Genomic DNA, 56,390 nt, shown 5'->3' with positions numbered 1-56,390 from the left:
GCCAAGGCGCTTCAGGCGGTCGGGCGACAGTTGCTCGTCTATGCGATCCCGCCGCAGACGGACATGGATCAGTTGACGCCGCAGATCCTTGCGGCCCGCCCCAACGCGCTCGTGGTGACGTCGGCGAGGCTGACCTCCGGCATGGCCCAGGCCTGCCGGCAGCATGGCATCAAGGTGGTGCTCCTGAACCGGATCCAGCGCGATGTCCGTGTCAATGCGGTCGCCTGCGACAACCATGCGGGCGGGCGGGACGCCGCGACCTTTCTGATGGCGCGCGGGCGGCGTCGCATCGGGCTCATCGGCGGCATTGCGGATACCTCGACCCATCGGGAGCGGGTGCAGGGCTTCCGCGAAGTCCTGCAGGAGGGAGGACATTCCATCCTTGCGGAGGCGACAGGCGACTACACCTACCGCGGCAGCTACGTCGCGGTGCAGTCGATGCTGTCAAGGAAGGACCGTCCCGATGCGCTCTTCTGCTGCAACGACATCATGGCGCTGGCGGCGATCGATGCCGCGCGCGAACGCGGGCTTTCGGTCCCCGCCGATCTCTCCATCATCGGGTTCGACGACATTCCCATGGCCGGCTGGACGTCCTATCGCCTGACAACGATCCGCCAGCCGGTCACGCGCATGGTCAACGAGGTCGTGAGCCTGATTCACGATGGCGCGCACGTTCCGGTCGACGAGACGACCACAAGCATCCTGCCCGGAAAGCTGATGATAAGAGGCAGCGCCTAGGCGCCCGGCCATCTCATTCCCCCGTGTGAAAATTTGACGGAAGACAAATAGAACTTGACTGGCCGGGTAAATTCGCCATGGTTTGTGCACACGTTTGCGCATCATCGGCAGGCACGAAGGAGGTCGTGCCTGCAGCCAGGGATGCGAGAATTGGGACGGGAGGAATAGATGAGACTCAAAGTGTTTGCCGTGCTGCTGACGGCGGTTCTTTCCATTGCGGTCGCGCCGGGCAATGCCGCCGAGCGCACGCTGCGTGTGGCAACAAGCGTCCCGCACAATCACTATCTCACCAGGGTCATCAAGGAATTCGCAGCCAACGTGTCGAAGCGGACGAATGGCGGGCTTGCCTTCGAGTTCTACGATTCCGGCTCTCTCGTCAGCGACCAGCACATGGACGAGGCCGTGGCGAACGGCACGATCGACATCGGGATCGCCTCGGCCTCCATCCTCGCCGGTACGGTGCCGGCGCTCAACGTCTTTGCCGTCCCCTTCTACTTCGACAAGCGCGAAAAGCTCGACCGGTCCGTCCTGCCGGGAATGCCGATCCGGGCCATGCTCGACGAGCGGATCAACGAGACGGGATCGCGGGCGCTGTTCTGGATCCCCTATGGCTTCATCACGATGATCACGCGTGACAAGGAAGTGCATACGCCTGCCGACATGAGCGGGCTCAAGATCCGGACCTTCGGCTCGACGGTGAGCGAATTCGTCGAGGCTCTCGATGCGGCGCCCGTCGTCACCAGCGGCAGCGAGCAGTTCCTGGCGCTTCAGCGCGGCATCGTCGATGGGGGGCTGACCGGCTGGCCTTCGGTCGAGGAGCGCCGGCTTTTCGAGGTCTCCCGCTACGTGATCGCGACCGACCACATGTACGAGACGCATTTCGCGCTGATGAGCGAAAAGACCCTCGACGACATGCCGACCGAGCTCCGCGACATCTTCCGCGAGGAGGCGGCAAAGCTGGAGACCGTGCTGATGGATCGCATCTTCGATGCGACGAGACACACCCGGGACGTCCTTGCGACGAAGATGACGATCGTCGACCTCACCCCGGAGGAAGTGGCCGCCTGGAAGGAGAAGACCGCGCCGGTGGCAAAGACGTTCTACGAGAACGGCGACGAACTTGCCCGCGCGGTGTTCAGGGAAGCCAAGAAGATCCAGTAGGCGACGCCGCACTCCGGCCCATTTTCCCGCCGACGGGATCATGCAGTCAAATCAAAACGATAGGCGGTGGCCGCGGCCACCGCGAAGGTCAACTGCGCTCCGGCGCAAGCACCGGGATCAGGTGTGAATATTCGGGAGGACCGCTTCATGTCCACGGAAGAAAAGAAATGGGTCGCCGCGACCGAGGCGACCGTCATGAAGATCGGCGAGCTCAGTTCGTGGATCTACCTCTTCATCGGCATCATCGTCGCCTATGAGGTGGCGCTTCGTTACTTCTTCAACAGCCCGACCGACTGGGTCGAGGAGACCTCGCGGCTCGGCATGGTCTGGGCGACGTTCCTGATCTTTCCGGCCTGCATGAGCCGGCGCCAGCTGATCTCGATCACGCTCCTTTCCGATGCGCTCGGCGATCGCGGCAAGGCGGCGCTCGAGGCGATCAGCTTCGCCGTCATCTGCGTGGCCTGCGCGCTGGTGACCTGGCATGCGGCAGAGGCGGCGATCGACGCGGCGATGGTGGGCCGGGCCACGGCGAGCGTCCTGCGTATCCCCTACTGGCTCTTCTATCTTCCGGTCGCGCTCGGCTTCTTCCTGTTCTTTCTCCAGGCCGCACTCGAACTGGTCCTGCTTCTGGCCACCGGCCAGCGGCGCAAACTCGAACTGACGCACGAGGAAATCTGAGATGGAAAGCATGCTCGTTCTCATCGCGCTTTTCGTGTTTCTCTTCGCAGGGCTCCCGGTCGGGATCGCGCTGACAACAACGGGCATCGGCCTGTTGATGCTGAAGGGCGTACCGCTTGCCAGCGTGTCGATGGAGTTCCTCGGCTCGGTGAACAATTTCATCCTTCTCGCCGTACCGGTCTTCCTCCTGACCTCGAACATCCTCCTGAAGGCGGGCGTCGCAAAAGACCTCTTCGACGCCGTGCAGCGGTGGGTCGGCGGGATCCGGGGAGGGGTCGCGATCGCGACGATCATTTCTTGCGGAATTTTCGCAGCGATTTCAGGATCTTCTGTGGCCGTTGCGGCGATGATCGGAACCGTGGCCATCCCCGAGATGACCGGGCGCGGTTATGATCGCCGCTTCGTCATGGGCACGCTGGCGGCAGGCGCGACGCTTGGCATTCTCATTCCGCCGTCCATTCCGCTCATCATCTATTCGGCGGTCGCCGAGCAGTCCACGGCGTCGATGTTCCTGGCCGGCGTCGGGCCGGGTCTCTTCCTGATCGGGATCTTCCTTGTCTATTGCGTTGCCAAGTCGTTCATGGGAGCCGCTCCGGAAGTCGAAGCCGGCGCCTCGGAACCGGGTGGGCGCATGGCGGCAAGCATCCGTGCCCTGCCGACCATCGTCATCGCGCTGACGATGATCATCGGCATCTATGCGGGCGTCTTCACGCCGACGGAATCGGCTGCGGTCGGGCTGGTGATGACGCTCGTCTACGTGTTCGGGATCCGACGCGGATTGTCCTTCGCGGACTTCCGCGACGCCGTCTTCGGCGCCGGTCTCACCACCGCCAACCTGCTGCTGATCATCGCCGGGGCAAATGTCTTCGGCAAGGCGATCATGCTCTACCGCATTCCCTACGAGATCTCGGAGTGGATCGCCGCCAACATCGAATCGGCCGGTCTCTTCATGCTGACCGTGACGGCAGTGTTGCTGCTGTTGGGCCTGTTCCTCGAGGGAATCGCGATGATCCTGATCGTGCTGCCGGTGCTGCTGCCATCGCTCGGCGTCCACGGCATCGATCCGGTCTGGTTCGGCATCTACTTCGTTCTGATGATCGAGATCGCCCTGATCACGCCGCCGGTCGGGATGAACCTTTTCGTCATCCAGTCCGTGGCCAAATCGAGCCTGAAGGAGGTGATGTACGGGGCCTTGCCCTATGTCTTCATCATGCTGGGGACCGTGCTTGCGATCTACTTCTTCCCGGCGATCGTCACCTATATCCCCTTCGGTGGCGGATAGGTGGATCGCTTCGGCAGGGGGCGCGGCGGCGCCCTCTGCTACGCGCGGCCGGTGGAACCGCGGACGACCAGCTTTCCGCGCATGGCGATCAGTTCGTCGGGGAGGTTCGGGTCCAGCGTGCGTGCCTGCAGCAGTTCGAAAGCGCGCTGGATCATCAGGGGCAGAGGCTGCTGGATGGTCGTCAGGTCGTAGATCGGCCTGGCGGATGCCGCCACGCCGTCGAAGCCGGCCACCAGGATCTCGCCGGGCACGTCGACAGAGGCCAGCCGCAGGGCGTCGAGGACGCCCATGGCCATGATGTCGCTCAGTGCGAACACCGCATCCGGCCGCCGGCCGGCCGGCAATCCGGCTATTTCCCTGCCCGCTTCGAAGCCTCCGTCGTAGTTGGAGTGGCCGTCGAACCGATGCGAAAGCGTGAAGCCGGCCTGCTCCAGTTCGGCGACGAAGCCCTCTTCCCGTTCGCGGGACGTGGAACTGGTCGACGTCGTATAGACGAGGCCGAAGCGCCGGCGCCCGCGCGCGATCAGAAGACGCGCGATCTCGGCGCCGCCGGCCCTGTTGTCGCAGGTGACGAAGCAGCCATGCGAGAGCGCAACGCGGTTGACCATGACGAGCGGCACGTTGTTCTGGGCGCAGATGTCGGCCGCCTTCGATGACAGGATGGCCGAGGAGATGATGCAGCCGTCGACCTGATACTGGATCAGTGCCTGGGCGGTCGTATCCTCGATCGGGCCGGCACCCGCATGGATGATGAGCAGGCGGAAGCCGAGCTTCTCCGCCTGGCGCGTCGCCTCATGCAGAAGCTCCGTATAGAAGGGGTTCTCGGCGGGGCCCAGCACCAGGCCGTACAATCCGCTCTTGCCGGAGGAGAGCGTGCGCGCCAGCGCATTCGGCATGTAGCCGTGCTCTTTCGCCAGCCCCAGAATGAGATCGCGCGTCTTCTGCGAGATGCGGGTGTCGCCCTTCAGCGCGCGCGTCACCGTCGACGGTGCCACACCCGCCAGTTCCGACAGGGTGACGACCGTCGCCCTGCGCGGTGTCGATGGGGTCAGGATCGAGCTCATGTCGCTTCATAACAAAACGTTGGCGGCCTGTCGCGTCGGTCCGCATCTTTCCCGGGCAGGCGACGATACCCCGCGCGGGACAAAAATTTCCGTCCCAACTTGACATTCCGCACGCAAACCGATTGGATTGGATTGCGCAAACGTTTGCGCAGAAAATTGCATTTTATGAAGGTATGGGAGGAACGATGTCCGCTTCAAAACGCCAGATGAAAATGGTGGGCTTCCTGCAGGCGCAGAACTGCTCCATCGCGCCGGGCTCCTGGCGGCATCCGGCCGGTGCCACCGATTTTCTGTCCGCCGAGTACTTCCAGCGCATCGGTCGCATTCTCGAGGAAGGCAAATTCCATCTTGCCTTCTTCGACGATCGTCTGGCGATGCCGGACATCTACGGCGACGATCACAGGGAGGCGGTCGAAAACGGCGTGCGCGTCGTCAAGATGGACCCGGTCTCGATCATCACGGCGATCGGCATGGCCACGAGCCGCATCGGCCTCGGCATCACCTATTCCACGACCTATTACGAGCCCTTCCACGTCGCGCGCCTGTTCGGCACGCTCGATCTGATGACCAAGGGCCGCGCCGCCTGGAACGTGGTGACCTCGCTCAACAATTCGGAGGCCGCCAATTTCGGCCGCACCGAACACCTCGCTCACGACCTGCGCTATGAGCGGGCCGACGAATTCATGGAGGTCGTCACCGGGCTGTGGAACAGCTGGGAGCCCGACGCGCTGATCGTCGACAAGGAGACCGGCCAGTTCGCCGATCCGAAGAAGGTTCACCGGCTCGATCACAAGGGCAAGTATTTCAGCTCGCGCGGTCCACTGCCGGTGCCGCCGTCGGCGCAGGGGCGCCCTGTGCTCATCCAGGCCGGCCAGAGCGGCCGCGGCCGCCAGTTCGCCGGCAAGTGGGGCGATCTGATCTTTGTCGTCTATCCGACGATCGAGACTGGCCAGAAGCAGTATGCCGCCGTGAAGGAGGAGGTCGCCGCCGCCGGCCGCGATCCGGACGAGGTGGCAATCTGCCCGGCCTGCTATGTCTGCGTCGGCGAAAGCCTGGAGATCGCCGAGGAGAAGCGCGAATATATCCGCGCGCTCGCCAAGCCGATCGATGCCGTCGTGCTTCTTTCCGAAGCGCTGAACTTCGATTTCGCCAGCAAGCCGATGGACAGCGAGTTCACCGACGAGGAGCTGCAGAAGCTGTCCTGGTCCGGTTTCAAGGAGCGGGTGATCACGCTGAGCGGCAAGCCCAACCCGACCGTGCGTGATTTCGTGCACTATTCCGGGCGCGGCACGATCGGCGAATTCCCGATCTTCTGCGGCACGCCCACCATGGTCGCCGACCAGATGGAAGAGTGGTTCACGTCCGGGGCCTGCGACGGCTTCGTGCTGGCCGCCACCCATACGCCCGGCGCCTACGAGGACTTCGTCCGTTATGTCGTGCCGGAACTGCAGCGCCGCGGCGTCTACCAGAACGACTATGCAGGCACGACGCTTCGCGAAAACCTCGGCATTTCCATGCCCACCCATCCTGCCCGGCGCCAGGCGGCCGAATAAGCAGCAGTCGGAGAAGATTGATGAAAGAGTTCAGAATGCTCTCGACGAGCGGCATCCTCGGCTATGGCTATGCGGAGGAATCGCTCAAGATCGGAATGTCCTGGGAGCCGCATGTCATCGGTTGCGATGGCGGCAGCACCGATCCGGGTCCCTATTATCTCGGTGCCGGCAAATCCTTCTGCTCGCGCCTGTCAGTGAAGCGCGACCTGCGGCTGATGCTGCAGGCGAGCATCGCAGCAGGTATTCCCTGCATCATCGGCACGTCCGGCGGTGCCGGCGGCGAACCGCATCTGCAGGATACGGCGGCACTGGTGCGTGAGATCGCGCGGGAAGAAAAGCTGTCGTTCAAGATGGCGCTCATCCATTCGGAACAGAGCAAGAGCGATCTTGCGAAATGGGCCGAAAGCGGCATCACCAAGCCGCTTGCCAAGATGAAGCCGCTCGATCGTGGCATGATCGACAATGCGACCCGCGTCGTCGGCATGATGGGACCGGAGCCGTTTGCCAAGGCGCTCGACGAGGGCGCGCAGGTCATTCTCGCCGGCCGCAGCAGCGACCCGGCGCAATGGGCGGCCCCCGCCATCCGCGCCGGCATGGCGCCGGCACCCTCATGGTACGCGGGCAAGATGCTGGAATGCGGTGCCGAGCCCACCGTGCCGAAGGAGCCGGACTGCATCTTCCTGCGCGTCCGCGACGACCACGTCGTCTGCGAACCGCCGAACCCGATCCGCCGCTCGACGCCGCTTGCGGTCGCGAACTTTGCCCTGCACGAGAATTCGAGCCCGATCCACCATGTCGAGCCGGGCGGGTTGCTCGATACGGCCAATTGCCGCTTCGAAGAGATCAGCGATCGTGCAGTCAAGATCGACGGCATGACCTGGACGCCGGCGGAGCGCTACACGGTGAAGCTCGAGGGCGTCGAGATGGCCGGTTACCGTGCGATTGCCATCTGCGGCACGCGCGACCCGATCCTGATCTCGCAGATCGACGACTATCTCGCCACCCATCGCGAGAAGGTGGCGGTGAAGGCCGCCTCCTTCGGCGTGCCGCGGGATGACTACCAGATGATCGTCCATTGCTATGGCAAGGATGGCGTCATGGGTGGCTGGGAGCCGGTCAAGCAGATCACCAGCCACGAGCTCGGCTTCGTCATCGAAGTGGTCGGCAAGACGGCGGATGTCGCCAATGCCGTGATCGCCATGGCGCGCACCTCGATGCTGCATGCGGACTTCCCGGGACGGCTCTGCAAGGAAGGCAACATGGCCTTCCCGTTCAGCCCTTCCGATATCGACATGGGGCCGATGTACCGCTTCAGCATCTTCCATACGGTCGAGGTCAGCGATCCTTGCGCCCTCTTCCCCATCGAATACGAGAAGGTTTGACCATGGCCCTCATCAGAGACATTGCCCAGATCTGCAAGAGCAAGAACGCCGGTCCGTTCAACGTGACGATCGATGTTCTGTTCGAGGACCACGCGGTCTATCGCAAGGTGAAGGATACGGGGGTTTTGAACGCCGCGCTCTTTTCGAAGCTCTATGGCGTGAAGGAAGAGGACGTGCTGTTCACGCCCTATGACACGGCGGCTGCCTTCAAGGCGACGTTTCCCCGCGCCATTCCGGCCGGCGATATCGGCGATACCGACGTCTATGGGGCGCAACAGCATGCGCCGCTGCTGGACGTCGACATTCCGCTCGAAAAATAACGTTCACTATGCCTGGGTCCTCCTGCCGGGGAGGCGGGAAGATCCAGGCGGTCGCCAATTCAGCTCGGGGAGGAGCTTATGGCCACAGAAACATCCGACATCCGCAAGGTCGCATTGGCGAGCTTCATCGGATCTACCCTGGAATGGTACGATTTCTTCATCTTCGGTACCGCCACGGCACTCGTCTTCAACAAGCTGTTCTTTCCTGAGTTCAACCCGGTAACGGGCATGATCGCGGCATTTGCGACCTTCGCTGTCGGGTTCATCGCCCGGCCCCTGGGCGGCATCGTGTTCGGCCACTTCGGCGACCGGATCGGCCGCAAGGCGATGCTGGTGTTGAGCCTGACGATGATGGGCGGCATCACCTTCCTGATCGGTCTCATCCCGACCTATGCGGTGCTTGGCATCGGTGCGCCGATCCTTCTGACGGTGCTGCGTTTCCTGCAGGGCTTTGCCGTCGGTGGCGAATGGGGCGGGGCGACGCTGATGGTCGTCGAGCATGCGCCCGACAGGACGCGCGGCTTCTTCGGCAGCTGGCCGCAGATGGGCATTCCGGCGGCACTCCTGCTCTCGTCAGGCGTGATGGCGCTTGTCGGCGCGCTGACGACGCCCGAGCAGTTCATGGCCTGGGGATGGCGCTTGCCCTTCCTGTTCAGCGGCGTGCTGCTCGTCTTCGGCATCTTTCTGCGCCGCCGACTGGCTGAATCCCCGAGCTTCCAGAAGATGAAGTCCGAGGGGGAGCGCGAGCGCCTGCCCGTCGTCGAGGTGCTCGGCAAGCACGGCAGGAAGACCGCACTCCTCGTCGCCTGCCAGGCGGCGGAAAATACCAGCTTCTACGTCGTGGCCGTCTATTCTCTGGTCTATCTGACCACTGTGGTCGGCATCGATCGCGCCACCGCCTTGAACGCCCTGATGATCGCGGCTGTGTTCTGCTTCGTCGCCCAGCCGCTGTTTGCCGGGCTGTCCGACCGTATCGGCCGCAAGCGCGTCTTCATGGGCGGGATGATCTTTAACGGCCTCTTCATCGTGCCGTTCTTCCTGTTCCTCGATACGGCGAGCGTGTTCTGGATCACGGCGGCGATGACGCTCTCGATCGTGTTCGGGCAGGCGACGACGCAATCCACGCAACCCAGCCTCTTTGCCGAGCAATATGGTGCCTCGGTGCGCTACAGCGGCGTCTCCGTCGCCTACCAGTTCGCCACCGTGCTCTGGAGCGGCCCGACGCCGATGATCGCCGCATCGCTCTGGGCCTGGTCGGGAAGCTGGATACCGCTCGCCTGCTACATCGGCGCTGCGGCCTGCCTGTCGGTCCTGACGATCATTCCGCTCCGCGAGGCGGCCGGTGCCGATCTCGAAGGCGGTCGGAGCGAAGACCGGCGCGAACCGGTGTCTTCGACGCGCCCCGCCCACCAGTATCCGTGAAACAGGGAGCCTCTGGCCCAATCGCCATGTCCAATGACCAACGCATTCTCCGCAACGCCCTTGGATCCTTCGCAACAGGCGTCACCGTCGTCACCACCCGTGCGGCCGACGGCAAGGATATCGGCCGCACCGCCAACAGCTTCAGTTCGGTCTCTCTCGATCCGCCGATGATCCTATGGAGCCTGGCGAAGACCTCCTCCAGCTTCGAGGATTTCAGGCAGGCAGGACATTTCGCCGTCCATATCCTGTCTGCCGACCAGAGCGACATATCCGGCCTCTTCGCAAGCAAGAAGGAAGACAAGTTCGAAGGCCTGGCGGTGGAGAGGGGAGAGGACCGGATCCCTCTCCTGAAACACTGCGCCGCCCGCTTCGAATGCCGGACCGCCTATCAGTATGAAGGTGGCGACCACATCATCTTCGTCGGCGAGATCATCGGCTTCGAACATTCCAGTACGCCGCCGCTGGTCTTTCACGGCGGGCAATACGGCCGGCTGATCCGTCATGCCGGCGAGACCACGTCCTTCGAGAAGAAGAGAGACAGCCTCTCCCCCGACGACTTCATCTACCAGATCTCCCGTGTCTTCTATCAGATCAGAAGCGGTGCGGTCGCCGAACGGCGCCGGCGGGGCTGGGACGGCGCGGACTACGCCGTCCTGACATTGCTCGGCCACGAGGATGGCAGGACGCTTGACGACATAAGGCAGATCGGGCGTTCTCGCGGCGACGAAATAACGGACGCCACGATCGACAAGCTCAAGGCAACGGGCATGATCCGGGTCGAGGCCGCATCTCCGCACCGGGTTCACCTCGCGCCCGAGGGGCGCAAGGCGATGATCGGGATCGTGGCGATGTTGAAGGCCGCGGAGACGGAATGCCTGACGCTTCTCGACGAGAACGAGGTCTGGGTGCTCAAGCAGCTCCTGAACAGGCTGGCGACCTCGACGGATGCGGGCTGGCCGCCCGTCCGCCAGCAGGCCTCCGCCTGAACGGGCGCGCATATCGGAGGTTTTCATGACCCGCTTTGCCATCGGAGACGTGACGGTTTCCGCCATATGGGAGATGGAGGACACGTCCTTCCAGATGAGGACGTTCTTCCCGCCCGTCACGGACGAGATGCTGGCCAAGGAGCGTCCCTGGCTCGCGCCGGCGTTCTACGATCCGGAAACGGACCGGATCAGGCTCAGCATCCATGCCTGGCTGATCGATACCGGCCGGCACAGGATCCTGGTCGATACCTGCGTCGGCAACGACAAGCAGCGTCACGCCCGCAAGCAATGGTCCGATCTCAAGACGCCGTTCCTCGATCGCCTGCGTGCGGCGGGCGTCGAGCCCGAAGAGATCGACTATGTCTGCTGCACCCATCTTCATGCCGATCACGTCGGCTGGAACACGAGGCTTCTCGACGGGCGCTGGGTGCCGACCTTCCCGAACGCGCGATATATCTTCGGTCGGAAGGAATATGACTACTGGGCGGAGAAATATGGCTCCGATCCCGGCAGCCATCACCTTGCAGCCTATTGCGACAGCGTCTTGCCGGTGGTCGAGGCGGGGCAGGTGGTGCTGGTCGATGACGGCTATGAGCTGGACGGATGCCTGACGTTCAAGCCTGCACCCGGACACACACCCGGTCATGTCGCCATCTGGCTCAAATCCAACGGCCGGGAATGCGTATTCTCGGGCGACATCATCCATCATCCGATCCAGCTCAGATATCCGCAACTGAGCTGCATGGGTTGCGAGGACCAGGCGCTATCGGCGCGAACGCGGACGGCGTTGCTGGGCGGTATCGCAGATACCGACACGATGCTGATGACCGGACATTTTCTGGCGCCGCATGCGGTCCATATCGAAACGGACGGAGAAAGTTTCCGCATGCGGTGTTCGCAGTGCTAGCTTCGCTGGCCGCAGATCGAATTTCAGGGAGTGAGACATGAAGATCAGAGCAGCCACGCTTCGCCAGATGGGCGCGAGCATGCCCTATGCGCAAAGCAAGCCGCTGGAAATCGCCGAGCTTGACCTGGAGCCGCCCGGGCGAGGAGAGGTTCTGGTGCGTATCCGCGCGGCCGGGCTTTGCCATTCGGATCTCTCTGTCATCAACGGCAGCCGGCCGCGTCCGATGCCGATGGCGATCGGCCACGAGGCGGCCGGCGAGGTGGTCGAGCTCGGCGAAGGCGTCGACGATCTCGCAGTCGGCGACCACGTCGTGCTCGCCTTCGTGCCGAGCTGCGGCCATTGCCTGCCCTGTTCGGAAGGCCGCCCGGCGCTTTGCGAGCCGGGGGCCGCGGCCAACGGCAAGGGCACATTGCTCACTGGCAGTATCCGGCTGAAGTCGCATGGCGAGCCGGTGCATCACCACATCGGCTGCTCGGCCTTCGCCGAACACGCCGTCGTGTCGCGCCGCTCGATCGTCAAGGTCGACAAGGACCTGCCGTTCGACGAGGCGGCGCTGTTCGGCTGCGCCGTGCTGACCGGTGTCGGCGCGGTGGTGAACACGGCGAAGGTGCAGGCGGGCCAGACCACGGTCGTCATCGGCCTCGGCGGCGTCGGTCTGGCTGCTCTTCTGGGCGCGATTTCCGCCGGTGCCGCACAGGTCATCGCCGTCGACCTCTCGGAGGAGAAACTGGAGATGGCCCGCCAGCTCGGGGCGACGGCGACGGTCAATGCCCGCGATGCGGATGCCGTCGAGAAGGTCCGCCAACTCACCCATGGCGGCGCCGATTTCGCCTTCGAGTTTGCAGGCTCGGAAAAGGCGCTGGAGAGCGCCTACAAGATGACGCGGCGCGGCGGCACGACAGTCACGGCCGGACTGCCGGCGCCGACGGCCGCTTTGCCGGTCAACATCGTCAGCCTCGTGGCCGAGGAACGCACGCTCAAGGGCAGCTATATCGGCACCTGCGTGCCGGTTCGCGATATTCCGCGCTATGTCGCGCTCTACAAATCGGGGCGCCTTCCGGTGAACAGGCTTCTCAGCGGATCGATCCGCCTGGACGAGATCAACGAAGGCTTCGACCGCCTGCACAGGGGCGAGGTTATCCGGCTGGTCGTCGAAATGTGAGGTTCGGGCGTTTTCGAAGGGCCGCGAAAGGGGCGCCTTTCCCGGCCTCGCCCGCCTAGGAACGTGGAGAACGTCAACTCTTCTCAAGGCGTCAGACCGCCCCGGTGCAACGTTTCTTAACGCGATGACACACCCATCGGTGCCCTGATCGCTAGGGTCACTTCCGGATTATCCGCAACTGTCTGCGGATCAAACGGAAGGGCGTTTCATGGGTGGGATATCCCGATCATTCTTGTCGCAGGCGCATCCGGCCCCGAGGTTTCTGGTGGGCGTGGTGCTTCTCTGGCTTGCCTTCATTTCCACCTCCCAGGCGGCCGAGGAACAGATGCCGGTTACGGTTGTCGTCGCCCGCCAGGGTGCCGTGACCGAGACGGTTCCCGTGGTCGGGTCGCTCGCTGCAAGGGAAGAGGTTCAGGTACACCCGCTCGTCCAGGGGCGGGCGATCGAGCATATCCTGGTGGAGGTCGGGCAGACCGTCGACAAGGGCCAGCCGCTCGCGCTGCTGGACACGACCGATGCCCGCCTGTCGCTCGACAGGAACGCGGTCGGCATCCTGCGCGCGGAGGCTGCCGTCAGGGTGGAGGAGAGCAGGCTCGATGTCGCGAAGGTGAGCGAGGCCGAGGCCCGCAAGGTTCTGGAGCGCAGCAGGGCGCTGCAGCCGAAGGGTGCCGTCTCGCAACAGGTTCTGGACGAGCACGAGAACGCCCATGCCCGCGCGGTGGCCGAACTGGGGCTGGCGCTGCAGTCGCTGAAGCTTGCCGAAGCCGACGCGCAAATCGTTGCCCGTGAGCGCGACGAGATCGAACTTGCGATCGAGCGCAGTACCGTCAGGGCGCCGGAGGGCGGGCTCGTCCTGAGAAGAACGGCTCGCGTCGGCATGATGGTGTCCGGCTCCGGCGGCCCGCTCTTCGTCCTGGCGAAGGACGCGGCCATCGAATTCGTCGCCCAGGTGACGGAGACGAGCTTCGTGCGGCTGGCCGAAGGCATGCACGCAACCATCACCCAGCCGGGATATGAAGGCCCGCTCGGTGGCACTGTGAGGCTCAATGCGGCCGAACTCGATCCGGCGACGCGCAGCGGCGAAGTGCGCGTCGAACTCGACGACGTGGCTGGCCTGAGGCCCGGCGTTTTCGCCCGCGGCAGCATCAATGCCCTGGCGCGTCGCAACATCCTCCTGCCCGGCAGTGCGGTGAAGACCGCCGGCGGCGCGAGCAACGTCTTCGTCGTCGAGGACGGCGTGGTGGACCTCCGCCAGGTGACCGTGGGCGTCCGGCAGGACGGCTTCGTCGAGATCCTAGACGGGCTGCGCGACGGCGAGATGGTCGTTCTGAAATCCGGCGGCTTCCTGAAGGCCGAGGAGAAGGTCCGGCCGGTCATTGCCGCCTCCGCGCTTCCCTCCACGGATCATCTGGCCGCGTCCCTTGCGATCGGGAAGGTGGAGGCCGCGCGATGAACGGCAACGTCTCGTCCTGGGCGATCCGCAATCCGCTCCCGTCCATCCTTCTTTTCGTCGTCCTCACCGTCGTCGGGCTCTACAGCTTCGTCAAGCTGCCGATCACCTATTTCCCGACGATCATCACGCCGACGGTCAAGGTCACCGTCGAGCAGGCCGGTTCCACGCCGGTGGAGCTCGAGACCGAGGTGACGCGGCTTGTCGAAAACGCCATCGCCTCGCTGCCGGCGATCAAGGAGCTGTCCTCGACGATCGGTGAGGGGCGATCGGTGACGACCGTCGAATTCGAACTCGGCCCTGTTTCTCCCGACCGGGCAATGGCGGACGTGCGCGATGCCGTATCCCGGATCCGGGGCGACCTGCCGGACACGATCGACGAGCCGGTGATCGAGCGGATCGAGGAGGAGACGCAATCCGTCGTCACCTATGCGGTCTCCAGCCAGGACATGACGGTGGCGGAGCTCTCCTGGTTCGTCGACGACACCGTGACCCGCGAATTGCAGGGCCTGTCCGGCGTCGGGCGCGTCGAACGGATCGGCGGCGCAGAGCGGGAGATCCATGTTGAGCTCGATGCCGACAGGCTGCAGGCGCTTGCGCTGTCGGTCAGTTCGGTCAACGAGGCGATCGTCGAGGGCCAGCTCGACCGCTCCGGCGGGCGCAGCGAGATGGAGGGCGGCGAGCAGGTCCTGACGACCACGGGAGCCGCCGGAACGGTGGCGGAACTTTCCGAGAAGCGTCTCTCGCTCTCGGGCGAAAATTCCGTACGGCTGGCGGACGTCGCTACGGTTCGCGATACCGTCGCCGAGCCTCGGGCCTTTGCGAGCCTGAACGGCGCCGATATCGTCGGCTTCGCCATCTACCGCTCGCAAGGGGCAAGCGACGTGACCGTGGCCGCCGCTGTCGCCGATGCCGTGGCGACGCTGGGCGAGGCCCATCGGGACCTGCGTTTCCGCCTCGTCAACGACAATGTCTCCTACACGGCCGGAAACTATCATTCGGCGATGAACACGCTGCTGGAGGGCGCTGTGCTCTCGATCGTCGTCGTCTTCCTGTTTCTGCGCGACTGGCGCGCGACGCTGGTGGCCGCCGTGGCGCTGCCGCTGTCGATCATTCCGACCTTCTTCGCGCTCGACCTGCTCGGCTTTTCCCTCAATATTCTCAGCCTTCTGGCGATCACGCTGGTGACGGGCATCCTGGTCGACGATGCGATCGTCGAGATCGAAAACGTCGTGCGCCACCGCAATATGGGCAAGTCCGCCTACCGCGCGGCGCTGGATGCGTCCGACGAGATCGGGCTCGCCGTCATCGCGATTTCCGCAACCATCATCGCGGTCTTCGCGCCGGTCGGGCTGATGAGCGGCGTCGTCGGCCTCTATTTTCGCGAGTTCGGCCTGACGGTGGCGATCGCGGTATTCTTCTCCTTGCTGGTGGCGCGGCTGATCACGCCGATCATGGCGGCCTACATCATGACCGGTGCTCCGCCGTCGGAGGGACATAGAGGCCGGTTGTCGGTCGCCTACGAGGCCCTGCTGCGCGCGACGTTGCACCGGAAATGGGCGACGGTCGCATCTGCGGTCGGCCTCTTCGCGCTGGCGGTCGTCTCGCTGATGTCGGTTCCGACCACCTTCCTGCCGGAGGAGGACACCGGACGGCTGACCCTCACCGTCGAGTTGCCGCCCGGCGCCACGCTCGAGGAAACGCGAAAGGTGACGGACGCGATCTCGGCGGAGGTCGGACAACTCGGCGAGGTCGAAGGCGTGCTGGTGCGCGCGGGGTCGAGCATGACCGGCCAGCAGGACGTGCGCTATGCCGTCGTCTCGATCGAGCTCAGACACAAGACCGAGCGCGACCGGTCCTCCTTTGCGATCGAGGCGGAACTCAAGGAGAGGCTCGCCGGCATTCCGGACGTGCGGCTGCGTTTTCTCAACGATCGCGGTGGCCGCGACGTATCCTTCTCCGTGCTGGGCAGCGACGGCGACGCCGTCGAGCAGGCGGCCGATCGGATCCTGCGCGAGATGGCCACAGAGGGGAGTTTCGTCGGCCCGGCAAGCGACGCTGTCGCCATGCGCCCGGAACTGAAGGTGACGGTGGATGCCGACAAGGCAGCGACGCTGGGGGTCTCGACTGCGGCCATCGCCAGCACCCTGCGCATCTCCACGATCGGCGACGTGGATTCGCGGCTCGCGAGCTTCGTCGAAGGCTCCCGCCAGATCCCGATCCGCGTCGTGCTCGACCGAACCGCCAGAGGCCGCCTGCCGATCTTTGAAACCCTCAGCGTACCGACTTCGGCGGGAGGACAGGTGCCGCTGTCGGCCGTGGCCGCGAGCAGCTTCGACGAGACCGTCGCCTCGATCGATCGTTTCGACCGGCAGCGCCGCATCGAGATCGGCGCGGACATGGCCGCCGGCCTGACCTCGGGGCAGGGGCTGGAGCGCCTGTTCCTGCTCGACAGCGTCAGGACCCTGCCGGAGGGCGTGCGCGTCCAGGCCACCGGCGATTCCGACACCGAAGGGGAGATTTTCCAAAGCTTCGCCGTCGCCATGGGGGCGGGCATCATGCTCGTGCTCATCGTCCTGATCCTGTTGTTCAGGAGCATGCTTTCGCCATGGACGATCCTGGCGTCGCTGCCGCTGTCGATCGGTGGCGTCGCCGTGGCCCTGCTCGTGAGCGGGCACACGATCTCGCTGCCCGTCGTCATCGGCATCCTGATGCTGATGGGCATCGTCACGAAGAACGCCATCATGCTGGTCGACTTCGCCATCGAGAGGGAGGCGCACGGTCTTTCGCGGCCGGAAGCCGTCGTCGAGGCCTGCCTGGAGCGTGTGCGGCCGATCGTGATGACCACGCTCGCCATGGTCGGCGGGATGCTGCCGTCGGCCTTCGGCGTGGGGGACGGCGGCGAATTCCGGGCGCCGATGGCGATCGCGGTGATCGGCGGCCTGCTGGTCTCCACCATCCTGTCGCTGATCGTGATCCCCTCCTTCCATCTCATCCTGTCGGGCATCGGCGATCGCCTGAGCCACGCCTTCCGGCCTTTCCTCCAGTCGGCCGAAGCGGGTCCCGGTGGGATCCGGAAATAGCGCGTCCGTGCCCCGAACGGCGCGCAAGGACGGGGCCGGTCCGACCGCCGGCCGGCCCCGTCATCTTTCCCTGCAGCTCTTAACAGACGGCAACATATCATTAAGCCGAAGCCGCACCCGGCATGGGAAGAACCATCGAGTTTCCTTCCCCACGAGGCTTTGAAAGCACCATGAACGATATCCGGGTTCCCTTCCTGCAGATCTACCGCATCAACGCGCTTCGGGCACTTGGCGGCCTTGCCTTCTGCCTGCTCGTCGTCACCGCGCCGCCGCCGCCATTTCCCTTGTTCGACGTCGTCTTCGAGGCCATGGGGATGATCGCGATCTTCGTCGCCATCGCCGGCCGTGGCTGGTCGCTGTTCTATATCGGCGGGCGCAAGAACGCCGAGCTGGTGACGACGGGTCCCTATTCGATCACCCGCAACCCGCTCTATCTCTTCAGCCTGATCGGTATCGCCGGCGTCGGCGCGCAGACGGGCAGCCTGCTGTCGATGACGTTGCTGGTGCTGGCCGCCTATCTCGCCTTCGACATGGCGATGCGCGGCGAGGAAGCCTATCTCGGCAGCCGCTACGGGCGGGGCTTCGAGACGTATCGCGATACTGTTCCGCGGCTCTGGCCGGATCTTTCCCTGTGGCGGGAGTGCGAAGACGTGCCGCTCCGTTCCGCACGTGCGATCGGCAGCCTCAGGGACGGGATCGTCTTTCTCGGCGCCTGGGTCGTCGTCGAGCTCGTCCGGCTGGGGCAGGCCGCCGGCCTCCTGCCGGTTCTCTGGACCCTGCCGGTCTGACGATTGCGGCCTTCCCAAGCCTCGCAACAAAACTTAATAAAGCGAAACATCTGCGATCCGGACAGCGTGCGACATGCCTGCATTCGGGCGCGCCGCGGTCCTGCTGTATCGCCATGCGCGCGTCGAGTTTTGTTTGAGGAAGGCCGTAGTGCAACCGAACTCCGCCAATGCGAAGATCCTGATCGTCGAGGACGACCCCGAAATCGGCAAGCTACTGGCGCTTGCGGTGCAGGAAAACGGCATGATCCCGACCGTCGCCGAAGACGGGCATGTGATGAACGCGCTTCTGCGCAACAACGAGTTCGACCTGATCATCCTGGACGTGATGCTGCCCGGCGAGGACGGCCTGAGCATCTGCCGGCGCATCCGCTCGGAAAAGACGACGCCGATCATTCTCTTGACCGCACTGGGAGAAGAGGTCGATCGCATCGTCGGGCTGGAGGTCGGCGCCGACGACTATGTGACAAAGCCGTTCAGCCCGCGCGAGGTCGTGGCTCGCATCCGCAGCCTGTTGAGGCGGGCATCCTATGGCCTGGCGAATACGACGGTGCAACGGAAACTGCGTTTCGAAGGCTGGCAGATCGATCCGTTGCGACGGCAACTCCACGATCCGAGCAGCGCCCGTATCGCCGTGACGACGACGGAATTCGACCTGCTGCTCGCCTTCTGCCGCAATCCCGGCCGGGTCATCACCCGCGAGGAGCTTCTGTCGCTCACCCATACGGGTCTCGCAGGTCCGATCGAGCGCAGCGTCGACGTGCATATCAGCCGCCTGCGCCAGAAGATCGAGGCCGATCCCAAGAACCCTGTCCTTTTGCAGACGGTCCGGCTCGGCGGCTACATGTTCACCGCCAGCGTCGAGCAGGCCTGATCCTTCCAGCAGAAAGGCCGGGTGATGACCCGGCCTTTCCTGTCTTGCTCTTTTCCTGCCGGCTCAGAACTTGTAGCCGACGAACAGCGACGTCGAAGGCTGCAGCTTTTCTTCCACGATCGGGCTGTCGGCCGCGTCTCCGGTCAGGATGCCGAGGCTCGCTTCGCCGCGCACCATCCAGTTTTCGCTCAGCAGGTAGGTGGCCGATGCCGAGACGTTGACGCGCTTCAGGCCGGCCTCCGCCTTGTATTCGGGCAGGCCGGACCGAGCCGCCTGCTTGGCGTTGACGCCGAAATAGGCTTCCATGTGCTTGTCGTTGGCGACCACTGCCTCGGCGCCGGCGCCAAGGATCAGCCGTTCGGTCACCGGCGCCTGGTATTCGGCGCCGAAAGTGCCGATCAGGCTCTCGCTGCCGTCGATCGTCTGGTCGATGCTGGCATAGAGTTCGAGACCGTTCCAGTCATAGGACGCCCTGGCGCCGACGGTCGCGGCGAAATCGATGTCCCCCAGCCCCTTCAGGCGGTCTGCATCGTCCTCGTCTCGCCCGCCTTCATAGCCGATCTTGGCGGCCAGCGCGAAGCCGTTGTGCCGGAAGGGGGTGATCATCACGCCCCTGGGGTCGATCTCCAGCCATTCGCCATAGGTGAAGATCACGACCGGTATGGGCTGTACCTTGAACTCGTCGCCGCCTTCGTATTCCGGTTCATAGATCGCGCCGGCGCCAAGGACCAGGCTCCAGTTGCGCCGGGGCTCTTCGCCGTTGAACCGCTCCTGGTCGAAGGGCGCCTCGGGGGCCTGTCCTGACAGGCCCGCATCGGCGGCAAGCGTGCTCGAGCCCGTGCCGGCCAGCACGAGCGTGACGTATAGGGCGCTTGCGGGAAGTCGCCGGTCGGTCCGTTGGATAAAAGACATGAGTGCTCCAGTGATTTGACACGGGCGTCGCAGGCAGAAGGCGAGCCGTGTTTGCAACACATCCGTCCTGTCACGAACGGAACCGGCGCTGCATGTCTTTGTGTTGCGCTTTGTTGCGGGGCGTCTTCCGCGGTTATTTCGGCTGGCGGTTCCGCAGGGCAGACACAAAACTTAATGTCCAATTTCGGCTGACATCGTTATCGTCGCCGGCAGTGAGCTGGGGAGTGACCCATGCTTGCCGGTTCGTTTCATGCAGGGGGCGAGAGCCCCGGGGAGGCGTCTTGAAATTTCGGATACCCCGGTTGATCTCGACCATTCACAGCCAGATCACCGCCGTCATTTTCGCCTGCCTGGTCATCGCCTTCATCATCGGCTCGACGCTGGAAAGCTGGGTGAGCGACGACTACAGCATGCCGGACCTGGAGGGCATGTCGAGCCGTGTCTCGACGATCGCTTCGGTCCTCTCGACGGCGACGCCTGCGGAGAGAAATACAATCCTTGCGGCGGCCAATCGCGGCGACTACCGCCTCGTCCTGCGACCGTTCTCCTATTCCGACCGGTTCACCACATCGTCTCCGGACGAGCCGTTCATCCAGGTCGCGATCGATCGCCTCCTTCCGCCGGAGGACCGCCCGGTCCCGGTCGGAGGATGGAGGACTTTCGTCGACGGCAAGCGCGTCCTGGCCGCGAAGGTGGACGACGACACGCTGCTGGTCATGGAACTGCTGCCCGAGAGCTTCTTGCGCAACGACGCGCTGAGGTTCGGCTCGAACTACCTGGTGGCGACAGTCACGCTCGTCATCCTGTTTTCCGTCTTCGCCGTCTGGGCGATCACGCGGCCGCTGCGCGGCATCGCATCGGCGGCGATGAAGGCCGACATCTCGGTCGGCCCGGCGCTCTTCGAGGAGCGCGGCAGCGTCGAGATCGTGACCCTTGCGCGGGCGCTGAACGGCATGCAGCGCCGCATCTCGACCATGGTCGAGGCCCGGACCCGGATGCTGCGCGGCATCAGCCACGACTTGCGGACGCCGCTGACGCGACTGCGGCTTCGCGCCGAGCGTCTTGGCGAAGACGAGGTCCGAGATGCCCTGCTGACGGATATCGAGCGGATCGACCGCCTGCTCAAGGAAAGCCTCGGCTATCTTCGCGACAACCATCAGCGCGAAGCGCGGCAACGCGTCGACCTGGCCTCGGTCCTCCAGACCGTCTGCGACGAATTCGCCGACATGGGGCACGATGTCCGTTACCGCGGCCCCGCGCGCATGGTTGCAAGCTTCAAGCCTTTGGCGCTGACGCGGGCGGTGACCAATCTGTGCGAAAACGCGATCAAGTTCGGCACCCACGTCGAGGTCGAGCTCCGCGCGGACAACGGCAAGGCGATCATCGACGTCATGGACGACGGGCCCGGTATTCCCGAGGAATATCGAAGTCGCGTTCTGGAGCCCTTCTTCAAGGTCGATGCGGCGCGCGGAGACGCCGATGCCGGCTTCGGCCTTGGCCTCTCGATTGTCGCCGAGATCATCCAGGCGCATAACGGCAAGCTGCGGTTTCTCGATCGCAGCCCCAAAGGGCTGACCGTCCGGCTGGAAATGCCGTCAGGTTTCTAGTGACTGATCATCCAGGGCCGGGCGGAGGGGAAAGTCTTGGAGCCGTCGGCGCGGTAGACCGACTTCGACGGTTTCTTGCTGCCGCAGCAGCCGGGGCCGTGGCCGAGCGACTTGGAGCGCTTCGGCTCGTGCTGGGCGCGCTCGTTGGTGGCGATCGCGGTGCGGGTGCCGGCGTCCATGCCTGAGAAGAACGGCGTGGTGAAGAAGGCGCGCGGGGCCTGCGTGCCGCAGGACGGGCAGTCGCAGGGCTCGGCGGAGGCCGCCATCGGGCGCATCTCGGTGAAGGGGCCGCAGTCGGCGCAGCTGTAGTCATAATAGGGCATGTGTTCGTCCCGCCTCGTCGCTTGGGTTGTCAGTCGCCGGCGACAGTGCCGGCAGCGGCCATGGGCGGACGACGCATCACGCGCCGTCCGCCAGACCTTAAGGGGTCACGCCATCACAGATCGTGAGCGATCGGCATGTCGATCGAGCCGTCGAGGTATTTCTTCGGCCCGTCTGCTCACCTGCAACAGCGGCCGGCAGGCGATCTCGCTCGCCAATTCGAGTTCGCCAGACATCGTGCTGATGGATGCGGTCATGCCCGGCCTCGACGGCTTCGAGACCTGCCAGATCCTCAAGGCCGAGCGCGGCTTCGAGGATATCCCGATCATCTTCATGACCGGCTTCAACGAGAGCGAGCACGTGGTGCGGGCGCTGGCAGCCGGAGGGGTCGACTTCGTCAGCAAGCCGATCGAGCTGAACGAGCTGTTCGCCCGCATGCGCGTCCATCTCGGCAATGCGCGACGGGCGCGCTCCGCGCGGCGCGCGCTCGATTCCACCGGACGCTGGATCGTCGCCTGTGACCGCAACGGCCGGATCTTCTGGTCGACGCAGCAGGCTTCCGACCTGATACAGCGGGCGGGAATCCGCTCCGACCAGCGCGCCTACTTGCCCTGGGAGGTGGTGGAATGGCTAGGCGCCAGCGGCGAGCCGGCGGCATCTGCCGTCCTGCAGGAGGCGTTTCGCTATTCGCGCAACGGCCAAGACCTGGAGTTCCGCGTCCTCTCCGGCGACGGCGAGGAGGTGCTGCTGCGCCTCGTCGACCGGCACCGCGGCACCGACGAGGAGCAGCTCGCCAAAGCCTTCGGGCTGACGCTGCGCGAGGCGGAGGTACTGCTCTGGATCGCGCACGGCAAGGCCAACAAGGAGATCGCGGACATCCTCGAAATGTCGCCGCGCACGGTGAACAAGCATCTGGAGCAGATATTCAACAAGCTGACGGTCGAAAAGCGCACCTCGGCAGCGACGATGGCGGTCAGGGTGCTCTGGCGAGACACCTGATCCTCGCGCTCAGTAACCGGATGTCGGGTCGACGACGGATGAAAGCGGGCGCCCTGCCAGATAGGCGTCGAGATTGGCGAGAAAGCGTTCGCGAATGGCCTCGTCCTGGTCGCCGCCAGCCCAGGAGATGTGCGGGCTGATGACGACATTCGGCATCGCATAGAGCGGATGCCCGTCCGGCAGGGGCTCGGGCGTGGTCACGTCGAGGGTCGCCTGTCCGATGGTGCCGGCCTCGAGTGCGCGGATCAGTGCGTCCTGGTCCACGAGGCCGCCGCGGGAAACGTTGATGAAATGCAGGCCCGGCTTTGCCACGCGGAACAGGGCTTCGTCGATCATGCCGGCTGTCTCGGACGTCAGCGGAGCTGCGACGACGAGATGATCCGCAGCGGCGAAGACGTCTGCGACGCTGCCGCAGGCGATGATGCCGTCCTCGCCCTGCCACGGCGAGCGACGGCTGACGAGGACCTCCATGTCGAAGGCGCGGGCGCGCCGTGCGATCGCCTGGCCGATCGAACCATAGCCTACGAGGCCGAGCGTCCTGCCGTAGAGGCGGCCGATATCATGCGGCGTCCAGTCTGCCTCCGTACGGGCGCGCGTGTCCTCCAGCCGCTTTTCGATGCGGAGCATGGCGGCGAAGACGAATTCGGCGATGGGGACGGCATTCACGCCGCGTCCGCACGTCATGACACGATCCTTCAGCAGCACCGGCGGAAAGTTCTCGACGCCGGTCGACTGGGTCTGGACCCACTTCAGCGTTGCGGCGAACCGCCAGTCCTGCGGCGTCAGCCGCCATGCCGGAAAGCTGCCCGTCAACAGGATTTCGGCCTCGGCCGCGATGCGCCAGGGTTCTGCGGGGAACGGATCGTCGATGACCACGGGCGCGGACGGGTGTTGTGCGATGCGTCGCCCGAAATCCGCGCCCAGGTGGTTGACGATGACGGGTTTCCTCGGCGTGCGCATGGCTGTTCCTCCGACGTGCGACCCTTGCCGGTGCGGCCGCTCGTGACATCTGGTTTGGGGTCGTCTCGCTTATTTTGCCCGGCTCATATTGGCGGGAAGCGAGGAGATGAAGTCGGTCAACTGGTCGCCCAGGAGCTGGACGTGTTCGCTCGCGGCCTTGTGGGCCGCTTCCGGATCGCCGGCATCGATCGCGTCCATGATGCGGACGTGTTCACTCAGCGTGCTCAGCATGCGGCCGGGCTGATAGGTCGCGCGCATGCGGTAGGCACCGATGCGACGGCGAAGCTGTATGGCCTGATCGGCGATGAAATGGGTGTGCGCGGCCTCATAGAGGAGGTCATGGAATTGCTGGTTGACATTGTAGAAGGCGAGCGGGTCGCCGGTCTCATAGGCCTTGACCAGGTCTTCGTGCACCTTGCGCATGGCCGCCCGTTCGCCCTTTGTCGCGCGGCGCGCGGCAAAGCGCGCGCAGAGACCTTCGAGCGCCGACATGACATCGAACATCTCGATCAGGGCCGGGATGGACAGAACGGCGACGTGGGTGCCCTGGCGGCCGCGCGTCTCGACGAGGCCGATGGCGAGCAGGGCCTTGATGGCCTCCCGAACCGGGGTCCGCGACAGGCCGAAGCGGCGGGCAAGGTCCATTTCGTCCAACCGCTCGCCGGGGGCGAGGCGGCCGTCGAGGATCATCAGCTCGAGCTGCTCGCGCAACTCGCCCGAGCGGGTCGGTGCGCGCGAGCTGTTTGCCGCCTCGGGCAAGCGCGTCTCATCCTGATCCAATTCCAGTACTCCTCTCACGTTCCGCGGAGCGGACAATCGGAACTTTTCTGGCGCCATTTATACTTTTCTTTCGCTCATGCATTCAACGTACGGATTCCCGGTATACCAGGCGCGCGATACAAGTTTCGATCTTTTCCACAATCATCGCGGGCGCCTCGACCATCGGGAAGTGGCCGGAGTCGTAGGTGACAACTTCAGTATCCCGGAAGCAGGGCAACGGATCGGGATGGGCGAGCCGCGCGACCCAGCGCGAGTTGAGCATCAGTGCCGGACGCCTCACCAGCGGCCAGCGATCCTCGACGTTCCAGGCGAAGAGGTCGTCCTTGACGTCGAGCGCGAAATTCGCCTGGGCAGCGGCGATCATGCCGTCGGTGATCGACTGCCGGAGGGCCTCGGCCGTGGACGGGTGCACGATGGTGTCCACCATCGCGCGCATGCAGCCGGCATAGTCGATCGCGAACGCCTCGTGACGCCGTTGGATCTCCCGGTCGGAAAGGCGGCCGTAGTAGTCCCGATCGGTCAGGGTGTCGAGGCCGATCAGGGCCCTGATCCGTGAGGGGGCGGCGATCGCCACCTCCGTCATGATCGGGCCGCCCATGGAATGGCCGACGAGAACGGCGCCGCCGATGTCCAGGTGATCCAGTACGCGGGCGACGGCTGCCCCCATGGCACGGATCGTCTGGCCGGAACGGGGCGGCGGCGCCATGCCACCAAAGCCCGGATGTGAGACTGCGAGGACGCGATGCCTGCGGGCCAGCTCCGGCGCGATGATGTCCCAGTGCGCGGCGCTGCCGCACCAGCCGTGGATCAGCACCAGCCAGTCGCCCTCCCTCCCGAAGGTTCGGTAGCCGATCTGTCCGCCCATCGGGGCGTCGAGTGGGATGAGTTCGACGGCTCCGGTCATGGGTCAACCCTTGATGCCGCTGGTGGTCATGCCTTGCGAGAAATACTTCTGCAGGGCCAGGAACAGCAGGATCAGCGGCAGCGTGGCGACGGTGGCGCCGGCGAAGGTTTCGCCCCAGTTGGGAAGCTGGGTGGGTGAGCCCTGCTGGGCGATCGCCACCTGGATGACCTGGTTGGCCGGATCCTGCACGATGACCAGCGGCCAGAGGAAGCTGTTCCACGAGAACAGGAAGGTGATCAGGCCGAGAGTGAGCATCGGCACCTTCACGTTGGGCAGCACGATCGAGAAGAAGATGCGCACATGGCCGGCGCCGTCGATGCGGGCGGCATCTTCCAGTTCCACCGGCAGTTCCTCGAAGGCCTGTTTCAGCAGGAACAGGCCGAAGGGACTGGCGATCCACGGGATCATGACGCCAGCGAGCGTATTCGACAGGCCGAGGCCGGAGACGACCTGGTAGAGCGGCACCATCATCGCCTCGATCGGCAGAAGGAAGGTGAGCAGGATCAGGACGAAGACGATCCTGGCGCCCGGAAACTTGATCCGGGTCAGCGAATAGGCCGCCATGGCGCAGAGCAGCAGCGTCAGCGCCACCTGGCCGCCGGAGACGATGGCGGTATTGAGCAGCGCAGTCAGCACGTTCGTGCGCTCGAACAGCGTCCGGTAGTTCTCGAACGTGCCGCCGACCGGGAAGAAGGCCTTCCACGACAGGGGCGTGACGTCGTTGAACAGCGTGAGCTGGTTCTTGAACGAGGAGGCGACGATCCAGGCGTAGGGCGCAAGGAAACAGCACAGGATCAGGACGATGACGAGGGCGACGAAGAGGCCGCGCCGGAGAGGGGTACTCTTCATGTCAGTAGTTCCAGCGGGAGCGCAGAAGGGCCATCTGGGCCATGGAGATGGCCAGCACCACAAGCAGCAGAACGACGGATAGCGCGGAGGCATAACCGGCCTGCTGCATGATGAAGGCGGAGTTGTAGATGTGGTAGACGATCAGGTTCGTGCTTTCCTGCGGGCCGCCCTGCGTCATCAGGAAGGCGGGTGCGAAGGCCTGCAGCGAGAACACGGTCATGATGACCACGACGAAGAGGGTGGTGCGCGACAGAAGTGGAATGGTGACGTTCCATAGCACCTGGCGACGCGTCGCGCCGTCGATGCGGGCCGCCTCAGTCAACTCCACGGGCAGGCCCTGGAGGCCGGCGAGGAACAGGATGGCGCCGAAGCCGACCTGCTGCCAGAGCGTCATGGCGACAAGGGCTGGAAGCGCCTGGTCCGTCGAGGTGAGGAAGGGCTGGTTGCCGATGCCTGCGATGTTCAGGACGCCGTTGATGAGGCCGTTGGACGGGTCGAGCAGGAAGGACCACATGGTTGCGACCACCACCGAGGAGGTGACGACCGGCAGCATGATCACCGTGCGGACGAGACCCCGGGCGGGGAGCCTCGAGTTCAGGAACAGGGCGAGTGCAAAGGCGACCGGGATGACGAACAGCACGACGCCAAGGGCGAAGAGGAAGGTGACGCCAAAGGAAATCGCGGCATCCTCGTATTCGATCATGTCGGTGAAGTTGCGCAACCCGACGAACTTTGCCGCCGCCGGGTTGAGCAGGCTGTAGTCATAGACGCTGTTGCGGGCCATCACCAGGAGCGGCAGGTACTGGAAGACCAGCAGCAGGATCATGAAGGGCGCAAGGAAGCCGGCGGCGAACATCCAGTCGCGCTTCTGCCGCCTGGTTGCGGGTTTGCGCGTCCCGGTTTTCGGCTGGATCGAGCCTGTGGCCGAGGTCGCGGAGAGGGTATTCGAAGCCGGCATGCCTGTATCCATTGCTGTTAGCGGTCGAGGACCCGCTGAACCTTCTTCTCGGCGTCGGCCATCAGCTCGGCCGGATCGCCACCGAAGGCCACGGCGCGCAGCGCGTCGGTGACCAGCTTGTCATACTGGGCGAACTTCGGGCCCGGCGGGCGCGGCTGGCCCCATTCCTGCAACTGGTCGACGAAGACCTTCATCGGATAGTTGCCGTAGACCTCGAAGCGGGGGAACAGGCTCTTCAGCGTCGGCAGGTTGCCGCGCTGGCTGACGTTCATGTAGGCATATTCGCCCCAGGACATGTCGACCACGAACTTGGCGGCGATCTCAGGATGCTTGGAGCGGGCGGTGGCGCCGATCGTCGTCGAACCGGTGTGGACGACGGGGGTCTTGAAATAGGGGATCGGCGTGATGCCCCACTCGATCTTCGGATCCTTCAAGAGAGCGCTGCCGGCGGCCGGCGTGTCGATGTAGAAACAGGCCTTGCCGTCGAAGAAGGCGTTGGGGATGCCGACCTTCGGCGCCACGCCCTCGGCGTTGAAAAGCGACTGGTAGAACGTCAGCGCCTCGATGGCTTCCGGGGTGTTCAGGTAGCCCTCGACCGACTTGCCATCCGGGGACAGTGCCCAGAAGGTCTTGTAGGCGCTGCTCTCCGGATCTGCCTTCGGATCGCCGGCAGAGCGCTGGTAGATGAGATCCTGATAGACGAGGCCCGGCTGGCCGTTGCCGAAGCGGGTCGGGCCGAGGCCCCAGACGGTCGGCGCGCCGGCCGGTCCCTGCTGGCAGGCCTTGAAGGCTTCCAGCGCCTGCGGCCAGGTCCAGGCCTCGCCGAGGGTCTGGGGCGGCTTGATGCCGGCGGCCTCGACCAGCGTCTTGTTGTAATACATGGCGACGGTGGTCTGCTCGATACCCGGCGAATAGACCTCGCCCTCGTAGCTGTGTTCTGCCTTGGTGGCGGGCAGGATGTCCTCGTCCCAGCCTTCCGGCAGGTATTTGGTGATCGGCAGGAGGATGCCGGCGGCGGCGTAGGACCGTGTGTTCGGACCGTCATAGACGATGATGTCTGGCGGGTTGGAACTGGCGGCCTGGACGGAAATGGTGTCGGCGAGCTGGGCGAAGGGAACTTCGTTGATCTCGAACCTGACGCAAGGGTTTTCCTTCTGCCAGGCTTCCATCGGCGCCGGGTAGGGATAGTTGCCGGGCGTGCGCAGGATGCGCAGCGTCACCTCCTCGCCGGCGCAGGCAGCGGCGGCGTCCTGCGCATATGCCCCGGTGCCGCCGAGCGCCGTCGCACTGAGCAGGCCGGCAAGGAATAGGTTGCGAGCATTCATCGGCTGTTCTCCTGGTTATCGAAGTCTGCGTGCGTCGGGGGCTCCGGTCTCAAAGGGCGCGGCCGGTATCCGGATCGAAGAGTGAGATGCGGTCGAAGGCGACGCGTAGCGCCTGCTCCCCGCCTTCGCGCACGGCCAGTTCGGGCGGCAGCATCGCGGAACAGGCCACGCCTGCGAGCGTGAAGTGGACGAGCGTCGTGGGGCCGAGCAGTTCAGCCATGTCGACAGTCGCGGTGAAGGCTGCGGCGCCATCGGCGAGGAAATGTTCCGGCCTGATGCCGATCTCGATGCCCTTGCCGACATGCCGCAGAAGCGCTTCCGCCCTGGCCATCGGAACGGGGATTGCGATGTCGCCGATCCGGAGGGACACGCCGGCGTCTGCCCGCATGACGGTCGCCGGCAGGAAGTTCATGGTCGGGCTGCCGATGAAGCCGGCGACGAACCGAGTGGCCGGTCGTTCGTAAAGTTCCTGCGGCGTCCCCTGCTGCTCGATCCTGCCCTTGTTCAACACGACGACGCGGTCGGCCAGCGTCATGGCCTCGACCTGGTCGTGGGTGACGTAGATGGTGGTGGCGCTCAGCCGCTTGTGCAGCCTGCGGATTTCGGCGCGCATCTGACCACGCAGTTTTGCGTCGAGGTTCGACAATGGTTCGTCGAACAGGAAGACGGCGGGATCGCGCACCATGGCGCGACCCATGGCGACGCGCTGGCGCTGACCGCCGGACAATTGCTTGGGGCGTCGCTCGAGAAGGGCCGAAATGTCGAGCACCTGGGCTGCGTCCTCGACACGGCGGCGGATTTCCGCCTTGTCCATGCGCGCGAGGCGCAGGCCGAAACTCATGTTCTGCGCCACCGTCATGTGCGGATAAAGCGCGTAGTTCTGGAACACCATGGCAATATCGCGCTCGCGCGGCTCCCGTTCGTCGACCCGGCGGCCGGCGATCCAGATCTGGCCGTCGGAGAGCTCCTCCAGACCGGCGATCATCCGCAGCGTCGTCGATTTTCCGCAGCCCGACGGGCCGACGAGAACGACGAATTCGCCGCTGTGAATGTCCAGGTTGAGATCCTCGATCGTGTTGGTCGAGGCGCTTTCATAGGTCTTGCCCACATTCTTGAGGGACACGTCTGCCATGGGATCTTTCCGGCTGTCCTTTGGGTTCCGCCCTGTCGGGCTATTCGCGACAGTGATGGCATTTTCGTATTCACGCAATACGTATGCGTATACAAAATATCGATTTCTTGCGAAAATTGATGATGTGCAAGTTTTTGAGGCGGATTGCCTGCAAGCTTTGACTACGCAGTAGGCAGATTCCTATTTCTGACCGGTTTGTGGATAAAAATTTCCGTTGCCTGCCAAAAAACCATGGACAGCTTCAAAATTTTACGTATGCAATATGTTGAAATATGTATTCATACAGGAGATGCAGGTGGAACTTAGTCTTGCTGGAAAGACCGCGCTGATTACCGGCGCGTCTCAGGGCATCGGGCATGCGATCGCAAAAGTGCTGGCGTCCGAAGGATGTCACCTTCACCTCGCCGCCCGGAACGGCGCGGCGATGGAGGAACTGAAGAGGGAGTTGGCCCAGTATCCGGTCGAAGTGACGGTGCACGAGGCCGACCTCGGTACCACCGAGGCCATGGTCGCACTCGACAGGGCCTGCGGCGACTACGACATTCTCATGAACAACGCCGGCGACATCCCGGCTGGCTCGATCGAGGACGTGACCGACGAATCGATCCGCCGTGGCTTCGACCTCAAGGTCTTCGGCTACATCACGCTCGCCCGCGAGTTCTGGAAGCGGCGCAAGGGCAGGGGCGGCGTCATCATCAACGTCATCGGCAATTCCGGCGAGAACTGGGATGCCGCCTATTTTGCCGGCTCGACGGGCAACGCCGCGCTGATGAGCTTCACCAAGGCGCTCGGCGGCCGCAGCATGGACGAGGGCATCCGCGTCGTCGGCGTCAACCCGGGCCCGGTCGACACGCCGCGCATGTTCAAGATCATGAAGCGCAAGGCGATCGACATGCTGGGCGACGAATCCCGCTGGGAGGAACTCTACGAGAAGTATCCGGGCAAGCGTCCGGCAACGGCCGAGGAGGTCGCCGATCTCTGCGCCTTCCTTGCTTCGCCCAAGGCCGGCTACATCAGCGGAACGGTCGTGACGATCGACGGCGGCATTGCCGCGCGCGGTTCGGTGATCTGATCCGCCATGGCCGACGCTCGCACCCGCAACCGCTATTTCGACGACCTGTTCTCCACGCCGGACCTGGCGTGGATGGGGCAGAACACCAATCACGTGCCCGCCCATCCGGCGGTCACCGAAGCCATGGTCCGTTCGGTCGAGGCCGGCGAGTTCAACGCCTATGCGCCCCCGATGGGGTTCGAGGCGCTGCGCAGCGCCATCGTCGCCGATCTGGGCGCCGGCGCGGCCGAAGCGCTGGTGACCGAGGGCGGCGTCAACGCGCTTGCGATGATCTGCAAGGCGCGCGCCCGGCCGGGCACGACGCTGGTGACCACCGATCCCACCTGGAAATGGCCGTGCCTGTTCGCCGAACAGGCCGGTGCCGAGGTCATCCAGATCCCCATCTATGATCCGGCGGTGAACTACAAGCTGACGCCCGACGCCCTGCGCGCCGCCGTCGATGAGCGCTGCGCGATCATCTACATCGTCGATCCGAACAATCCGCTCGGCATCCGCTACGATCGCGAGGAGATCGAGGCTTTCGCCGCGATCGCCCGTTCAGTCGGTGCGCTGATGATCCACGACTGCACCTATCGCGATTTTGCCGACGGCCACACGCCCGTGCTGCAGGTGGCGCCGGAGGGCACCGTGGTATCGCTCAGTTTCTCCAAGTGGCTGGGGCTTGCCGGTATGCGCATTGGCGCGCTCGTCGCCGAGCCGAAACTGGTGGACGAGTTCGGCGCCGCCTCGACTTCGGTTCTCGGCGCCTCGGTGGTTGCCCAGCGCGCGGCGATGGCCGGCCTCGCCGTCAAGGCGGAATGGATGCAGGAGGTCCGCCGCCTCGACCGTGCCAACAAGGCGATCATCGTCGAGGCGGCGAAGGCGGCGGGACTCGCGGTTCCGATCCCCGTCTCGCACGGCAACTTCCTGGTGCTGGAGACGGCATCGACCGGCGTCTCGCCGGAGGCGATCGTCGAGGCGGCGCGTCGCGAAGGCGTGATGATCCGCCAGGGGCGCTATCATACGGCCGCTTTCGGCGATCGCTTCATCAAGGTCTCGACCTCGGTGCCGGGTGCCTGGGCGGAGCGCTTCTGCGAAGGCCTGCCGCGCTACATCGAAACCGCGCGCACGCTCAACGACGTACCGGCCCTGTTCTAGGGCCGGCAATTTTTCGACACGCGAAGAGGCTTTCATATGTATGCGACCGCCAGGGATGGAACGAGGCTCTACTACGAGACGGCGGGAGCGGACGGTGCGCCGATCCTATTCATCCACGAGTTCGGTGGAAACTACGATGCCTGGGAACCGCAACTGAGCTTCTTTGCGCGTCGCCACCGCTGCATCACCTATGCCGCGCGCGGCTACGCCCCGTCCGACATTCCGACGGATATCGAGATGTATTCGCAGGCGATCGCCGCCGAGGATGCGGTGGCGGTGCTCGATCATCTCGGTATCGAGAAGGCGCATGTCGTCGGCCTCTCGATGGGCGGCTTCGCCACTCTGCATTTCGGCCTTCGCTTCCCGGAGCGCGCGCTGTCGCTGACCATCGCCGGCGCCGGCTACGGCACGGAGCGGGAGACAGCCGACTATTTCCGCAACACCTCGCTGAAGGTGGCGGAGAACTTCGAGAAGGATCCGGCCGGCTTCTCAAAGATCTATTCTCTCGGCGCGAGCCGGGTGCAGTTCCAGAACAAGGACCCGCGGGGCTGGGCCGCCTTCGCCGACCGGCTGTCGCGGCATTCGGCGATCGGCGCCGCCAACACCATGCGCGGCGTGCAGTGCCGCCGCCCGTCCTTCTGGGATCTCGAGGACGAGTTGAAGCGGATGACAGTGCCGGCGCTGGTGATGACCGGCGACGAGGACGATCATTGCCTGCAGCCGTCGATCTACCTGAAGAAAATGCTGCCCGCCTGCGGGCTCGCCATCCTGCCGAAGACCGGCCACACGCTGAACCTCGAGGAGCCCGCGCTGTTCAACGCGCTCGTCTCCGACTTCATCGCCCAGGTCGATCAGGGGGTGTGGAAGGTCCGTGATCCCCGCGCCGATCCCGGCCAGGTCATGCGGACGGAGTAACGGCGATGGCAAGGCCCGGGATTTCCGCCGACCGGCTCTGGGCGCGCCTGATGGCGCTCGGCGAAGACGGCGCGTTGCCGGGGGGCGGCGTCAACCGCCAGGCGCTGTCGGAGGAGGAAATCCTGGCGTGGCGGCGCATCATCGGCTGGGCAAGCGAGGCCGGTCTCGTGCCCTCCACGGATGCAGCCGGTAATCTGTTCCTGACACTTGAAGGTTCCGTTCCCCACCTGGCGCCCGTCGTCGCCGGCTCTCACATCGACAGCCAGCCGACGGGCGGTCTTTTTGACGGGGCGTTCGGAACGCTGGCCGCACTCGAAGCGGCGACGGCCATCGCGGAGGCCGGGCTCGTGCCGGAGCGATCGATCGTCGTTGTCGGCTGGATGAACGAGGAAGGCAGCCGTTTCGCGCCCGGCATGATGGGGTCGGAGCTCTTTGCCGGCCTGCGTACGCTCGAGGATGTGATGGCGGTTCGCGATGCGGACGGCATCGGCGTCGGCGAGGCGCTAAAGCGCGTTCACGACTGCTTTCCGGACATCGGGCGCCGGCCGCTCGGCTTTCCGATCCATTCCTATATCGAGCCGCATATCGAGCAGGCAGACTTTCTAGGGACCGCAGGCGCCGTGATCGGCGTCGTTTCCGGGATCCAGGGCAAGAAGACCTTCGAGGTGACGGTGACCGGCCGCGAGGCGCATGCGGGCACCGAGCCGATGGAGCGGCGGCAGGATGCCGTACAGGCCTTCGCCCGGATGGCGACGCGCATGCATGATGCGATGGCCGGTGACGACCGCGTCAAATTCACGATCGGCCGCGTCGTGGTCGAGCCCAACGCGCCATCGGTCGTGCCCGCAAGGGTTACCTTCCGCATCGATTTGCGGCATCCCGACAATGCCGCGCTTGGTGCTTTCGGCGCGCAATTGGAAGCGATCGCGCTGGCCGAGGCCGGCGCTTGCGAAGTCGACATCCGCCGGCTCGTCGATGCGCCGTCGAACGGTTTCGACGAAGGGCTCAGGGCGGCGATCCGGGCTTCGGCCGATCGCCACGGTTTGCGCTCGCTCGACGTGCTTTCAGCGGCCGGTCACGATGCCCGCCAGATGGCGCCGCTGACCCGCAGCGCCATGATCTTCATCCCGTGCCGGGGCGGCATCAGCCACCATCCCGACGAATGGGCGGAGCCCGCCCATGTCGCCGCCGGCGCCGCCGTTCTTCTCGACCTGCTCCTCCAGGAAGCGGGCGTTCCGTACAATCAAGGAGATGCATGATGAGCACTGCCGACGACATGGCTGAAATGCCGGTCCAACTGCCGCGCAATCCGGCTAACGAAGCCGAGGCGCGCAGCCGCTATTTCAATTCCGGCAATGCCTTCAACATCAAGCTTCCTCCGGTGCCGGGCCATATCTTCGTAGACGAACCGGCGAAGGCGATGGCGATGGAGAAGACCGGCTTCATTGATTGTGACCAGTCCGACCAGATGCAATGCGGCTTCCCGGCGACGACGCCGCTGATGCTGGCGCGCTACGCGGTGGTGAAGGCCAGCGAGACGCTCGACGCCACCCTCACCAACACGGCTTCGATCTGGTATGTGATCGCCGGCAAGGCCGGGCTCGTGGTCGGTGACGAAAAGGCGTTGCTCGGCAAGGGTGATGTGTTCCTTCTGCCCGGCGGCGTCGCATCGGCGATCACCGCCGAGGTGGACTGCGTGTTCTGGGCCGTCGGCAACGACCCGCAACTGAAGTTCGATACCTCCGTGCCGGTGACCGGTGCCGAAGCCGCCGTCGCATTCGTGCACTATCCCGCGGGCGAGATCGCCCATCAACTGGACGTGGTCTACAGCGCCAACGCCAATGCCAGCACTTCCGGCCACGCGCTGATCTTCTCGGCCGCAAAGACCGAGGCCGCCCGCAATATCACGCCGACGATGACGCTTTCGCTCAACACGCTGAAGCCGAAGAGCTTCCAGCCGCCGCACAAGCACAATTCGGCTGCCATCACGCTCGTCGTTTCCGGCGATCCGGCATATTCGATGGTGGCGGACCAGCAGTGCGACTGGTCGCCCTGGGCCACGCTCGTCACGCCGGCGGCCGCCAAGCACAGCCATCACAACGACGGCAGAACGCGGGCCGAGTTCCTGATCGTCCAGGACGGCGGCTTCTACTATCACGCCCGCACCATGGGCTTCGAGTTCTACTGATGCGGCTGATCATCGACACCGATACGGCGGGCGACGACACCTATTCGCTGCTCCTGGCAATGCGGACGCCCGGCTCGACGCTGGAGGCGGTCACCGTCTGCGTCGGCAACGTCCCCTTCGACCAGCAGGTCGAAAACGCACTTGCGACCATCGAGGCGGCGGGCTTTTCCGGCAAGGTGCCGGTCTATTGCGGCGCGCGCCGCCCGATGGTGAAGCCGTGGGAGGCCTCGACCATGCATGGCGACGACGGAATGAGCGGCGCCAACCTGCCGATCGCCCGCCAGCGGCCGGAAACGATGCATGCCGTCGACGCCATCATCGAGAAGGTGATGGCCGAGCCGGGCGAGATCGACATCCTCGCCCAGGCGCCGCTGACCAACATCGCGCTGGCGGTGATGAAGGAGCCACGGATCGCCAAGGCGGTGCGTCACCTCTGGATCATGGGCGGCACCGACAACTCCGTCGGCAACATCACCCCTTGTGCCGAATACAATTTCTTCATCGATCCGGAGGCCGCGAAGATCGTGTTCGAAGCCGGCTTCAGGATCACGCTGTCGACCTGGACGCTGACCATGCGCTCCAGCCTGTTCGAGGCGGAGCAGTTGAACGAGATCTTCGCGATGAACACGCCGCTTTCGGAGTTCTACCGCAAGGTTTCAGCCGTGCCGCGGCAGACGGCCGAGGTGCGTTACGGCCGGCCGATGAGCACGCATCCGGATTCGCTGACCTGCGCCATGGCGCTCAATCCGGGGCTGATCGAGGCCGCCCGGGACGCGGTGGTGCGGATCGAAACCGCAGGTGAAATCACCCGCGGCTTTTCGGCGGTGCATCCGGCGGTGCTCGGCAGTCGCTGGCCGGAATACAAGGTCAATGCCCGTGTGGTCGAGCAGGCTTCGAATGATGGCTTCTTTCGCATGATGAAGCAGGCCCTGTCGTGAGCATCGCGTCGCAGCGGTGCCGAATTGACGTGCCTCTATTTCGATCATCGCCTGCACAATAAATGGGATATTTTGCGTGCATCAATTATGTAACTGCATGCAATTATCGAGTGTACGTATAATTTTATGAGGTGGCATGCTCACAACGGGGATTTTCGACCATAGAATTCGTCACACGGACAGAATATCCGGCACTTGCATGGAAGTCTGTTTCGGTTACGGTCTGGCATGAGGCTTGCTTGTATTCTTTCAATGCGGAACTGCATACGCGCAGGAGAAGAGAATGACCCAAGGAACGATGGCACTGTCAGACGAAGGTTCCCGCGGAGCCGCCGCCGATGCGACGGGATTGATCGATCGTCTCGGGTTTTCAAGTGGAAAGGTGACCATGTCGACGAATGTCAAGCTCGAGGCCGTTGAGCCTGCCGTGACGGGGGAGGGCGAAAAGCCGCTGATCGAACTGCGGAACGTCTCCAAGACGTTCGGCGCAGTCAAGGCGCTCAGCGATCTCGAGGTCTCCATCCGTCCGGGGGAACTGGTGACGGTGGTCGGGCCGTCCGGCTGTGGCAAGAGCACCCTCTTCAATATACTGGCCGGGCTGGAGGAGCCGGATCCCGGCAATGTCCTGCGGCTGAAGGGCGTGAGTTCGACCGCCTCCGATCTGCTCGGCAAGGTCTCGTTCATGCCGCAGCGCGACCTGCTGCTGCCGTGGCGCAATGTCATCGACAATGCCATTCTCGCGCTCGAGATCGAGGGCATGCCGCGCGCCGAGGCGCGCAGACAGGCCATGGAAATGCTGCCCGAATTCGGTCTTGCCGGTTTCGAGGCGCAGTATCCGAACCAGCTTTCCGGCGGCATGCGGCAGCGCGTGGCGCTGATGCGCACCTTCCTGTTCAAGCGGGACCTGATGCTGCTCGACGAGCCGTTCGGCGCGCTCGATGCGCTGACCCGCACGATGATGCAGCGCTGGCTGCTGGACGTCTGGCAGAAACACAAGCGCACGGTGCTCTTCATCACCCATGACGTCGACGAGGCGATCTTTCTCGGTGACCGGGTGCTGGTGATGACGGCCCGACCCGGCCGCATAAAGCTCGAGCAGGTCGTCGACCTGCCGCGTCCGCGCAAGGCTGACATCGTGACCTCTCCGGAATTCATCGCGCTCAAGAAGACCCTGCTCGAGGCGATCGAGGAGGAAAGCATGAAATCCTTCCAGGTTTCCGGACACTGACACGAACGACGAGGATCGAATGATGAGCGACCACTATTCCGGCCGTCCCACCCATATTCCCGAAGCCGAGTGGAAGGCGCGCGTCGATCTCGCCGCCTGCTACCGGATGGTGGCCCGGCTCGGTATGGACGACCTGATCTACAATCACATCTCGATGCGCGTGCCCGGGCATGAGGACCAGTTCCTGCTGAACCCCTACGGCTTCCTGTTCGAGGAGATCACCGCGTCCAGCCTCGTTCGGATCGACACGCAGGGCAACAAGCTCGACGACACGCCCTACTCGGTGAACAAGGCCGCCTTCGTCATCCATGGCGCGATCCACAAGTCGAGCCACGACGCGGCATGCGTGCTGCATACCCATTCGGACGCCAGCGTGGCCGTGTCCTGCCAGGAACAGGGCCTGCTGCCGCTCAGCCAGTTCGCCATGCGCTTCTACCAGCGCCAGGCCTTCCATGGCTATGAGGGCGTTGCGATCGACCTCGACGAGCAGGAGCGGCTGATCCGCCATCTCGGGGGCAACAAGGTGATGCTGATGCGCAATCACGGCATCCTGACGGTGGGCCGTACGCCGGGCGAAGCCTTCATGCTGCTCTACTATTTCGAACGTGCGGCCCGGATCCAGCTCGACCTGCAGGCAGCCGCGGCGTCCGGCGCGAAGCTGGTCGTGCCGCCGCACGAGGTTTGCGAGAAGGCAGCCCGCCAGTTCTGGGAGAGCAAGGGCGACATTCTCATTGCCGGCGAACGGGAGTGGCCGGCCTTCCTGCGTCAGCTCGACAGGGAGGGATCCGACTACCGGCAATAAGCTGGGTGGAGGTCAACGACAAACATAAAACCAACAGAGAGGTTCCATGCTTAACAGACGTAACGTACTCGCCGCATTCGCGGCCGCCGCCATCGGTCTCCAGGGTATCGGTATGGGCGCCGCTCCCGCCGCGGCCCAGGACATGGTCGATGCCAGCCTGCGCCTCAAGTGGCTGACCCAGGCCCAGTTCGCCGGCTTCTACGTCGCCCTCGAAAAGGGCTACTACAAGGATGAGGGCATCAACCTCACCATCAATCCGGGCGGACCGAACCTCCTGACGGAAAACCTCGTGGCGACTGGCGCCGATACCTTCGGTCTCTCGGGCGGCACCGACAGCGTGTTCGCAGCCCGCGACAAGGGCATGCCGATCGTCTGCATCGGCGTTTCGCATCAGGTCACGCCGTTCGTCTTCGTCTCCCACAAGGATGGTCCGGTCCAGACCGTCGCCGACTTCAAGGGCAAGAAGATCACCACCTGGTTCACCGGCGCCAACCATGTGCTGTCGGCCATGCTGTCCAAGGTCGGCGTCGATCCGAAGGAGGCTGATATCCAGCCGCAGCAGGTCTCCGTCACGCCTTTTGTCGACCGCCAGGTCGATGTCGTCACCGCCACCCGCTATAATGAGCTCTACGTGATCAACCAGCGCGTCGGCAAGGACAAGCTGGATCTGTTCGTGCCGGAAGACAGTGGCGTCTCCTTCCCGCGCGACACGCTGATCGTCTCCGAGCAGACTGCGGCCGAGAAGCCGGAACTCATCGAGAAATTCCTGCGCGCCAGCGTCAAGGGCTGGAAGGATGCCTTCGCCAACGAGAAGGAAGCGATCGACATCATCATGAAGATCTCGCCGACGCTCGATCGCGCGCAGCAGGAGTTCATGCTGACCGAGGTCAAGACGCTGATGACCGCGGGCAAGGCTTCGACCGATGGCCTGTTCACCATCGACAAGACCGCTGTCGGCTCCGCCAACGACCTGCTGGCCCAATATGGAGTGATCTCCAAGCCTGTCGATCTCGATGCCGCGTTCAACGCCAGCTTCATCGACACGATTCCGGCCGAGGAAAGGCGCCTGTGAGCGGCGTCAGCACATCCGCCGCAACCCTGCCCGTCGCATCGACGGGCAGGATCCACGCGGCCGTGAAACCTATCCTCTGGCTGGCGCTGGGCCTCCTGGCGATCGAGGTTCTCGTCATGGCCCTCGAGATCCGCCCCTACTACCTGCCGCGGCCGAGCGCGATCGCCGCCAACATCATGGCGACGCCCGGCGCCTACCTGGCCGGGCTTTGGCGCACCTTCCTGGAAACCGCACTCGGCTTCGTCGCCGGCAGCCTGTTCGGCGTGCTGATGGCGGTGATCTTCCATCGCTGGGTGGCGTTGAGGGAGCTGTTCTTTCCCCTCTTCGTGGTGTCGCAGACCATTCCGGTGATCGCCTTCGGCGCCGTCGTCGTCCTCTGGTTCGGCAACACGCTGTTCGCCAAGGCCGTCATCTCCTTCTACATCAGCTTCCTGCCGGTCACCGTGAACACGCTGCTCGGTTTCTCTTCGGTCGATCCACGTCAGGTACAGCTGATGCGCAGTTTCGGCGCAAGCGACGTCCAGATTCTGCGCCGGCTCTACCTGCCAGCCGCGTTGCCTCAGCTTTTCGTGGCGCTGAAGCTCGCCTCCTCGCTTGCCCTCGTCGGCGCGATCGTCGGCGAGTGGTTCGGTGATACCACGGGTCTCGGCGTGCTGCTCTTGCAGGCCATGTACAACGAGAACGTCGTCGGCATCTGGGCGACCATCGTCGTTTCCGCCTGTCTGGGCATGGGTCTCTACTCCCTCGTCTCCCTTGCCGAGCGGAAGATCGTATTCTGGGGAGGCGAGCAATGAATGCCTACATGCAGTCCGACAGCGCGCGCCAGATCGGACGCGGCCTTGCCGGTGCTCTCCTGGTTGCCGCAGTCTGGGAACTGTCCGCGCGCGGACTGAACCTGCCGGCCTACGTGCTGCCTTCCGTCACCAGCATTCTGGGCGGTCTGGTGAACGATGCCGCAAGCCTGGCCAAGGCCGCCCGCTACACGGCGGCGGAATCCTTTGCCGGCTACGTCATCGGCTGCCTGGTCGGCATGGCCGCGGCCGTGCTCGTCACCATGATCCCGGCTGCCCGCTCTGTGGTGCTGCCGCTGGCGACCGCGATTAACTCGGTGCCGGTCGTCGCCTATTCGCCGCTGGTGCTCCTGTGGTTCGGCATGGGCATGGCCTCGAAAATCGTGATGGTGGCGGTCGCCGTCAGCTTCACGATCTTTCTCAGCACGATTGCCGGGCTCGACCGCGTCGATCGCAAATCCGTCGACCTGATCCGCTCCTTCGGGGCCGGCCGGCTTGCGGTGCTTTGGCGCCTGCGCCTGCCGACCGCGCTGCCGCTGATCATCGCCGGCATGCGCGTTTCCACCGTCCGCAGCGTCATCGTCGCCATCGTAACCGAGATGCTGGGCGCCTATGACGGGCTCGGCTGGATCATCTACCAGGCCGTGCTGCAGATCGATTTCGTGAAGGTCTGGGCCGCGATCATCGTCGCATCGGCCATCAGCCTCACCTTCTTCGGCGCCATCAGCTTCATCGAGCGGCGCTACGTGTTCTGGAGATAGACAAAAGCATGACACGCAAGATTCACCTCGGCCTCTTCCTGCTGGGCACCGGCAGCCACGTCGCAGGCTGGCGGGTGCCAGATGCGATGGACAGCTTCCAGGACATCGGGATGGTCAAGAAGATCGCGATGGAGGCCGAGCGGGGCCTGTTCGACCTGATCTTCATGGGCGACAATCTTCATACCGATCCGGCCGCCCACCCGTCCTATACCGCGCGCCTCGAGCCGCTGACGCTGCTCTCGGCGGTGGCGGGCGCAACCAGGTACATCGGCCTCGGCGCCACCGTTTCGACGACCTATAGCGATCCCTTCACGGTCGCGCGCCTGTTCGCTTCGCTCGACCATCTGAGCGGCGGGCGCGCGGCGTGGAACGCGGTGACGACTGCCAATCCGACGGCCGCCGCCAACTTTGGCACCCTTCATCCCGACCATTCGAAGCGATACGAGATCGCCGAGGAATTCCTGACCGTCGTGCGCGGGCTGTGGGATTGCTGGGCGGACGATGCGATCGTCGCCGATCGTGAGACGGGCCTCTACATCGATCCGGCCAGGGTCCGCCCGCTCGATCACGAGGGGACACACTTCAAGGTCAAGGGACCGCTGAACATCGGGCGTTCGCCGCAGGGGCAACCCGTCATCCTGCAGGCCGGCGGCTCCGGTCCCGGCCAGGAACTAGCCGCCAAGTCCGCCGACGTCGTCTTCTCGGTGACGCAGGATCTCGACGACGCGCGCGTCTTCTACCGCTCGGTCAAAGACCGGCTGGCGGGTTACGGGCGATCAGAGGATTCAATGGTCATCCTGCCCGGCGTGATGCCGATCGTCGGACGCACCGAGCGGGAGGCGCACGACAAGTTGGCCCGGTTGCAGGGCTTCGTCAGCGAGACCAATGCGCTGTCGCTGCTCTCCGACCGCTTCGGTATCGACATGAGCGTCCACGATCTCGACGGCCCCATTCCACCCGACCTCGTTCCCTCCGACAGCTACCACGCCTTTGCCCGAGTGATGCTGGAAAAGGCGAAGCGCGACAACATGCGCCTGCGCGACGTCTACAACCTGATGGCGGCCGCCCGCGGCCACTGGGTGCTGTGCGGTACGCCGGACTACGTCGCCGACACGCTGGAAACCTGGTTCACCACCGGGGCGGCCGACGGCTTCAACGTCATGCCTTCGCATTTCCCGGACGGGCTGACCGATTTCGTCGACATGGTCGTGCCGATCCTGCAGGAGCGCGGGCTCTACCGCACGGAATATGAAGGAACGACGTTGCGCGACCGCATGGGCTTCGCGCGGCCGGAACGCGGCTGAAGGGGTGGAGACGTGGGTATCATGAGCTACAGCTTCGACACGATCGAAACGGCGGATTTCCGCAACGGCATGTCGCGCCTCGGGGCGGCGGTCAACATCGTGACGACACGATCGGCGGAAGGCCCATTCGGGTTTACGGCCTCGGCCGTCTGCAGCGTCAGCGATACGCCGCCGACGCTGCTTGCCTGCATCAATCGGAAGAGCTCCTGTTTTCCCGCCTTCGAAGATGCGCGTTTCTTCTGCGTCAACACGCTGGCGCCGGGACATGAGGCGCTCTCCAACCTGTTCGGCGGCAAGACCGCGATGGCGGAACGCTTCTCCGCCGGACGCTGGCTCGACGGCAGGACCGGCGCGCCGGTGCTGGCAGACGCTTTGGTGAGCTTCGAATGCGAACTGTCCCATGCCTTCGACGAGGGCACACACCGCGTCCTGTTCGGCCGCGTCATCGACATCCGCGCCACCGACAGCGATGCCGCCCTCTTCTACTGCGCCCGCCGCTATGTGGCGATCAACGGTGCGGGATAGAGCCGCAGGCTGCGTCGGACCCGGCTCAAGGCTCAGCCGGTCTTCTCCACGATCGGCGGGATCTGGACGACTGTTGGCCCGGTTGCGCCGGATTCGATGATGGCGAAGACGGCCTCCAGCATCCTGGGTACGTCCTGGCGGACCATCTCGATATGGTCGCCGAGCATGGCGACGAAGGGGTCCCAGTCGAAGCATCCGAGCTGGGGCACACGGTCGGCATAGTGGCCGGAACGGCGGATCCAGCGCATCACGCCTTCCAGCGAAATCGTCGAGTTGACGAACATGCCGCGCGGCAGGTCTCCGGTGCGCTCCGCCAGTTGCTTCATGGCACTTTCCGCCTTTTCCGGGGCGTAGCCGCAGGTGAGCACCAGCGTCTCGTCGACGGCCACGCCGGCCTCGGCATGGGCGTCGCGAAACCCTCGCACGCGTTCCAGCGTGTTGTGGTCCGTGCCGCGGCCGCCGACGAAGAGCAGGGGTGTCTTCTCGCCGTATTCCCTCTCGCAATTGGCGAGAACGCGACGCGTCAGTTCCAGCGCGCCGCCATGGTTGTCGGAGATGACGGAGGGCGCCCGGGCGCCGGGCAGGTCGAGATTGACGGTCCTGACACCGGCGGCGGCGCAGAGCTCCATGACGCGATCCGGATCGGTGGCCCCGGTCGCGATCAGGCAGTCGACCTGATAGGAGAGCATCGCGCGCGCGGCGTCCAGTTCCAGTGCCGGATCGCGCATCGTGCAGGTGATGATCGGAAACAGGCCGCGTTCGCGCGCGAGCGCCTCGAACTGTTCGACGATCGAGCCGAAATAGCGGTTGTCGTACTTCGGAACGATCATGCCGATGATCTTCGATCGGTCCCGGCGCAGCACGCTCGCCTGCATGTTGAGCGCGTAGCCCTGTTCCTCGGCGAGCCTGGTGATCTTTTCGGCGAGCCTTGCGCTGATGCGGCGCTTCTTCCAGTTGCCGTTCAGGACGGCGCTGACGGCGCTGGCAGAAGTGCCCGCCAGCTCCGCCAGGTCGTAGATGGTCGTCCTTTTCGTCTGCGTCGTCCGGGTCACATTTCATCTCCGTTTCGACGCCACCTTGACACCAATGTGGTTTGGTGACAATTCTTGCTTCATCGATTGAGCACGCCTGCTCAATCGATGAAGTCGCTTGAATAGCAAGGCTGACCCAAGGGAGGAGTCAGACAGGGCACCGATGAGCCGGACGTCGTGGCGCAAGCCGCGGCGAAGGGTTCCTGCGCGCCGATCGGGACGCGGGAGGCATCGGGACTGTCTCTCTGGAGGCTTGAGGTCGCCAGCGAAGACGAGCGGAAAATCAACCGTGGAGGAACCCAATGAAGACGCTTTCCCATCTGCTCGCATCGACCGGCATCGTCCTGTCGCTTGGCAGCGCCGCCTATGCCCAGGAAAACGCGACCGTCGCCTTCCTGATGCCCGACCAGGCCTCGACCCGATACGAGCAGCACGACTATCCCGGCTTCAAGGCCGAGATGGAGAAGCTGTGCCCAAGCTGCACGGTGATCTACCAGAACGCCAATGCCGACGTGGCGCTGCAGCAGCAGCAGTTCAACTCGGTGATCGCGCAGGGCGCCAAGGTCGTCGTGCTCGACCCGGTCGATTCCGCGGCCGCCGCTGCCCTCGTCGAGATCGCCCAGTCGCAGGACGTCAAGGTCATCGCCTATGACCGCCCGATCCCGGACAAGCCGGCCGACTACTACGTCTCCTTCGACAACCAGGGCATCGGCCAGGCCATCGCGCAATCGCTGGTCGACCACCTGAAGGCCAAGGGCGTTCCCGACGGTGCCGGCGTTCTGCAGATCAACGGCTCGCCGACCGATGCGGCCGCCGGCCTCATCCGCGACGGCATCGATTCCGCGCTCGACGCTTCGCCCTACAAGACGCTCGCCGAATTCGACACGCCGGACTGGGCGCCGCCGAAGGCACAGGAATGGGCCGCCGGCCAGATCACCCGCTTCGACGACGAGATCAAGGGCATCGTGGCTGCCAACGACGGTACGGGCGGTGGCGCGATCGCGGCGCTGAAGGCTGCCGGCGTGAAGGAAATGCCGCCGGTCACCGGCAACGACGCGACGATCGCAGCCCTCCAGCTCATCATCTCGGGCGACCAGTACAACACGATCTCGAAGCCCTCCGAAATCGTGGCTGCGGCAGCGGCGAACGTCGCCGTCAAGCTCCTGAAGGGCGAAACGCCGGAAGCGACCCACAAGCTCTACGAGACGCCCTCGCAGCTCTTCGTGCCGGCCGTGGTGACGGCGGAGAACATCAAGGCCGAGATCTTCGACAAGGGCATCAACAAGCCGGAGGAGATCTGCACCGGCGAGTATGTCGAAGGTTGCCGCAAGCTCGGCATCATCCAGTAACATCGCCGTCGTGTCCGGCCGCGGCAAGCGGCCGGACATCCTTGTCAGCCGAAAAGTCAGTCCAAGGATTCCAGGGGCCATGACAGCCACGCTTGCAAATGTTCCCGCCAAGGGGGAGCCGGTGCTGCGCCTCAGCGGCGTCTCCAAGAATTTCGGGGCGGTGTCCGCGCTGACGGATATCGCGCTCGAGGTGAAGGCCGGCGAAGTCGTCGCCCTCGTCGGCGACAACGGCGCCGGCAAGTCGACGCTGGTCAAGGTGCTCGCCGGCGTGCACCAGCCGTCCTCCGGCACGATCGAATTCTGCGGCCGGCAGGTCACGCTCGACAGCCCGGCCAAAGCGCTCGACCTCGGCATTGCCACCGTGTTCCAGGACCTCGCGCTTTGCGAAAACCTCGACGTCGTGGCGAACCTGTTCCTGGGGCACGAGATGTCGCCCTGGGCTCTGGACGAGGTTGCGATGGAGGTCCGGGCCTGGACGCTCCTGCGCGAGCTCGCGGCGCGCATCCCCTCCGTCCGCGAGCCGATCGCCTCGCTCTCCGGCGGCCAGCGGCAGACCGTGGCCATCGCGCGCTCGCTGCTGCTCAACCCGAAGCTCATCATGCTGGACGAGCCGACCGCGGCGCTCGGCGTCGCGCAGACGGCCGAGGTGCTGAACCTCATCGAGCGCGTGCGCGACCGCGGCCTCGGCGTCATCATCATCAGTCACAACATGGAGGACGTGCGCGCCGTGGCCGACCGTATCGTCGTGCTCCGGCTCGGCCGCAACAACGGCGTCTTCACGCCCGACTCCTCCAACCAGGAACTCGTCTCCGCCATCACGGGCGCGACGGACAATTCCGTGTCGCGTCGCCTCGACCGCAAGGCCGGCCACGTCCAGGAAAGCACCGAGGGAACCGCATGAGCCAGACCCCTTCCGACAACACCAAGCCAATGCTGGACCGCAGCGACGAGCGCGTGCGCCACGACGACAGCCTTGCCGCGATGGCAAAGGGGTTCATCGACCGTGTCCGCTCCGGCGACCTCGGCATGCTGCCGGTCGCCGTCGGCCTTGTCGTCATCTCCGTCGTCTTCTCGGCCCTCAATCCCATCTTCCTCGCGCCGAACAACCTGGTGAACCTGCTGTTCGACTGCGCCACGGTCGGGGTCATCTCGCTCGGCATCGTCTGCGTGCTGGTGCTGGGCGAAATCGATCTCTCGGTCGGCTCGATGAGCGGGCTTGCCTCGGCCATGGTCGGCGTGCTCTGGGTCAACCAGGGCTGGCCGATCGCAGGCGCGATCGTCGCCGCTCTGGTGGTCGGCGCGGGTGTCGGGCTGCTCTACGCCACGCTCTACAATCGCCTCGGCATGCCAAGCTTCGTCGCCACACTTGCCGGCCTGCTCGCCCTGCTCGGGCTGCAGCTCTACATCCTCGGGCCGACCGGCTCGATCAACCTGCCTTATGCCTCGCCGCTGGTGCGCTTCGGCCAGATCCTGATCATGCCCGACTGGCTGTCCTATGCGCTGGCGCTCGTGCCGGGCCTCGTGATGATCGGCCGGGGGCTGCGCACCCGGGGCCAGCGGCTTGCGGCGAACCTCTCCGCCCAGCCGATGCGGGCGCTGATCCTCAAGGCCGTCGTGCTCACGGTCGCGCTGGAAGCCGCGGTCTTCTATCTCAATCTCGGCCGCGGCATTCCGTGGATGTTTGCGCTGTTCGTGGCGCTTGCCGTGATCCTCAACTATGCGCTGACGCGCACCAAGTGGGGTCGCTCGATGTTCGCCGTCGGCGGCAACAAGGAGGCGGCGCGCCGCTCGGGCATCAATGTCCGCCGGATCTACATGAGCGCCTTCATGCTGTGCTCGACGCTCGCAGCCCTCGGCGGCATCCTTTCGGCCTCGCGTCTTGCCTCCTCCAGCCAGCAGGCCGGCACGGGCGACGTCAATCTCAACGCCATCGCTGCAGCCGTCATCGGCGGCACCAGCCTCTTCGGCGGACGCGGCAGCGCCTATTCGGCCCTGCTCGGCATCATCGTCATCCAGGCGATCTCGAACGGCCTGACGCTGCTCAACCTTTCGTCCTCGCTGCGCTATATGATCACCGGCGGCGTCCTTGCCATCGCGGTCATCGTCGATTCGCTCGCCCGTCGCTCCCGTGTCAGCCACGGCCGCGCGTAACAATACTGGAATGGAGTTCTCGATCATGGCTGATCTCATGAAGGGCAAGATTGCCGCCATCACCGGTGCCGCATCCGGCATCGGTCTCGAATGCGCCCGCACCCTTGTTGCCGAAGGCGCGAAAGTGGTGCTCGTCGACCGCGCCGGGGACAAGCTGGAACAGCTCTGCAAGGAGATGGGGCCGAACGCGCTGCCGCTCGTGGTCGATCTCCTGAACCCCGCCGACGTCTCCGGCATGCTGCCGCGCATCCTCGATATCGCCGGCGGGCTGGACGTCTTCCACGCCAATGCCGGCGCCTATATCGGCGGGCCGGTGGCGGAGGGCGATCCCGATGCCTGGGACCGCATGCTGAACCTCAACATCAACGCCGCCTTCCGCTCGGTCCATGCGGTGCTGCCCTACATGATCGGGAAGAAGACGGGCGACATCCTGTTCACCTCCTCGATCGCCGGCATGGTGCCCGTCGTCTGGGAGCCGATCTACACGGCCTCGAAATTTGCGGTGCAGGCCTTCGTGCATTCGACGCGCCGCCAGGTGGCGCAGCATGGCGTGCGGGTCGGCGCGGTGCTGCCGGGGCCGGTGGTGACGGCGCTGCTTGATGATTGGCCGAAGGAGAAGATGGACGAGGCGCTGGCCAATGGCAGCCTGATGCAGCCGAAGGAAGTGGCCGATGCCGTGCTCTTCATGCTGACACGGCCGCGCAACGTCACGATCCGCGACCTGGTGATCCTGCCGAATAGCGTCGATCTCTGAAGCGAAGACCGCGGGCGGCATGAGGCCGTCCGCCAGCGCCAATCCTGATTGCAGGCGGTAAACCATGACCACCCCTTCCTCCGCACGCCCCGCGGGCGGCGAACGCTACCTGATCGGCGTCGACGTCGGCACCGGAAGCGCCAGAGCCGGCCTCTTCGACCTCACCGGCCGGATGCTCGCTTCCGGCAAGCGTGACATTTCCCTGTTTCGCGGGCCGGGCGCGATGGTCGAGCAGTCGAGCACGGAAATCTGGGCGGCTGTCTGCGCTTCCGTGCGCGAGGCCGTCGAGAAGGCCGGTGTTTCGCCCGAGACGGTCGCCGGCATCGGCTTCGACGCCACCTGTTCGCTGGTCGTGCTCGGCGAGGACGGCGCGCCGCTGCCCGTCGGGCCGTCCGAGAATCCCGAGCGCGACATCATCGTCTGGATGGACCATCGCGCCGTGGACCAGGTGGAGCGCATCAATGCGCTGGGGCACGAGGTGCTGCGCTATGTCGGCGGCCGCATATCCCCGGAGATGGAGACGCCCAAGCTTCTGTGGCTCAGGGAGAACCGGCCGCAGGTCTTCGACGCGGCGTGGCAGTTCTTCGATCTCGCCGATTTCCTCACCTGGCGGGCGACCGGCGATCTTGCGCGCTCCACCTGCACCGTCACCTGCAAATGGACCTACCTGGCGCATGAGAAGCGCTGGGATCCGAGCTATTTCCACGAGATCGGCCTCGGCACGCTGGCGGACGAGGATTTCGCCCGCATCGGCCAGCGCGTGGTCGAGCCCGGCACGCCGCTCGGCAGCGGTCTGACGGAACGCGCCGCGAGAGACCTCGGTCTTGTCGTCGGTACGCCGGTCGCAGCCGGGATGATCGATGCCCATGCCGGCGGGATCGGAACGGTAGGTGTCGAAGGCTCGCCGGAAACCAACCTCGGCTATGTCTTCGGCACGTCGTCCTGCACGATGACCTCGACCCGCGAGCCGGTTTTCGTGCCCGGCGTCTGGGGTCCGTATTTCTCGGCCATGGTGCCGGGCATGTGGCTGAACGAGGGCGGCCAGTCGGCTGCGGGTGCCGCGATCGAGCAGCTTCTGTCCTTCCATCCCGCGGCCGGCGCGGCGGCGGCGCTGGCGAAGGAGCGCGGCCTCTCCCTGCCGGTTCTGCTGGCAGACCTGGCTGCGGAAAAGGCGAAGACGCTCTCCGAGGTGGCAAGGCTGGCCGACGGCCTGCATGTCGTGCCGGAATTCCTCGGCAATCGTGCGCCCTTCGCCGATCCGCATGCGCGGGCCGCCATCGTCGGCCTCGGCATGGAGCAGGACCTCGACAATCTCGTCGCGCTCTACATCGCCGGTCTCTGCGGCATCGGCTACGGCCTGCGCCAGATTATCGAAACGCAGGCGGCGGCCGGTGCGCCGGTCGACAGGATCGTCATCAGCGGCGGCGCCGGCCAGCTGGATCTGGTGCGGCAGTTGCTTGCCGATGCGACAGGCAAGCAACTGATGGCAACGCAGGCGGAAGAGCCCGTCCTGCTCGGCGCCGCCATTCTCGGCAGCGTCGCCGCCGGAGCCTTCCCGAACGTCGGCTCGGCGATGGCGGCGATGTCGGCGACCGACCGAAACTACCAGCCGGCCGGCGGCGCCACCGCCGCTCTCCACGCCAAGCGATACGACGCCTTCACAAGGCTGCAGGCACTGGCGCGCGACATCCGCTAGATCGGCTGCATCTTCCGCATGTCGCTCAATTGCCGCTTCATCTGGTGGATCCGTGCCTGGTCGTCGGCGGGGCGGCGCATTGCGACGCTGGTAGAGAGGATGTCGATGACGACCAGGGCGGCGATGCGGGAGATCGTCGGCGTGTACATGTTGGTGTTTTCAAGTGTCTCGACGATCAGGACGACGTCGCAATAGTGCGCCAGCGGCGAATCCGATCCGGTGAGACAGATGACGGTCGCGCCGTTTTCCCGCGCGATGCGGGCGATCTCGATGATCGAACGGGTCGTTCCCGTGTTGGAAATGACGAAGGCCACGTCGCCCGGCTTCATCATCGAGGCGACCATCAGCTGCTGGTGGGAATCGAGTTCCGCGACGCAGGGGACGCCGAAGAGCGGGAACTTCTGCTGCGCGTCGCGGGCGACGATGCCCGATGCGCCGAACCCGAAGAACACGATGGATCGGGCCGCGGCCAGGACGTCGATCGCCTTGTGCAGGGCCGCCTTGTCCAGCTTGGAGCGGGCCCAGTCGAGGCTCGTCATCGTATAGTCGAAGATCTTCTCGGTGACGGCTTCCGGCGTGTCGGTGTCGAGCAGGACCGAATGCGTCGCCGGCGTGCCGAAGGCGAGGCTCTGGGCGAGCTTGATCTTGAAATCCTGGAAGCCGCTGCAGCCGATCGCGGTCGCAAAGCGAAGGACCGTCGGCTGGCTGACGTCGGCCAGTTGCGCGGTCTCGCCCACGGTGGCATTCATGATGCGGTGGGGATCTTCAAGAACGATGTCGGCAACCTTGCGGTCCGACTTGCGCAGGTCCGGGCGCATCGTCCTGATGATCTCGATCATGTTGCGGCCGCTATTGCTTCTGACTTCTGAATCCATCGACCACTTTGCCTTTTTCTGCCGGCCCGCTCATATGTTAATTCCGGCGTCGGGAAAATGAAACCGGAAGCGCGTCTAGTCTTCCCGCCATTCGTAGCAGATGCCGGTTCGCGCACGCCGGATGTCCAGGTCTCGCGATGACGCCGCAGCCTGATCGATCACGGCCGGGTCCTCGGTATTGAAGTCGAACAGTCCGTAGTGATGCGCCAGCAGGTGACGGGCGCCGACGCCGCGTGCGGTTTCGATCGCCTCGCCGAGGGTGAAATTGCCCGGCACGCCGTTGTCGCTGAGGTCCGGCCGGCGGCCGTTGACCGGGAGAAGGACGATGCCCGGAGCCCGGGGTTCGATCTCCTCGCGCAGCCCCTCGAACGGAACGCAATCGCCCGAATGCCAGATGCGCATTCCGCCAGCCTCGAGGATGTAGCCGAGAAAGCGATGGTTGCCGGCTTCGTCCGTCTCCAAGGTCTCGTGGGCGGCGCGTGTGGCGGTGATCGCCAGTCCCGGGAAGGGGCGGACGACCTCGCCGGCATCGACAAGCGCTATCCGGTCGGGGGAGAGGCCGGACCGGTCCAGCGCCTGCTGGCGCACGGCCCGGGGCGCGACGAAGACGGCGGCCGGGTTGGCCGCGAAGATCGCCGGCAGCGTGCCGGGATCCATGTGGTCCGTATGGGCATGGGTGGCGAGGACGAGGTCGACCGATCCGCATTCGCCCGGCCCGATCGGAGGGGGCATCATCCGCATATGCGGGCGCGGCGTATCCCGGTACTTTTCGAAAAGCGAGTTCGACAGGTACGGGTCGACCACGAGGCGACGGCCGGCCATCTCCAGGATGAACCCCGCCTGTCCGAGCCAGTAGAAGCGGATGCCCTCGGCCGGCGGCGACGACATTGTGGCGGAAAGCGTATCGTCGAGCTTCCTTTCGACCAGACGGCCGGCCATCGTCATGCCCTCAGCGCGGAAAGAAGGTTGTCCGCGGCGATCCTCGTCGCCCGTTCGACGCTCTCGGCCGTGAAGCCGCCGATATGGCTGGTCGCAATCACCCGGGGATGCGAGGCGAGCGCCAGCGAGGTCGGCGGTTCCTCGTCGAACACGTCGGTGGCATAGGTCGAGATCCGGCTGTCATCGAGGGCATCGAGCAGGGCCGTCTCCTCGATCAGTTTCGATCTGGCGGTGTTGACGATGACCTGGCCCGGCCTGCTGTTCGCCAGCCTTTCCGCCGTCAGCAGCGCGGAGCCGTCGCGGGGCAGGGGGCAGTGGAGGGTCAGCACATCCGCCGCGGCCATGATCTCGTCCACCTCCGCATAGGCGAAGGAGGCGGATGGCAGGTCGAGGTTCGGGCGCATGGGGTCGAAGGCGAGTACCTTGGCGCCCAGTGCTATGACCATGCGGGCGACCTCGCGGCCGATGGCGCCGCAGCCGATGATGCCGATCGTGCGCCCCCGGATCTCCAGGCCGCGCACGCGCGGCCAGCCGCCCGCCTTGATGCCGGCATCGGCGAGCGGGATGGAGCGGAGCGCGCTGAACATCAGGCCGATGGTCAGCTCGGCCACGCCCATCGCATTGGCGCCCTCGGCGATCATCACCTGAACGCCGCGCTCCTTGAGCGTCTCGACCGGCAGGTTGTCGACGCCGACGCCGTTGCGGCTGATGACCCTCAGCTTGTCGGCGGCTGCGATGATCCGGGGCGTGACCGGCTCGACGCCGGCCAGCCAGCCGACGCAGTCCGGCACGAGCGCGATGAGTTCCTGCTCGGTCGGCATGGCGCCGGCGGTTGAATAGACGATGTCGAAGCCGAGCTCTCTCAGCCGCTCGACTTCGGGATGCGGCTCGGCCGTCAACGAACGCGGGGTGACGAGGATTCGCTGGCCCATGCTCATCGCCCCGCCGCCTGGATCGCGATCCTGGAGATCTCGTCGAAGGACGGACCGGAGGTCGGGATCGTGACATCGAAGACTTCGGCGATGACCTGCGTCCAGCCATGGAGGAAATAGGTCCAGCCGTCCTCGATCCGGAGGGACCGTTCGGCCTGCTGGCGTCGCGCCTGGTCGAGGAAGACGAGATCGCCCCGGTAGTTGAGGTCCCAGGCGACGGCACCTTGCGGGAACTCCGCCGCATCGGTCAGCGGCGAGCCGGGCGCGTCCTTGCCGAGGCCGGTGGCGTTGATCACCAGCGACCCGGGCTTCAGCGTCTTCAGGACGGCGTCGTTCGCTTCCGGGGTCTCCGCCAGCAGGTACTCGACGGGCACGTCGCTTGCGACCTGCCGATGGATGCGCCGGATCTCGTCCAGCCGGTGCTGGCTCCGATTGGTGACGATGATCCGGGCCGGGACGTTGCCGCCGCGGCTCCTGCGCATCAGGTGCCAGGTCAGGGCGATGGTGGAGCCGCCCGCGCCCATCGAAAAAAGATCGGCGCCGGTCCTGGCGAAGTAGTCTTCCCCGAGAAAGCCGTCGATCGCCAGTCCCGACGAGATTGGGTCCTTCGCGTGGCAGACCAGCCTGCCGTCTCGCTTCGAAATGCAACTCGTCTCGTCCATCAGGAGCGCGTGCTCGTCGACGGTGTCGAACAGGTCGCGGCAGGCGTGGAAGAGGTCGATCTTGTGGGTGGTGACCAGTGCGCCGAGCGAGAGCGGGTCGTCGCGGATGAATTCCACGGCTGCCCGGTAGGCGGCGGGGTCGTCGTGCAGCTTGAAGTCGATGCCCTTGATGACCGCGTCCTTAAGGCCGAGGTATTCGGCCCAGGCGGGAAAGACCTTCATGATCGAGCTTTTGGTCGTGGTCACGCCGATGAAATAGAGCGTGGGCTGCGTTGCGGGCTGGTAGCTCACCGGCGTCTCTCCAGTGCTTCCTTGGCAATGGCGACTGCGGCCCTGGCGTTCTTCGCGATGTCGGCGAAGCGACCCTCGCGGATATCCTCCGTCTTGGCGATCCACGTGCCGCCCACTGCAATGACCTGCCGGATGGCGAGCCAGTCGCCGATCGTCGCCTCCGTCACGCCGCCGGTCGGGATGAAGCGGATGCCGAGATGGGCGAAGGGGGCGGAGATGCCGGAGAGCGCCTTCGGGCCGCCGGCGACGCCGGCGGGAAAGAACTTGGCCAGCCGCACGCCGCGCGCTGCCGCGAGCGTCAGGTCGGTGGGCGTCATGATGCCGGGGCAGAACGGCAGATCCGCAGCCTTCGCAGCATCGACGATGTCGGGGTCATAGCCCGGCGCCAGGCCGAAGCGGGCGCCGGCGGCGATCGCCCGCTCCAGGCTCGGCCTGTCCAGGATCGTGCCGGCGCCGATGCACAGTTCCGGCCGGGCGTCGCGCATGATGGCAAGGACTTCGGCGGCCGCCTCGGTGCGGAAGGTGATCTCGGCGACGGGAAGGCCGCCCTCGAGAAGCGCATCGGCAAGGGCGACGGCGTCGCCGGCCCGCTCGATGGCGATGACCGGAACCACGCCCAGTCCCGCAATGATGTCGATCGGATTGTTCATGGTGGATACCTCGCTGCTGGCGCCTTCAAGCATAAGTCTTCATCAGTTGCCGGACGGTCTCGCTGCTCCTTGGCGCGTAGGCCGAATTCTCGACGAGTTCCCAGCCGCCATCGCCGGTCGCAAGGACGCGGTGGCGCATGCCGTTCGAGCTTTCGATGATGCCGTAGTCCTGTCCGCTGTCGGAGGGGTAGGCGAAGACCATGACGAGATCCTCGTTGCCGACATTGATCGAGCGGTGGATCCAGAAGGGCGGGACGTAGCAGATCGTCTGCGGCCGGACCTCGACGATGCGCGTCTCGCCGTCCGGCGATTCCAGTTGCATCAGGCCGTAGCCCTGCTGGCCGTAGTAGATTTCCGGGCGGTCCGCCTTTGCGTGGATATGGCCGCGGGTCAGGAAATACTCGCGGCCGACGCGTCCCGGGCTCATGTGCGTGACTCCGTAGATCAGGTCGCCGGAATGGGAGCCCGGCCGGAAGTCCTCCACGGCATAGACGACCGGATCGTCGAGCGAGGCCACCAGAGCGGCATGCGCCTCCGTATCGGCATAAAGTCCCGCCAGGTCGCTCAGCCGTTTCTCATAGCGGCCGGTATTTCCGCTCAATGCGCCTGCGCGCGGATCGACAACGCTGGCGACAGGTTCTCGTAACATATGGCATTCCTCCATTCGGTAGTAAAAATACATAAAATGATCGACAGGGACGCGCAAGCCCCAATATGCGCTGCAATGCAGCATCGACTTGTGCGGTTTTATGGGCTTCATGTGATTGACGAGAATAGTTTTTGTAATTACGCTACATTTTATCGATGGATATGCAGACCCCTTGGCGGGGCTGCGGAAGCTCGAGAATCGACTGTTGGAGGAGGAAAATCATGAAGACTGTCAGAACTGCCGCCATGCAACTCGCCTTGGCTGCCGCCACGTCGCTCGTGGCGATGTCCGCTGCCCAGGCTGCCGATTGCAAGATCGGCATCTCGATGAAGACGCTGGACGCGCCCTATTTCGCGGCACAGGAAGTGTCGGCGAAGAAGAAGGCCGAGGAACTGGGCTGCGAGGTGATCTCCGTCGATGGCCAGAACGACCTGAACAAGCAGGTGGCCGACGTCGAGGACATGGTCGCCCAGGGGATCGGCGCGCTGATCATCAACCCGCGCGATAGCAAGGGTCTGGTTCCCGCCGTCAATGCCGCGACCGCGGCCGGTGTCCAGGTGTTCGTGATCGATTCTACGATCGACCCGCAGGCCAATTTCGTGACGCTCGTTCAGTCGTCCAACAGCCAGAACGGCCTGCTCGTGGGCCAGTGGCTGGCCGACAACACCAAGGGCAAGGACCTGAAGATCGCGCTGATCTCCGGCGATAAGGGCAACGAAGTCGGCCAGGAGCGCCGTCTCGGCGTGCTCGCCGGCCTGCTGGAAGGTCAGCTTCGCAACGAGGGTCGCGCACGCTTCGAAGTCGTCGGCCAGGGTTGGGGCGGCTGGACCAACGAAGGCGGCCTCAAGGCCATGGAAGACCTGCTGACGGCCAATCCGGACGTCAATGTCGTGCTCGGCGAGAACGATTCGATGGTTCTGGGTGCGCAGAAGGCGCTCGGCGGTTCCTCAGACGTCCTGCTCCTGGCGGCCGCGGACGGCCAGAAGGAAGCGCTTCAGGCGATCAAGGACGGCACGTACGGCGCCACCGGCCTGAACGATCCGGCCATCGTCGCGTCCACGGCCGTCGAGCTGGCCAAGAAGGCGATCGATGGCGAGCTTCCCGCAGGCATCTCCAAGATCACCTACACGACGCCGACGGCCATCACCAAGGAGAACGTCGACACCTACCTCAAGAAGGACGCCGTATTCTAGGCTGGCATCCTCCCGGGCAGCCGGCGCGGACAAGCGTCGGCTGCGTCCTTGCAATGAAGCGACGGGTGAAGCCTGCCGCGACCCTGCCGGCTTACGTCGATCGGCGGGCAACGATCAGAATTCGGCTATGGAAAATCTGGTAGAACTGAGCGGCATTCGCAAATCGTTCGGCGGCGTCCGGGCCCTGCAGGGGGTGGATTTCGCGCTTCGTCCCGGCGAGGTCCACGCCTTGCTCGGAGAGAACGGTGCGGGCAAGTCGACGCTGATGCGGGTTCTGGGTGGCGAATACGTTCCCGACGCCGGAACGGTGACGGTCTCGGGCGAGCAGCAGCATTTCCGCGGTCCGATGGATGCGCTGGAAAAGGGCATTGCGATCATTCACCAGGAAATGGCGCTCGCCACCGATCTCACCGTCGCCGAGAATATCTTTCTCGCCCGGATTCCCTCTCTCATCTCCTGGAGCGAACTCAATCGAAAGGCGAAAGAGCTGATTTCCAGCCTCGGCTTTGCCATCTCGCCTTCGGCGACGGTGGGCGATCTGTCGGTCGCGCACCAGCAGGTCGTCGAGATCGCCAAGGCGTTGTCGCGCAATGCCGCCGTCATGGTGTTCGACGAGCCGACCGCGGTGCTTTCGGCCCGCGATGCCGAGCGGCTGCTGGACATCATCGCCACGCTGCGCGAGCGCGGTGTCGGCATCATCTACATCTCGCACCGGCTCGACGAGGTCTTCCGCATCGCCGATCGTATCACGGTGATGAAGGACGGATCGTCCGTCGCAACCGTCGAACGCAAGGACGTCGAGATCGACGACGTCATCCGCATGATGGTCGGCCGGTCGCTGAAGGCGCTGTTCGGCGAGGATGTCGAGCGCAAGGCGGGCGAGGAAGTGCT

At 64.8% G+C, this 56,390-nt stretch carries 55 protein-coding genes (2 of these 55 only partly in view); 37 read left to right on the top strand and 18 right to left on the bottom strand.

What is annotated here, in order from left to right:
* From OCK02_RS08195 to OCK02_RS08180, 4 genes are all read left to right on the top strand, one after another.
* Positions 1-738, top strand: the 3' portion of a protein-coding gene (locus OCK02_RS08195) for a substrate-binding domain-containing protein (RefSeq protein ID WP_263812604.1). The gene continues 243 nt to the left of window position 1, outside the view; 738 of the gene's 981 nt are visible here — the last part of the coding sequence; its start codon lies off the left edge, out of view; its stop codon occupies positions 736-738.
* Positions 739-906: 168 nt separating this feature from the next.
* Positions 907-1,899 carry a TRAP transporter substrate-binding protein gene (locus tag OCK02_RS08190; protein WP_263812603.1) on the top strand — a complete coding sequence of 331 codons (993 nt, stop codon included), beginning with the start codon at positions 907-909 and terminating at the stop codon, positions 1,897-1,899.
* Between the two features lie 147 nt (positions 1,900-2,046).
* Positions 2,047-2,577: a TRAP transporter small permease gene (locus OCK02_RS08185; RefSeq protein WP_263812602.1), complete on the top strand. Its 531-nt coding sequence runs from the start codon at positions 2,047-2,049 to the stop codon at positions 2,575-2,577.
* 1 nt (position 2,578) lies between these two features.
* Positions 2,579-3,859: a TRAP transporter large permease gene (locus OCK02_RS08180; protein WP_263812601.1), complete on the top strand. Its 1,281-nt coding sequence runs from the start codon at positions 2,579-2,581 to the stop codon at positions 3,857-3,859.
* A gap of 38 nt (positions 3,860-3,897) precedes the next feature.
* On the opposite strand, the gene OCK02_RS08175 is transcribed toward OCK02_RS08180, so the two are convergent.
* Positions 3,898-4,923 (bottom strand): LacI family DNA-binding transcriptional regulator, encoded by a 1,026-nt coding sequence (locus tag OCK02_RS08175; RefSeq protein ID WP_263812600.1) that lies wholly within the window; start codon positions 4,921-4,923, stop codon positions 3,898-3,900.
* Between the two features lie 185 nt (positions 4,924-5,108).
* On the opposite strand from OCK02_RS08175, the gene OCK02_RS08170 reads away from it, so the two are divergent.
* The 11 genes from OCK02_RS08170 (at position 5,109) to OCK02_RS08120 (ending at position 18,847) form a co-directional block, all read left to right on the top strand.
* Complete coding sequence (locus OCK02_RS08170) at positions 5,109-6,476, top strand: LLM class flavin-dependent oxidoreductase (protein WP_263812599.1); 1,368 nt, start codon at positions 5,109-5,111, stop codon at positions 6,474-6,476.
* Between the two features lie 20 nt (positions 6,477-6,496).
* Positions 6,497-7,858 carry a DUF1446 domain-containing protein gene (locus OCK02_RS08165; RefSeq protein WP_263812598.1) on the top strand — a complete coding sequence of 454 codons (1,362 nt, stop codon included), beginning with the start codon at positions 6,497-6,499 and terminating at the stop codon, positions 7,856-7,858.
* Positions 7,859-7,860: 2 nt separating this feature from the next.
* Positions 7,861-8,178: a DUF4387 domain-containing protein gene (locus OCK02_RS08160; protein WP_263812597.1), complete on the top strand. Its 318-nt coding sequence runs from the start codon at positions 7,861-7,863 to the stop codon at positions 8,176-8,178.
* 78 nt (positions 8,179-8,256) lie between these two features.
* A complete protein-coding gene (locus tag OCK02_RS08155) occupies positions 8,257-9,600 on the top strand; it encodes an MFS transporter (RefSeq protein WP_263812596.1) in 1,344 nt (447 codons plus the stop codon).
* A gap of 26 nt (positions 9,601-9,626) precedes the next feature.
* Positions 9,627-10,586: a flavin reductase gene (locus OCK02_RS08150; protein WP_263812595.1), complete on the top strand. Its 960-nt coding sequence runs from the start codon at positions 9,627-9,629 to the stop codon at positions 10,584-10,586.
* 25 nt (positions 10,587-10,611) lie between these two features.
* On the top strand, positions 10,612-11,493 hold the full coding sequence (locus OCK02_RS08145; protein ID WP_263812594.1) for an MBL fold metallo-hydrolase: 882 nt from the start codon (positions 10,612-10,614) through the stop codon (positions 11,491-11,493).
* 37 nt (positions 11,494-11,530) lie between these two features.
* The gene (locus OCK02_RS08140; protein ID WP_263812593.1) at positions 11,531-12,655 is read left to right on the top strand and encodes a zinc-dependent alcohol dehydrogenase family protein; all 1,125 of its coding nucleotides are present in this window, start codon (positions 11,531-11,533) and stop codon (positions 12,653-12,655) included.
* Between the two features lie 265 nt (positions 12,656-12,920).
* On the top strand, positions 12,921-14,108 hold the full coding sequence (locus OCK02_RS08135) for an efflux RND transporter periplasmic adaptor subunit (RefSeq protein ID WP_263812592.1): 1,188 nt from the start codon (positions 12,921-12,923) through the stop codon (positions 14,106-14,108).
* Positions 14,105-17,188 (top strand): efflux RND transporter permease subunit, encoded by a 3,084-nt coding sequence (locus tag OCK02_RS08130; RefSeq protein WP_263812591.1) that lies wholly within the window; start codon positions 14,105-14,107, stop codon positions 17,186-17,188. Before OCK02_RS08135 ends, OCK02_RS08130 begins: the two co-directional genes overlap by 4 nt.
* Positions 17,189-17,358: 170 nt before the next feature.
* Positions 17,359-17,976, top strand: coding sequence for a methyltransferase family protein (locus tag OCK02_RS08125; protein WP_263812590.1), 618 nt, complete (start codon positions 17,359-17,361; stop codon positions 17,974-17,976).
* 148 nt (positions 17,977-18,124) lie between these two features.
* Complete coding sequence (locus OCK02_RS08120) at positions 18,125-18,847, top strand: response regulator transcription factor (RefSeq protein WP_230806617.1); 723 nt, start codon at positions 18,125-18,127, stop codon at positions 18,845-18,847.
* Between the two features lie 63 nt (positions 18,848-18,910).
* Here the strand turns inward: OCK02_RS08120 and OCK02_RS08115 are convergent, their stop codons facing one another.
* Positions 18,911-19,759: a MipA/OmpV family protein gene (locus tag OCK02_RS08115; RefSeq protein WP_263812589.1), complete on the bottom strand. Its 849-nt coding sequence runs from the start codon at positions 19,757-19,759 to the stop codon at positions 18,911-18,913.
* A gap of 302 nt (positions 19,760-20,061) precedes the next feature.
* Here OCK02_RS08115 and OCK02_RS08110 point away from each other — a divergent pair, with 302 nt between their 5' ends.
* The gene (locus tag OCK02_RS08110) at positions 20,062-21,366 is read left to right on the top strand and encodes an ATP-binding protein (protein WP_263812588.1); all 1,305 of its coding nucleotides are present in this window, start codon (positions 20,062-20,064) and stop codon (positions 21,364-21,366) included.
* On the opposite strand, the gene OCK02_RS08105 is transcribed toward OCK02_RS08110, so the two are convergent.
* Complete coding sequence (locus OCK02_RS08105; RefSeq protein ID WP_263812587.1) at positions 21,363-21,689, bottom strand: FmdB family zinc ribbon protein; 327 nt, start codon at positions 21,687-21,689, stop codon at positions 21,363-21,365. The two genes, OCK02_RS08110 and OCK02_RS08105, sit on opposite strands and share 4 nt — an antisense overlap.
* A gap of 105 nt (positions 21,690-21,794) precedes the next feature.
* Positions 21,795-21,944, bottom strand: coding sequence for a hypothetical protein (locus OCK02_RS08100; protein WP_263812685.1), 150 nt, complete (start codon positions 21,942-21,944; stop codon positions 21,795-21,797).
* Between OCK02_RS08100 and OCK02_RS08095 the strand changes: the two genes are divergently transcribed.
* Entirely contained in the window at positions 21,892-22,686 is a 795-nt protein-coding gene (locus OCK02_RS08095) for a LuxR C-terminal-related transcriptional regulator (protein ID WP_412178785.1), read from the top strand. The genes OCK02_RS08100 and OCK02_RS08095 overlap by 53 nt on opposite strands.
* Before the next feature lie 9 nt (positions 22,687-22,695).
* On the opposite strand, the gene OCK02_RS08090 is transcribed toward OCK02_RS08095, so the two are convergent.
* The 7 genes from OCK02_RS08090 to OCK02_RS08060 all read right to left on the bottom strand — a co-directional run bounded on the left by OCK02_RS08090 (position 22,696) and on the right by OCK02_RS08060 (position 29,594).
* Positions 22,696-23,646 (bottom strand): NAD(P)-dependent oxidoreductase, encoded by a 951-nt coding sequence (locus tag OCK02_RS08090; RefSeq protein ID WP_263812585.1) that lies wholly within the window; start codon positions 23,644-23,646, stop codon positions 22,696-22,698.
* Between the two features lie 69 nt (positions 23,647-23,715).
* The gene (locus OCK02_RS08085) at positions 23,716-24,426 is read right to left on the bottom strand and encodes a GntR family transcriptional regulator (protein ID WP_263812584.1); all 711 of its coding nucleotides are present in this window, start codon (positions 24,424-24,426) and stop codon (positions 23,716-23,718) included.
* An 82-nt stretch (positions 24,427-24,508) separates the two neighbouring features.
* On the bottom strand, positions 24,509-25,330 hold the full coding sequence (locus OCK02_RS08080; RefSeq protein ID WP_263812583.1) for an alpha/beta fold hydrolase: 822 nt from the start codon (positions 25,328-25,330) through the stop codon (positions 24,509-24,511).
* Positions 25,331-25,333: 3 nt separating this feature from the next.
* Entirely contained in the window at positions 25,334-26,179 is an 846-nt protein-coding gene (locus OCK02_RS08075; RefSeq protein WP_263812582.1) for a carbohydrate ABC transporter permease, read from the bottom strand.
* Between the two features lies 1 nt (position 26,180).
* Positions 26,181-27,137 carry a carbohydrate ABC transporter permease gene (locus OCK02_RS08070; RefSeq protein ID WP_263812581.1) on the bottom strand — a complete coding sequence of 319 codons (957 nt, stop codon included), beginning with the start codon at positions 27,135-27,137 and terminating at the stop codon, positions 26,181-26,183.
* Between the two features lie 17 nt (positions 27,138-27,154).
* Positions 27,155-28,462 (bottom strand): extracellular solute-binding protein, encoded by a 1,308-nt coding sequence (locus OCK02_RS08065; RefSeq protein WP_263812580.1) that lies wholly within the window; start codon positions 28,460-28,462, stop codon positions 27,155-27,157.
* Positions 28,463-28,511: 49 nt separating this feature from the next.
* The gene (locus OCK02_RS08060; RefSeq protein WP_263812579.1) at positions 28,512-29,594 is read right to left on the bottom strand and encodes an ABC transporter ATP-binding protein; all 1,083 of its coding nucleotides are present in this window, start codon (positions 29,592-29,594) and stop codon (positions 28,512-28,514) included.
* A 295-nt stretch (positions 29,595-29,889) separates the two neighbouring features.
* Here OCK02_RS08060 and OCK02_RS08055 point away from each other — a divergent pair, with 295 nt between their 5' ends.
* The 13 genes from OCK02_RS08055 to OCK02_RS07995 all read left to right on the top strand — a co-directional run bounded on the left by OCK02_RS08055 (position 29,890) and on the right by OCK02_RS07995 (position 42,327).
* The gene (locus tag OCK02_RS08055; protein WP_263812578.1) at positions 29,890-30,666 is read left to right on the top strand and encodes an SDR family oxidoreductase; all 777 of its coding nucleotides are present in this window, start codon (positions 29,890-29,892) and stop codon (positions 30,664-30,666) included.
* Positions 30,667-30,672: 6 nt separating this feature from the next.
* Positions 30,673-31,803, top strand: coding sequence for a pyridoxal phosphate-dependent aminotransferase (locus tag OCK02_RS08050; RefSeq protein ID WP_263812577.1), 1,131 nt, complete (start codon positions 30,673-30,675; stop codon positions 31,801-31,803).
* 36 nt (positions 31,804-31,839) lie between these two features.
* Complete coding sequence (locus tag OCK02_RS08045; protein ID WP_263812576.1) at positions 31,840-32,718, top strand: alpha/beta fold hydrolase; 879 nt, start codon at positions 31,840-31,842, stop codon at positions 32,716-32,718.
* A gap of 5 nt (positions 32,719-32,723) precedes the next feature.
* A complete protein-coding gene (locus OCK02_RS08040; protein WP_263812575.1) occupies positions 32,724-33,977 on the top strand; it encodes a hydantoinase/carbamoylase family amidase in 1,254 nt (417 codons plus the stop codon).
* Entirely contained in the window at positions 33,977-34,906 is a 930-nt protein-coding gene (locus OCK02_RS08035; protein WP_263812574.1) for a cupin domain-containing protein, read from the top strand. The genes OCK02_RS08040 and OCK02_RS08035 overlap by 1 nt, the downstream gene beginning before the upstream one ends.
* Positions 34,906-35,844, top strand: a complete 939-nt coding sequence (locus tag OCK02_RS08030) for a nucleoside hydrolase (RefSeq protein WP_263812573.1) — start codon at positions 34,906-34,908, stop codon at positions 35,842-35,844. The genes OCK02_RS08035 and OCK02_RS08030 overlap by 1 nt, the downstream gene beginning before the upstream one ends.
* 388 nt (positions 35,845-36,232) lie before the next feature.
* Positions 36,233-37,072 (top strand): ABC transporter ATP-binding protein, encoded by an 840-nt coding sequence (locus tag OCK02_RS08025; protein ID WP_263812572.1) that lies wholly within the window; start codon positions 36,233-36,235, stop codon positions 37,070-37,072.
* Positions 37,073-37,094: 22 nt separating this feature from the next.
* Complete coding sequence (locus OCK02_RS08020) at positions 37,095-37,874, top strand: class II aldolase/adducin family protein (protein WP_263812571.1); 780 nt, start codon at positions 37,095-37,097, stop codon at positions 37,872-37,874.
* A 46-nt stretch (positions 37,875-37,920) separates the two neighbouring features.
* A complete protein-coding gene (locus tag OCK02_RS08015) occupies positions 37,921-38,946 on the top strand; it encodes an ABC transporter substrate-binding protein (protein ID WP_263812570.1) in 1,026 nt (341 codons plus the stop codon).
* 62 nt (positions 38,947-39,008) lie between these two features.
* Positions 39,009-39,740 carry an ABC transporter permease gene (locus OCK02_RS08010; protein ID WP_263812569.1) on the top strand — a complete coding sequence of 244 codons (732 nt, stop codon included), beginning with the start codon at positions 39,009-39,011 and terminating at the stop codon, positions 39,738-39,740.
* Positions 39,737-40,498, top strand: coding sequence for an ABC transporter permease (locus OCK02_RS08005; protein WP_263812568.1), 762 nt, complete (start codon positions 39,737-39,739; stop codon positions 40,496-40,498). Before OCK02_RS08010 ends, OCK02_RS08005 begins: the two co-directional genes overlap by 4 nt.
* An 8-nt stretch (positions 40,499-40,506) precedes the next feature.
* Positions 40,507-41,802: an LLM class flavin-dependent oxidoreductase gene (locus tag OCK02_RS08000; RefSeq protein ID WP_263812567.1), complete on the top strand. Its 1,296-nt coding sequence runs from the start codon at positions 40,507-40,509 to the stop codon at positions 41,800-41,802.
* Positions 41,803-41,823: 21 nt separating this feature from the next.
* Positions 41,824-42,327, top strand: coding sequence for a flavin reductase (locus OCK02_RS07995; RefSeq protein WP_263812566.1), 504 nt, complete (start codon positions 41,824-41,826; stop codon positions 42,325-42,327).
* 32 nt (positions 42,328-42,359) lie between these two features.
* Here the strand turns inward: OCK02_RS07995 and OCK02_RS07990 are convergent, their stop codons facing one another.
* Positions 42,360-43,379, bottom strand: coding sequence for a LacI family DNA-binding transcriptional regulator (locus OCK02_RS07990; RefSeq protein ID WP_263812565.1), 1,020 nt, complete (start codon positions 43,377-43,379; stop codon positions 42,360-42,362).
* 281 nt (positions 43,380-43,660) lie between these two features.
* On the opposite strand from OCK02_RS07990, the gene OCK02_RS07985 reads away from it, so the two are divergent.
* The 5 genes from OCK02_RS07985 (at position 43,661) to OCK02_RS07965 (ending at position 49,308) form a co-directional block, all read left to right on the top strand.
* Complete coding sequence (locus OCK02_RS07985) at positions 43,661-44,707, top strand: sugar ABC transporter substrate-binding protein (protein ID WP_263812564.1); 1,047 nt, start codon at positions 43,661-43,663, stop codon at positions 44,705-44,707.
* 79 nt (positions 44,708-44,786) lie between these two features.
* Positions 44,787-45,608: an ATP-binding cassette domain-containing protein gene (locus tag OCK02_RS07980; RefSeq protein ID WP_263812563.1), complete on the top strand. Its 822-nt coding sequence runs from the start codon at positions 44,787-44,789 to the stop codon at positions 45,606-45,608.
* Positions 45,605-46,858, top strand: coding sequence for a sugar ABC transporter permease (locus OCK02_RS07975; protein ID WP_263812562.1), 1,254 nt, complete (start codon positions 45,605-45,607; stop codon positions 46,856-46,858). Before OCK02_RS07980 ends, OCK02_RS07975 begins: the two co-directional genes overlap by 4 nt.
* Before the next feature lie 25 nt (positions 46,859-46,883).
* Positions 46,884-47,612, top strand: a complete 729-nt coding sequence (locus OCK02_RS07970) for an SDR family oxidoreductase (protein WP_230806652.1) — start codon at positions 46,884-46,886, stop codon at positions 47,610-47,612.
* Positions 47,613-47,676: 64 nt separating this feature from the next.
* Positions 47,677-49,308 (top strand): FGGY-family carbohydrate kinase, encoded by a 1,632-nt coding sequence (locus OCK02_RS07965; protein ID WP_263812561.1) that lies wholly within the window; start codon positions 47,677-47,679, stop codon positions 49,306-49,308.
* Here OCK02_RS07965 and OCK02_RS07960 read toward each other — a convergent pair.
* The 6 genes from OCK02_RS07960 to OCK02_RS07935 form a co-directional block, all read right to left on the bottom strand.
* Positions 49,305-50,183, bottom strand: a complete 879-nt coding sequence (locus OCK02_RS07960; RefSeq protein ID WP_230806654.1) for an SIS domain-containing protein — start codon at positions 50,181-50,183, stop codon at positions 49,305-49,307. The two genes, OCK02_RS07965 and OCK02_RS07960, sit on opposite strands and share 4 nt — an antisense overlap.
* Before the next feature lie 75 nt (positions 50,184-50,258).
* Entirely contained in the window at positions 50,259-51,122 is an 864-nt protein-coding gene (locus OCK02_RS07955) for an MBL fold metallo-hydrolase (protein ID WP_263812560.1), read from the bottom strand.
* Positions 51,123-51,124: 2 nt separating this feature from the next.
* Positions 51,125-52,054, bottom strand: a complete 930-nt coding sequence (locus tag OCK02_RS07950) for an NAD(P)-dependent oxidoreductase (RefSeq protein ID WP_263812559.1) — start codon at positions 52,052-52,054, stop codon at positions 51,125-51,127.
* A 2-nt stretch (positions 52,055-52,056) separates the two neighbouring features.
* Positions 52,057-53,007: a shikimate dehydrogenase family protein gene (locus OCK02_RS07945; protein WP_263812558.1), complete on the bottom strand. Its 951-nt coding sequence runs from the start codon at positions 53,005-53,007 to the stop codon at positions 52,057-52,059.
* Complete coding sequence (gene eda, locus OCK02_RS07940; protein ID WP_263812557.1) at positions 53,004-53,657, bottom strand: bifunctional 4-hydroxy-2-oxoglutarate aldolase/2-dehydro-3-deoxy-phosphogluconate aldolase; 654 nt, start codon at positions 53,655-53,657, stop codon at positions 53,004-53,006. The genes OCK02_RS07945 and eda overlap by 4 nt, the downstream gene beginning before the upstream one ends.
* A 25-nt stretch (positions 53,658-53,682) precedes the next feature.
* Entirely contained in the window at positions 53,683-54,306 is a 624-nt protein-coding gene (locus tag OCK02_RS07935) for a glucose-6-phosphate isomerase (protein ID WP_263812556.1), read from the bottom strand.
* A 245-nt stretch (positions 54,307-54,551) separates the two neighbouring features.
* Between OCK02_RS07935 and OCK02_RS07930 the strand changes: the two genes are divergently transcribed.
* Both OCK02_RS07930 and OCK02_RS07925 read left to right on the top strand, forming a co-directional pair.
* Complete coding sequence (locus tag OCK02_RS07930; protein ID WP_412178784.1) at positions 54,552-55,499, top strand: substrate-binding domain-containing protein; 948 nt, start codon at positions 54,552-54,554, stop codon at positions 55,497-55,499.
* A 127-nt stretch (positions 55,500-55,626) separates the two neighbouring features.
* Positions 55,627-56,390 carry the 5' portion of a sugar ABC transporter ATP-binding protein gene (locus OCK02_RS07925; RefSeq protein WP_263812554.1) on the top strand. 748 nt of this gene lie beyond the right edge of the window, so the window shows 764 of its 1,512 coding nt (coding positions 1-764); its start codon is at positions 55,627-55,629; the stop codon falls past the right edge of the window.

It is taken from the genome of Rhizobium sp. TRM96647 (genome assembly GCF_025780115.1).
GTDB lineage: Bacteria > Pseudomonadota > Alphaproteobacteria > Rhizobiales > Rhizobiaceae > Mycoplana.
Note: the sequence above shows the minus strand (reverse complement) of the source record. Positions and strands in the feature narration are given on the sequence as shown.

What these genes read in the sequence shown, in the direction of transcription:
- OCK02_RS08190 (WP_263812603.1), top strand. Translation starts at nt 907, where the DNA reads ATGAGACTCAAAGTGTTTGCCGTGCTGCTGACGGCGGTTCTTTCCATT.
- OCK02_RS08185 (WP_263812602.1), top strand. Translation starts at nt 2,047, where the DNA reads ATGTCCACGGAAGAAAAGAAATGGGTCGCCGCGACCGAGGCGACCGTC.
- OCK02_RS08180 (WP_263812601.1), top strand. Translation starts at nt 2,579, where the DNA reads ATGGAAAGCATGCTCGTTCTCATCGCGCTTTTCGTGTTTCTCTTCGCA.
- OCK02_RS08175 (WP_263812600.1), bottom strand. Translation starts at nt 4,923, where the DNA reads ATGAGCTCGATCCTGACCCCATCGACACCGCGCAGGGCGACGGTCGTC.
- OCK02_RS08170 (WP_263812599.1), top strand. Translation starts at nt 5,109, where the DNA reads ATGTCCGCTTCAAAACGCCAGATGAAAATGGTGGGCTTCCTGCAGGCG.
- OCK02_RS08165 (WP_263812598.1), top strand. Translation starts at nt 6,497, where the DNA reads ATGAAAGAGTTCAGAATGCTCTCGACGAGCGGCATCCTCGGCTATGGC.
- OCK02_RS08160 (WP_263812597.1), top strand. Translation starts at nt 7,861, where the DNA reads ATGGCCCTCATCAGAGACATTGCCCAGATCTGCAAGAGCAAGAACGCC.
- OCK02_RS08155 (WP_263812596.1), top strand. Translation starts at nt 8,257, where the DNA reads ATGGCCACAGAAACATCCGACATCCGCAAGGTCGCATTGGCGAGCTTC.
- OCK02_RS08150 (WP_263812595.1), top strand. Translation starts at nt 9,627, where the DNA reads ATGTCCAATGACCAACGCATTCTCCGCAACGCCCTTGGATCCTTCGCA.
- OCK02_RS08145 (WP_263812594.1), top strand. Translation starts at nt 10,612, where the DNA reads ATGACCCGCTTTGCCATCGGAGACGTGACGGTTTCCGCCATATGGGAG.
- OCK02_RS08140 (WP_263812593.1), top strand. Translation starts at nt 11,531, where the DNA reads ATGAAGATCAGAGCAGCCACGCTTCGCCAGATGGGCGCGAGCATGCCC.
- OCK02_RS08130 (WP_263812591.1), top strand. Translation starts at nt 14,105, where the DNA reads ATGAACGGCAACGTCTCGTCCTGGGCGATCCGCAATCCGCTCCCGTCC.
- OCK02_RS08125 (WP_263812590.1), top strand. Translation starts at nt 17,359, where the DNA reads ATGAACGATATCCGGGTTCCCTTCCTGCAGATCTACCGCATCAACGCG.
- OCK02_RS08115 (WP_263812589.1), bottom strand. Translation starts at nt 19,759, where the DNA reads ATGTCTTTTATCCAACGGACCGACCGGCGACTTCCCGCAAGCGCCCTA.
- OCK02_RS08105 (WP_263812587.1), bottom strand. Translation starts at nt 21,689, where the DNA reads ATGCCCTATTATGACTACAGCTGCGCCGACTGCGGCCCCTTCACCGAG.
- OCK02_RS08100 (WP_263812685.1), bottom strand. Translation starts at nt 21,944, where the DNA reads ATGACCGCATCCATCAGCACGATGTCTGGCGAACTCGAATTGGCGAGC.
- OCK02_RS08090 (WP_263812585.1), bottom strand. Translation starts at nt 23,646, where the DNA reads ATGCGCACGCCGAGGAAACCCGTCATCGTCAACCACCTGGGCGCGGAT.
- OCK02_RS08080 (WP_263812583.1), bottom strand. Translation starts at nt 25,330, where the DNA reads ATGACCGGAGCCGTCGAACTCATCCCACTCGACGCCCCGATGGGCGGA.
- OCK02_RS08075 (WP_263812582.1), bottom strand. Translation starts at nt 26,179, where the DNA reads ATGAAGAGTACCCCTCTCCGGCGCGGCCTCTTCGTCGCCCTCGTCATC.
- OCK02_RS08070 (WP_263812581.1), bottom strand. Translation starts at nt 27,137, where the DNA reads ATGCCGGCTTCGAATACCCTCTCCGCGACCTCGGCCACAGGCTCGATC.
- OCK02_RS08065 (WP_263812580.1), bottom strand. Translation starts at nt 28,462, where the DNA reads ATGAATGCTCGCAACCTATTCCTTGCCGGCCTGCTCAGTGCGACGGCG.
- OCK02_RS08060 (WP_263812579.1), bottom strand. Translation starts at nt 29,594, where the DNA reads ATGGCAGACGTGTCCCTCAAGAATGTGGGCAAGACCTATGAAAGCGCC.
- OCK02_RS08050 (WP_263812577.1), top strand. Translation starts at nt 30,673, where the DNA reads ATGGCCGACGCTCGCACCCGCAACCGCTATTTCGACGACCTGTTCTCC.
- OCK02_RS08045 (WP_263812576.1), top strand. Translation starts at nt 31,840, where the DNA reads ATGTATGCGACCGCCAGGGATGGAACGAGGCTCTACTACGAGACGGCG.
- OCK02_RS08040 (WP_263812575.1), top strand. Translation starts at nt 32,724, where the DNA reads ATGGCAAGGCCCGGGATTTCCGCCGACCGGCTCTGGGCGCGCCTGATG.
- OCK02_RS08035 (WP_263812574.1), top strand. Translation starts at nt 33,977, where the DNA reads ATGAGCACTGCCGACGACATGGCTGAAATGCCGGTCCAACTGCCGCGC.
- OCK02_RS08030 (WP_263812573.1), top strand. Translation starts at nt 34,906, where the DNA reads ATGCGGCTGATCATCGACACCGATACGGCGGGCGACGACACCTATTCG.
- OCK02_RS08025 (WP_263812572.1), top strand. Translation starts at nt 36,233, where the DNA reads ATGTCGACGAATGTCAAGCTCGAGGCCGTTGAGCCTGCCGTGACGGGG.
- OCK02_RS08020 (WP_263812571.1), top strand. Translation starts at nt 37,095, where the DNA reads ATGAGCGACCACTATTCCGGCCGTCCCACCCATATTCCCGAAGCCGAG.
- OCK02_RS08015 (WP_263812570.1), top strand. Translation starts at nt 37,921, where the DNA reads ATGCTTAACAGACGTAACGTACTCGCCGCATTCGCGGCCGCCGCCATC.
- OCK02_RS08005 (WP_263812568.1), top strand. Translation starts at nt 39,737, where the DNA reads ATGAATGCCTACATGCAGTCCGACAGCGCGCGCCAGATCGGACGCGGC.
- OCK02_RS08000 (WP_263812567.1), top strand. Translation starts at nt 40,507, where the DNA reads ATGACACGCAAGATTCACCTCGGCCTCTTCCTGCTGGGCACCGGCAGC.
- OCK02_RS07995 (WP_263812566.1), top strand. Translation starts at nt 41,824, where the DNA reads ATGAGCTACAGCTTCGACACGATCGAAACGGCGGATTTCCGCAACGGC.
- OCK02_RS07985 (WP_263812564.1), top strand. Translation starts at nt 43,661, where the DNA reads ATGAAGACGCTTTCCCATCTGCTCGCATCGACCGGCATCGTCCTGTCG.
- OCK02_RS07980 (WP_263812563.1), top strand. Translation starts at nt 44,787, where the DNA reads ATGACAGCCACGCTTGCAAATGTTCCCGCCAAGGGGGAGCCGGTGCTG.
- OCK02_RS07975 (WP_263812562.1), top strand. Translation starts at nt 45,605, where the DNA reads ATGAGCCAGACCCCTTCCGACAACACCAAGCCAATGCTGGACCGCAGC.
- OCK02_RS07970 (WP_230806652.1), top strand. Translation starts at nt 46,884, where the DNA reads ATGGCTGATCTCATGAAGGGCAAGATTGCCGCCATCACCGGTGCCGCA.
- OCK02_RS07965 (WP_263812561.1), top strand. Translation starts at nt 47,677, where the DNA reads ATGACCACCCCTTCCTCCGCACGCCCCGCGGGCGGCGAACGCTACCTG.
- OCK02_RS07960 (WP_230806654.1), bottom strand. Translation starts at nt 50,183, where the DNA reads ATGGATTCAGAAGTCAGAAGCAATAGCGGCCGCAACATGATCGAGATC.
- OCK02_RS07955 (WP_263812560.1), bottom strand. Translation starts at nt 51,122, where the DNA reads ATGGCCGGCCGTCTGGTCGAAAGGAAGCTCGACGATACGCTTTCCGCC.
- OCK02_RS07950 (WP_263812559.1), bottom strand. Translation starts at nt 52,054, where the DNA reads ATGGGCCAGCGAATCCTCGTCACCCCGCGTTCGTTGACGGCCGAGCCG.
- eda (WP_263812557.1), bottom strand. Translation starts at nt 53,657, where the DNA reads ATGAACAATCCGATCGACATCATTGCGGGACTGGGCGTGGTTCCGGTC.
- OCK02_RS07935 (WP_263812556.1), bottom strand. Translation starts at nt 54,306, where the DNA reads ATGTTACGAGAACCTGTCGCCAGCGTTGTCGATCCGCGCGCAGGCGCA.
- OCK02_RS07930 (WP_412178784.1), top strand. Translation starts at nt 54,552, where the DNA reads ATGCAACTCGCCTTGGCTGCCGCCACGTCGCTCGTGGCGATGTCCGCT.